47 protein-coding genes are annotated in these 51,929 nt (G+C 62.6%); 9 read left to right on the top strand and 38 right to left on the bottom strand.

Features of this window, described 5'->3' with window-relative positions; all coding sequences use genetic code 11:
* From VF194_RS02710 to rpsL, 4 genes are all read right to left on the bottom strand, one after another.
* On the bottom strand, positions 1 to 141 hold a 141-nt coding region (locus VF194_RS02710), incomplete at its 3' end, for a GTP-binding protein (RefSeq protein WP_330887489.1).
* 44 nt (positions 142 to 185) lie between these two features.
* Complete coding sequence (gene fusA / locus VF194_RS02705; RefSeq protein WP_330887773.1) at positions 186 to 2,258, bottom strand: elongation factor G; 2,073 nt, start codon at positions 2,256 to 2,258, stop codon at positions 186 to 188.
* 28 nt (positions 2,259 to 2,286) lie between these two features.
* Positions 2,287 to 2,757 (bottom strand): 30S ribosomal protein S7, encoded by a 471-nt coding sequence (gene rpsG / locus VF194_RS02700; protein ID WP_330887771.1) that lies wholly within the window; start codon positions 2,755 to 2,757, stop codon positions 2,287 to 2,289.
* 15 nt (positions 2,758 to 2,772) lie between these two features.
* Positions 2,773 to 3,144: a 30S ribosomal protein S12 gene (gene rpsL / locus VF194_RS02695; protein ID WP_330887769.1), complete on the bottom strand. Its 372-nt coding sequence runs from the start codon at positions 3,142 to 3,144 to the stop codon at positions 2,773 to 2,775.
* A gap of 839 nt (positions 3,145 to 3,983) precedes the next feature.
* On the opposite strand from rpsL, the gene gltA reads away from it, so the two are divergent.
* Positions 3,984 to 5,288 carry a citrate synthase gene (gene gltA / locus VF194_RS02690; protein ID WP_330887767.1) on the top strand — a complete coding sequence of 435 codons (1,305 nt, stop codon included), beginning with the start codon at positions 3,984 to 3,986 and terminating at the stop codon, positions 5,286 to 5,288.
* 310 nt (positions 5,289 to 5,598) lie between these two features.
* Here gltA and gloA read toward each other — a convergent pair whose 3' ends face one another.
* From gloA to rpsB, 16 genes are all read right to left on the bottom strand, one after another.
* Positions 5,599 to 6,045, bottom strand: a complete 447-nt coding sequence (gene gloA / locus VF194_RS02685) for a lactoylglutathione lyase (RefSeq protein ID WP_330887765.1) — start codon at positions 6,043 to 6,045, stop codon at positions 5,599 to 5,601.
* Between the two features lie 41 nt (positions 6,046 to 6,086).
* Positions 6,087 to 7,301, bottom strand: coding sequence for a lipid-A-disaccharide synthase (lpxB, locus tag VF194_RS02680; protein WP_330887763.1), 1,215 nt, complete (start codon positions 7,299 to 7,301; stop codon positions 6,087 to 6,089).
* Entirely contained in the window at positions 7,288 to 8,118 is an 831-nt protein-coding gene (locus VF194_RS02675) for an LpxI family protein (protein ID WP_330887761.1), read from the bottom strand. The genes lpxB and VF194_RS02675 overlap by 14 nt, the downstream gene beginning before the upstream one ends.
* A complete protein-coding gene (gene lpxA, locus VF194_RS02670; protein WP_330887759.1) occupies positions 8,099 to 8,905 on the bottom strand; it encodes an acyl-ACP--UDP-N-acetylglucosamine O-acyltransferase in 807 nt (268 codons plus the stop codon). The genes VF194_RS02675 and lpxA overlap by 20 nt, the downstream gene beginning before the upstream one ends.
* A gap of 4 nt (positions 8,906 to 8,909) precedes the next feature.
* On the bottom strand, positions 8,910 to 9,377 hold the full coding sequence (fabZ, locus tag VF194_RS02665; protein WP_330887756.1) for a 3-hydroxyacyl-ACP dehydratase FabZ: 468 nt from the start codon (positions 9,375 to 9,377) through the stop codon (positions 8,910 to 8,912).
* Positions 9,370 to 10,401 carry a UDP-3-O-(3-hydroxymyristoyl)glucosamine N-acyltransferase gene (gene lpxD, locus VF194_RS02660; protein ID WP_330887754.1) on the bottom strand — a complete coding sequence of 344 codons (1,032 nt, stop codon included), beginning with the start codon at positions 10,399 to 10,401 and terminating at the stop codon, positions 9,370 to 9,372. Before lpxD ends, fabZ begins: the two co-directional genes overlap by 8 nt.
* Before the next feature lie 3 nt (positions 10,402 to 10,404).
* Complete coding sequence (locus VF194_RS02655) at positions 10,405 to 10,977, bottom strand: OmpH family outer membrane protein (RefSeq protein WP_330887752.1); 573 nt, start codon at positions 10,975 to 10,977, stop codon at positions 10,405 to 10,407.
* 16 nt (positions 10,978 to 10,993) lie between these two features.
* Positions 10,994 to 13,282 (bottom strand): outer membrane protein assembly factor BamA, encoded by a 2,289-nt coding sequence (gene bamA, locus VF194_RS02650; protein ID WP_330887751.1) that lies wholly within the window; start codon positions 13,280 to 13,282, stop codon positions 10,994 to 10,996.
* Positions 13,283 to 13,336: 54 nt separating this feature from the next.
* Entirely contained in the window at positions 13,337 to 14,473 is a 1,137-nt protein-coding gene (gene rseP, locus VF194_RS02645) for an RIP metalloprotease RseP (protein WP_330887749.1), read from the bottom strand.
* A 21-nt stretch (positions 14,474 to 14,494) separates the two neighbouring features.
* The gene (locus VF194_RS02640) at positions 14,495 to 15,715 is read right to left on the bottom strand and encodes a 1-deoxy-D-xylulose-5-phosphate reductoisomerase (protein ID WP_330887747.1); all 1,221 of its coding nucleotides are present in this window, start codon (positions 15,713 to 15,715) and stop codon (positions 14,495 to 14,497) included.
* Positions 15,712 to 16,533 carry a phosphatidate cytidylyltransferase gene (locus tag VF194_RS02635; RefSeq protein WP_330887779.1) on the bottom strand — a complete coding sequence of 274 codons (822 nt, stop codon included), beginning with the start codon at positions 16,531 to 16,533 and terminating at the stop codon, positions 15,712 to 15,714. Before VF194_RS02635 ends, VF194_RS02640 begins: the two co-directional genes overlap by 4 nt.
* Positions 16,514 to 17,251: an isoprenyl transferase gene (locus tag VF194_RS02630; protein ID WP_330887745.1), complete on the bottom strand. Its 738-nt coding sequence runs from the start codon at positions 17,249 to 17,251 to the stop codon at positions 16,514 to 16,516. The genes VF194_RS02635 and VF194_RS02630 overlap by 20 nt, the downstream gene beginning before the upstream one ends.
* A 2-nt stretch (positions 17,252 to 17,253) precedes the next feature.
* Positions 17,254 to 17,811, bottom strand: coding sequence for a ribosome recycling factor (gene frr, locus VF194_RS02625; RefSeq protein ID WP_414656068.1), 558 nt, complete (start codon positions 17,809 to 17,811; stop codon positions 17,254 to 17,256).
* 61 nt (positions 17,812 to 17,872) lie between these two features.
* The gene (gene pyrH, locus VF194_RS02620) at positions 17,873 to 18,589 is read right to left on the bottom strand and encodes a UMP kinase (protein WP_330887743.1); all 717 of its coding nucleotides are present in this window, start codon (positions 18,587 to 18,589) and stop codon (positions 17,873 to 17,875) included.
* Positions 18,590 to 18,731: 142 nt separating this feature from the next.
* Positions 18,732 to 19,655, bottom strand: coding sequence for a translation elongation factor Ts (gene tsf, locus VF194_RS02615; protein ID WP_330887741.1), 924 nt, complete (start codon positions 19,653 to 19,655; stop codon positions 18,732 to 18,734).
* 109 nt (positions 19,656 to 19,764) lie between these two features.
* Complete coding sequence (gene rpsB / locus VF194_RS02610; RefSeq protein WP_330887739.1) at positions 19,765 to 20,559, bottom strand: 30S ribosomal protein S2; 795 nt, start codon at positions 20,557 to 20,559, stop codon at positions 19,765 to 19,767.
* Between the two features lie 254 nt (positions 20,560 to 20,813).
* Here rpsB and VF194_RS02605 point away from each other — a divergent pair, with 254 nt between their 5' ends.
* The 5 genes from VF194_RS02605 (at position 20,814) to VF194_RS02585 (ending at position 27,007) form a co-directional block, all read left to right on the top strand.
* Positions 20,814 to 22,127 carry a pentapeptide repeat-containing protein gene (locus VF194_RS02605; protein ID WP_330887736.1) on the top strand — a complete coding sequence of 438 codons (1,314 nt, stop codon included), beginning with the start codon at positions 20,814 to 20,816 and terminating at the stop codon, positions 22,125 to 22,127.
* A 52-nt stretch (positions 22,128 to 22,179) separates the two neighbouring features.
* Positions 22,180 to 23,496, top strand: a complete 1,317-nt coding sequence (locus VF194_RS02600; protein WP_330887734.1) for a pentapeptide repeat-containing protein — start codon at positions 22,180 to 22,182, stop codon at positions 23,494 to 23,496.
* Positions 23,497 to 23,631: 135 nt separating this feature from the next.
* Complete coding sequence (locus VF194_RS02595) at positions 23,632 to 24,726, top strand: HlyD family secretion protein (RefSeq protein WP_330887732.1); 1,095 nt, start codon at positions 23,632 to 23,634, stop codon at positions 24,724 to 24,726.
* Positions 24,727 to 24,743: 17 nt separating this feature from the next.
* The gene (locus VF194_RS02590) at positions 24,744 to 26,375 is read left to right on the top strand and encodes a DHA2 family efflux MFS transporter permease subunit (protein WP_330887730.1); all 1,632 of its coding nucleotides are present in this window, start codon (positions 24,744 to 24,746) and stop codon (positions 26,373 to 26,375) included.
* Positions 26,372 to 27,007, top strand: coding sequence for a TetR/AcrR family transcriptional regulator (locus tag VF194_RS02585; RefSeq protein ID WP_330887728.1), 636 nt, complete (start codon positions 26,372 to 26,374; stop codon positions 27,005 to 27,007). The genes VF194_RS02590 and VF194_RS02585 overlap by 4 nt, the downstream gene beginning before the upstream one ends.
* Before the next feature lie 6 nt (positions 27,008 to 27,013).
* Here the strand turns inward: VF194_RS02585 and pepN are convergent, their stop codons facing one another.
* The 3 genes from pepN to VF194_RS02570 form a co-directional block, all read right to left on the bottom strand.
* Positions 27,014 to 29,644 (bottom strand): aminopeptidase N, encoded by a 2,631-nt coding sequence (gene pepN / locus VF194_RS02580; protein ID WP_330887726.1) that lies wholly within the window; start codon positions 29,642 to 29,644, stop codon positions 27,014 to 27,016.
* 11 nt (positions 29,645 to 29,655) lie between these two features.
* Positions 29,656 to 33,123, bottom strand: a complete 3,468-nt coding sequence (gene dnaE, locus VF194_RS02575) for a DNA polymerase III subunit alpha (RefSeq protein WP_330887724.1) — start codon at positions 33,121 to 33,123, stop codon at positions 29,656 to 29,658.
* Positions 33,124 to 33,713: 590 nt separating this feature from the next.
* The gene (locus VF194_RS02570; protein ID WP_330887722.1) at positions 33,714 to 34,160 is read right to left on the bottom strand and encodes a MarR family winged helix-turn-helix transcriptional regulator; all 447 of its coding nucleotides are present in this window, start codon (positions 34,158 to 34,160) and stop codon (positions 33,714 to 33,716) included.
* A gap of 82 nt (positions 34,161 to 34,242) precedes the next feature.
* On the opposite strand from VF194_RS02570, the gene VF194_RS02565 reads away from it, so the two are divergent.
* The gene (locus VF194_RS02565; protein WP_330887720.1) at positions 34,243 to 34,995 is read left to right on the top strand and encodes a thioredoxin family protein; all 753 of its coding nucleotides are present in this window, start codon (positions 34,243 to 34,245) and stop codon (positions 34,993 to 34,995) included.
* On the opposite strand, the gene VF194_RS02560 is transcribed toward VF194_RS02565, so the two are convergent.
* Positions 34,940 to 35,911, bottom strand: coding sequence for a LysR substrate-binding domain-containing protein (locus VF194_RS02560; RefSeq protein ID WP_330887718.1), 972 nt, complete (start codon positions 35,909 to 35,911; stop codon positions 34,940 to 34,942). The two genes, VF194_RS02565 and VF194_RS02560, sit on opposite strands and share 56 nt — an antisense overlap.
* A 113-nt stretch (positions 35,912 to 36,024) precedes the next feature.
* Here VF194_RS02560 and VF194_RS02555 point away from each other — a divergent pair, with 113 nt between their 5' ends.
* A complete protein-coding gene (locus tag VF194_RS02555; protein WP_330887716.1) occupies positions 36,025 to 36,660 on the top strand; it encodes a glutathione S-transferase in 636 nt (211 codons plus the stop codon).
* Between the two features lie 2 nt (positions 36,661 to 36,662).
* Positions 36,663 to 37,667, top strand: a complete 1,005-nt coding sequence (locus tag VF194_RS02550) for a pyridoxamine 5'-phosphate oxidase family protein (protein ID WP_330887714.1) — start codon at positions 36,663 to 36,665, stop codon at positions 37,665 to 37,667.
* A gap of 33 nt (positions 37,668 to 37,700) precedes the next feature.
* Here VF194_RS02550 and VF194_RS02545 read toward each other — a convergent pair whose 3' ends face one another.
* The 14 genes from VF194_RS02545 to VF194_RS02480 form a co-directional block, all read right to left on the bottom strand.
* Entirely contained in the window at positions 37,701 to 38,387 is a 687-nt protein-coding gene (locus VF194_RS02545) for an ABC transporter ATP-binding protein (protein WP_330887712.1), read from the bottom strand.
* Positions 38,380 to 39,633: a lipoprotein-releasing ABC transporter permease subunit gene (locus VF194_RS02540; protein ID WP_330887710.1), complete on the bottom strand. Its 1,254-nt coding sequence runs from the start codon at positions 39,631 to 39,633 to the stop codon at positions 38,380 to 38,382. Before VF194_RS02540 ends, VF194_RS02545 begins: the two co-directional genes overlap by 8 nt.
* 11 nt (positions 39,634 to 39,644) lie before the next feature.
* On the bottom strand, positions 39,645 to 40,973 hold the full coding sequence (proS, locus tag VF194_RS02535) for a proline--tRNA ligase (protein ID WP_330887708.1): 1,329 nt from the start codon (positions 40,971 to 40,973) through the stop codon (positions 39,645 to 39,647).
* 99 nt (positions 40,974 to 41,072) lie between these two features.
* The gene (locus VF194_RS02530; RefSeq protein ID WP_330887706.1) at positions 41,073 to 41,570 is read right to left on the bottom strand and encodes a hypothetical protein; all 498 of its coding nucleotides are present in this window, start codon (positions 41,568 to 41,570) and stop codon (positions 41,073 to 41,075) included.
* Between the two features lie 295 nt (positions 41,571 to 41,865).
* Complete coding sequence (locus VF194_RS02525) at positions 41,866 to 42,126, bottom strand: DUF1467 family protein (protein ID WP_330887704.1); 261 nt, start codon at positions 42,124 to 42,126, stop codon at positions 41,866 to 41,868.
* Between the two features lie 9 nt (positions 42,127 to 42,135).
* A complete protein-coding gene (gene mce / locus VF194_RS02520) occupies positions 42,136 to 42,540 on the bottom strand; it encodes a methylmalonyl-CoA epimerase (RefSeq protein WP_330887701.1) in 405 nt (134 codons plus the stop codon).
* Positions 42,541 to 42,652: 112 nt separating this feature from the next.
* Positions 42,653 to 44,314, bottom strand: a complete 1,662-nt coding sequence (locus VF194_RS02515; protein ID WP_330887700.1) for a ribonuclease J — start codon at positions 44,312 to 44,314, stop codon at positions 42,653 to 42,655.
* A gap of 11 nt (positions 44,315 to 44,325) precedes the next feature.
* Entirely contained in the window at positions 44,326 to 45,090 is a 765-nt protein-coding gene (locus tag VF194_RS02510) for a type III pantothenate kinase (protein ID WP_330887698.1), read from the bottom strand.
* Between the two features lie 26 nt (positions 45,091 to 45,116).
* Entirely contained in the window at positions 45,117 to 45,851 is a 735-nt protein-coding gene (locus VF194_RS02505) for a biotin--[acetyl-CoA-carboxylase] ligase (protein ID WP_330887696.1), read from the bottom strand.
* Positions 45,852 to 45,885: 34 nt separating this feature from the next.
* Complete coding sequence (gene nuoN, locus VF194_RS02500) at positions 45,886 to 47,334, bottom strand: NADH-quinone oxidoreductase subunit NuoN (protein WP_330887693.1); 1,449 nt, start codon at positions 47,332 to 47,334, stop codon at positions 45,886 to 45,888.
* A 10-nt stretch (positions 47,335 to 47,344) separates the two neighbouring features.
* Positions 47,345 to 48,859, bottom strand: coding sequence for an NADH-quinone oxidoreductase subunit M (locus tag VF194_RS02495; protein WP_330887691.1), 1,515 nt, complete (start codon positions 48,857 to 48,859; stop codon positions 47,345 to 47,347).
* A gap of 4 nt (positions 48,860 to 48,863) precedes the next feature.
* Positions 48,864 to 50,795, bottom strand: a complete 1,932-nt coding sequence (gene nuoL, locus VF194_RS02490; protein ID WP_330887775.1) for an NADH-quinone oxidoreductase subunit L — start codon at positions 50,793 to 50,795, stop codon at positions 48,864 to 48,866.
* Positions 50,796 to 50,810: 15 nt separating this feature from the next.
* Positions 50,811 to 51,119, bottom strand: a complete 309-nt coding sequence (nuoK, locus tag VF194_RS02485; protein ID WP_330887689.1) for an NADH-quinone oxidoreductase subunit NuoK — start codon at positions 51,117 to 51,119, stop codon at positions 50,811 to 50,813.
* Between the two features lie 4 nt (positions 51,120 to 51,123).
* Entirely contained in the window at positions 51,124 to 51,735 is a 612-nt protein-coding gene (locus VF194_RS02480; protein ID WP_330887688.1) for an NADH-quinone oxidoreductase subunit J, read from the bottom strand.
* Between the last annotated feature and the right edge of the window lie 194 nt (positions 51,736 to 51,929).

Raw genomic sequence — 51,929 nt, 5'->3', positions numbered from 1 at the left:
ATACGCCGTAAACGACGCCCCGCCCGTCTCAGCCAAAACCTTCGTGATCGCCGCCGTCAGCGACGTCTTCCCATGGTCAACGTGACCAATCGTCCCAATGTTGCAATGCGGTTTCGTACGCTCAAACTTTGCCTTGGCCATCTGACTTCTCCGCTATCTCTTATTCTGTCTCTACCGCTCGTGTCTTAACCGGCCATCTTGGCGACGACTTCGTCGGACACGTTCTGCGGCACCTGGGCGTAATGATCGAACGTCATGGTGTACTGGGCGCGCCCCTGCGTCATCGAACGCAGGTTGTTCACGTAGCCGAACATATTGGCCAGCGGCACCATGGCGTTGATGACCTGCGCGTTGCCGCGCGGCTCGGTGCCGGTCAGCTGACCGCGGCGGGACGACAGATCGCCCATCACGTCGCCGACAAACTCTTCCGGGGTCACCACTTCGACCTTCATGATCGGCTCAAGCAGCTTGACGCCAGCCTTCGGGGCGACTTCACGGAACGCAGCCCGGGCGGCAATTTCGAAGGCGAGCGCCGACGAGTCGACGTCGTGGTAGGCACCGTCATAAAGGGTGGCCTTGAAATCGATGACCGGGAAGCCGGCGAGCACGCCGCTCTCGGCAACCGAGCGGATGCCCTTTTCGACTGCTGGGATGTATTCCTTCGGCACGTTGCCGCCGACGACCTCGTTGACGAAGGTGATGCCGGCGCCGGGCTCCTGCGGCTCGAACTTGATCTTGACGCGCGCGAACTGACCCGAACCGCCCGACTGCTTCTTGTGGGTGTAGTCGATGTCGGCGACCTTGGTCAGAGTCTCGCGGTAGGCCACCTGCGGGGCGCCCACATTGGCCTCAACCTTGAACTCGCGCTTCATGCGGTCGACGATGATCTCGAGATGGAGCTCGCCCATGCCCTTGATCACGGTCTGGCCGCTCTCGTGATCGACCGAGACGCGGAAGGACGGATCCTCGGCCGCCAGGCGATTCAGGGCGATGCCCATCTTCTCCTGATCATTCTTGGTCTTCGGCTCGACCGCGACCTCGATGACCGGATCCGGGAACTCCATGCGCTCCAGCACGATCGGATGGTTCGGATCGCACAGCGTATCGCCCGTGGTGGTATTCTTCAGACCGGCCAGCGCGACGATGTCGCCGGCGCGGGCTTCCTTGATCTCTTCGCGGGTATTCGCATGCATCTGCAGCATGCGGCCGATACGCTCGCGATTTTCCTTCACGGTATTCAGCACGCCCGAACCGGCCTCCAGAACACCCGAATAGATGCGCACGAAGGTCAGCGAGCCGACGAACGGGTCGTTCATGATCTTGAATGCCAGACCGGCAAACGGCTCATCGTCCGAGGTCTTGCGGATCATCTCTTCGTCAGTGCCCGGCTTGACGCCCTTGACGGCGTCGACATCAACCGGCGACGGGAGATAATCGATGACCGCGTCCAGCAGCGGCTGAACACCCTTGTTCTTGAAGGCCGAGCCGCACAATACCGGCACGAACTTGCTGGCGATGGTCCCCTTGCGGATGCAAGCGGTTAGCGTCTTCTCGTCGGGCTCGTTGCCCTCGAGATAGGCTTCCAGCGCCGCGTCATCCACCTCGAGCGCCGCCTCGATCATCTTCTGGCGCCACTCGGCAGCCTGTTCCTTCAGGTCGGCCGGAATCTCATCGTAGAAGAACTCGGCACCGAGGCTCTCGTCCTTCCAGATGATCGCACGATTGCGGACCAGATCAACGACGCCCTTGAAATCGGCTTCCGAACCGATCGGCAGCGTAGTGACCAGCGGGGTGGCGCCCAGGCGATCGACGATCATGTCGACGCAGCGGAAGAAATTGGCGCCCATACGGTCGAGCTTGTTCACGAAGCACATGCGCGGCACGCCGTACTTATCGGCCTGACGCCACACCGTCTCGGACTGCGGCTCAACGCCGGCAACGCCGTCGAACAGGCAGACCGCACCGTCCAGCACGCGCAGGCTGCGCTCGACCTCGATGGTGAAGTCGACGTGTCCCGGGGTGTCGATGATGTTGATGCGGTGGTTGTTCCAGAAGCAGGTCGTGGCAGCCGAAGTGATCGTGATGCCGCGCTCCTGCTCCATCCAGTCCATGGTGGCAGCACCGTCGTGGACTTCACCGATCTTATGCGACCGACCGGTGTAATAGAGGATGCGCTCCGTCGTGGTGGTCTTGCCGGCATCGATGTGGGCCATGATGCCGATATTGCGGTAGCGCTCGTAAGGGGTCGTGCGAGGCATGACGATCTCCGGGTACTCTAAATGGCCATTACCAGCGGTAATGCGAGAAGGCCTTGTTGGCCTCGGCCATGCGATGGGTATCTTCGCGCTTCTTTACCGAACCGCCGCGGCCATTGGCGGCATCCAGCAATTCGCCCGACAGACGGTCGATCATGGTGTTTTCACCGCGACCGCGAGCCGCCGAGATCAGCCAGCGGATCGCCAGGGCTTGGCCGCGGTCATGACGGACTTCGACCGGCACCTGATAGGTGGCGCCGCCGACGCGACGAGAGCGCACTTCGATCTGCGGGCGCACATTGTTCAGCGCATCATGGAACAGCTTGACCGGATCGTTGCCGGTCTTGGCCTTGATGCGGTCCAGGGCGCCATAGATGATCGCCTCGGCGACCGACTTCTTGCCCTCGTACATCAGCATGTTCATGAACTTGGTCAGCACGACATCGCCGAACTTCGGGTCCGGCAGAATTTCGCGCTTCTCGGCAGCGTGACGACGCGACATCGAGTCTCTCCTGGATTACTTCGGACGCTTGGCGCCGTACTTCGAACGGCGCTGCTTGCGATCCTTGACGCCCTGCGTGTCGAGCACGCCGCGGATGATGTGGTAACGGACGCCCGGCAGGTCCTTGACGCGGCCGCCGCGGATCATCACCACCGAGTGTTCCTGCAGATTGTGGCCCTCACCCGGAATGTAGCTGGTGACCTCGAAACCGTTGGTCAGGCGCACGCGGGCAACCTTACGAAGCGCGGAATTCGGCTTCTTCGGCGTGGTCGTGTAGACGCGCGTGCAAACGCCGCGACGCTGCGGGCATTCCTGCAGCGCGGGCACCTTGTCGCGGGTGGGCTTCGGCGCGCGAGGCTTCCGGATAAGCTGGTTGATCGTCGGCATACGAGTCAGAACTCCGCCAGGTTGGTCCAACAAAAACGATCCGAGGCGAACCACCACCGGTCTTCCAACCTGGCGGCCCGCCTCAAACTTTCGCTCCAGACCCATCCTTACGGCCCATCGGCCGCGGAGAGGGGTCAGTATGTCTCTTGCGTAAGCCCAGCCTCGACGTGAGCGCTACGGAGGCCTTGGCCGTTCATCGACCAGCGCGTCTAGGTTGAACCCCTACCACCGCCGTCGAATCGCGGGGCGGAAACTACTCTGAGGGACTTGCAGGGTCAAGCGGGATTTATCGGCTTTTTGCAGAAGTTTTCGCGCCAGCGAAAAGACGCCGATTCCCTCGTCGTCCGGGCTGTATTTTCTCACCCCGGCAGGCCAGCTGGGAACCGACAGTATGAGAATATAAAGAGAACATTTCTCCCTTGATCCCGACTCGCGAGCATGCCCTCCCAGGGATCATTAAAAACTTCCCCATTCATCTTCATTAAAGAGGCCTTCTCCCGCCCGGGAACCTTCGGGCGCCCCTTATCCGGCTGCCCGTCCCTCACAGCGGGATGGCGCCAAGGTGAACCAGATTTCTTCCTGGCACAGGCTGCCGCTACGGTATCACAACCGACCAACAGGCAACGAAGCGGCCAGCGATCCCGGCAATCGGCGCAAACTGTCCCGAACGAGGAATGTCACGCTGCAATAACGCGGCGATCAGTACGAGCGACAAGATGTTGCTACTGCTTTTGTCGAATGATTTTGCCGGTGCGAAGGCTTTCCTCGGTCCCGAGGTGCGCCCTATAATTCTTGGCACTGCAACTAGATGCGTTATTTCAACCCTGGGGGTAAGCCTTATGACCGCCGGCAAAAAGCCTGTTACGCTCAACGATCCGAATACCGGCAAGACCATCAGCCTCCCGGTCCTCGAAGGAACGGTTGGTCCTTCGGTGATTGATATCCGCAAGCTTTACGCAGAATCGGGATATTTCACCTACGATCCGGGTTTCACGTCGACTGCCAGCACCGAAAGCAAGATCACCTATATCGACGGCGATCAGGGCATCCTGCTGTATCGCGGCTACGACATCGCCGATTTGGCGGAGCATTCGACCTTTCTTGAGACCTGTTATCTGCTGCTGACCGGCGAATTGCCCAACGCGAAACAGCGCGCCGAGTTCGAGCGCTCCATCACCATGCATACGATGGTGCATGAGCAGATCCACTTCCTTTTCCGCGGCTTCCGCCGCGATGCGCATCCGATGGCCGTCATGTGCGGCGTGGTCGGTGCGCTGTCCGCCTTCTACCACGATCAGACGGACTACGACGATCCGCATCAACGCATGATCGCCCAGCATCGGCTGATCGCGAAGATGCCGACGATTGCGGCGATGGCCTACAAATATTCGGTCGGTCAGCCGTTCATGTATCCGCGCAACGATCTCGGCTACGCCGAGAACTTCCTGCAGATGACGTTCGGCGTGCCGGCGGAGCCATACAAGGTCAGCCCGGTCCTGGCCAAGGCCATGGACCGCATTTTCATTCTGCATGCCGATCACGAGCAGAATGCGTCGACCTCGACCGTGCGTCTGGCCGGTTCGTCCGGCGCCAATCCCTTCGCCTGCATTGCCGCCGGCATCGCCTGCCTCTGGGGTCCGGCCCATGGTGGCGCCAATGAAGCCGTGCTGAAGATGCTGGAGGAGATCGGCTCGGTCGACAAGGTCGGAGAAGCGATCAAGAAGGCTAAGGACAAGAATTCCGGCTTTCGCCTGATGGGCTTCGGCCATCGCGTCTACAAGAACTACGATCCGCGCGCCAAGGTGATGCGCCAGACCTGCTATGAGGTGCTGGACGAACTGGGCGTCAAGAACGAGCCGTTGCTGAAGCTGGCGATGGAACTGGAGCGCATTGCGCTCGAGGACGATTACTTCGTCGAAAAGAAGCTGTATCCGAACGTCGACTTCTATTCCGGCATCATCCTGCGTGCGATGGGCTTCCCGACCGCCATGTTTACCGCCCTGTTCGCTCTGGCGCGGACCGTCGGCTGGATTGCCCAGTGGAACGAAATGATCGAGGATCCGGCGCAGAAAATCGGCCGCCCGCGTCAGCTCTTCACTGGATCGCCGAAGCGGCCGTTTATTCCGCTCGACAAGCGCTCCTGATCGTCGTTTTATTGAAAGGAAACGGCGCCGATGGGAGGCGGGCCGATGCGCAAGGGAGCGGAAATACAGGGTGGTCAACCGTCATCGGGTCGCCAGGCGACAGGCTACGGTTGGCTTCGACCCGGTTTTCTGACAATGCCGCCGGCTGCCAACGACAACCGGAGGGCACCGCGCTCCTTATTGCGTCGCCCGCATTTCTGGCTGTGGTTGACGGCCGTGATGGTTGGAGCGACGTGGATCGCAACCCGCTTCTGACCCCATCGGATGAATATGAAAAAGCCTGGCATGCCGGGCTTTTTTTATTGCCATTTCAGGCGGGTTTACGTTCGATCAGCTCGATCTTGTAGCCATCCGGGTCTTCAATGAAGGCGATCACCGAACCGCCATGCTTCATCGGCCCCGGCGGGCGGGGAATCTTGACGCCGGCCTGCTGCAGCTTCTCGCAGAGCCCGTAAATATCGGGCACGCCGATGGCTATGTGTCCAAAGCCGCTACCGATCGTATACGGCTCCTTCTGTCCCCAGTTATGGGTAAGCTCGATGACGGCATGATCGCTCTCGTCGCCATAGCCGACAAAAGCCAGGGTGAATTCGCCCGTCGGATAGTCCTTCTTCCGCAGCAGCCGCATGCCCATCTTGTTGACGTAAAAATCCAACGACTTGTCGATATCGAGCACGCGCAGCATCGTGTGCAGCATCTGATAAGGTGCCGCCCTTTCGTCATTTGTGGATGTGACGGTGCTTTGGACTTCGCTCATGTCTCTATTCTCCTATGATCGGCGATGACCGCTATCGATCCTCAAGTTTCGCGAGATGGCAACCGCTTGGCGGCCAGAGCTAACACCACTTTTGCCGCCCGCATGCTCGGTGGCTCTTCCTCATCTCCCCCCAGCTGAGCGGCAACCGCGGCGCAGCCATCTTTTTGCGTCTGCCGGGCAAGCGGGTCGGTCAGCAATTGATGCATTGCCGGCAGAATGAAATCCGCCCGGCACCTCTCCTGCACAAACTCAGGCATGATCTCGCGCCTCTGCAAGATGTTGACCAAGCCGGCATACGGGGTACGGATCAGCCGCCGGACGATAGCCGCCGTAAGCGGATGGACCTTGTAGGCCAATATAGTCGGGGTGCCTGCTAGGCCAAGCTCGAGCGTAGCGGTCCCAGAAGCGGCCAAAGCCGCATCCGCAGCAATCATGGCGCCATAGCGCTCCGCCGCCGTGCCGAGAATGGTCGCCGGAAAGGGCAATGAGGCGGCAGCGGCCCTCACCGTATCGGCGACGGTCTCGACGGTCGGTATCAAAAGATGGAGATCAAGCCCGCTGCTTTTCAGCTGTCGGAGAACTTCCGTGAAGATGGGCAGAAGGCGGCTGACCTCTCCCCTGCGGCTGCCGGGCAGAACGGCCAGCAAAAGCCGCTCCGGCGGAATCTGATGGCGGTGTCGAAAGCCACGCCCTTCCCGAGCCGATACCTCCTCGGCCTGGCGGGCCTTCGCCAGCGTTTCGACCGCAGGATGCCCGACGAAAGTCGTTGGCAGATTCACCGCCTGAAAATACGGCGGCTCGAAAGGCAGCAATGCCAACAAGTGATCGTAAAGCTTCGCCAGGCGCTTCGCGCGACCGGGCCGCCAGGCCCATACCGTCGGCGCAACGTAATGAAGCAGCGGAAAGCTGCGCACCAGCAGCTTCTGCGCGACCCGTCGGGTAAATCCCGGACTGTCGATCGTGACCGCTATGTCCGGCGGATCGGCCTGCAGCAACCTGGCGGTTTCGTCGATTCTACGCAGCAGCAAGCGGATACGCGGGAAGACTTCAACCAGCCCCATCACGGCCAGGTCGGCAACGGGAAACAAGCTGGCCAGCCCCTCCTCCACCATCTGCGCGCCGCCAACCCCGCTGAAGACCACGCGGTCGTCCGTAAGCTGCCGCAACGCCCTCATCAGGCCGGCCCCCAGGACGTCACCCGAAGGCTCTCCAGCGATCAATGCGACCCGGAGCGGACGATCCTCAGCCATCGCCATCGAAGCCGATCAGAAACAGGCCAAACTTGTCTGCAGCGCTTGCGGTTCCTGCTGCATCCACCATCAAAGCAGCCCCCGCTTCCACTGCAACCCCCGCCAATCCTGCTGCCGCAGCATTTTCAATCGTCGTGGCCCCGACCGTCGGCAGATCGACGCGGCGATCCTGTTGAGGTTTGGCGCATTTAACGAGCACACCCTGTCTTGCCGAAGCTTCATCTTTCATTCGGCGCAACATTGCGTCAGTGCCGGCATCATCTTCCTGGGCGACAACGACGCCGGAAGATACGATCACACCCTGTCCGCGATCTGCACGTCCCAATTCCCGCGCCGCGGCTATGCCGATGCGAATGTCCGCCCATTGAGATGCAGTTGGCGCCTGCCCGCTATATGGCCTGTTCTGGACAAGAAGATCCGAGACAATCTGTTCGACGCCGACGACGCCGAAGCCCTCCTTCTCCAAAACCTCGACCACAACCCGAAGAATGGCGTCGTCGCCAAACCTGGCCGCCTTGATGATCTTCGGCAGCAGCAGGGCGCCCTTCCAGTCCGGCTTCAAGGTTGCGAAATCCGGCTTCGAGACTCGCCCGCAAAGGCAGACCTGCTCGACACGGGCAGTGTGCAGAGCGTTCAGAAGCCGGCCGACCCGCGGCAGGTCGAACCAGTCGTGGTCGGCGCCGGCGATGGTTGCCGGATCGCAGAATCCATTCAATGCCGCGATGAACAGCTCACGCCGCTGCTCGCTGCAGATGTCCCGCACCAGTGCCGGGATCTGTCCGCCACCGGCAATCAGTCCAAGCTTAGGCAGCGGCTGTGCCATCCGCCAGAGGCTGGCAAATGCCCCGCTTGGAGGCATTGCGGATAAAGGAAACCACCTCCTGCACCGGCGCAATCTCCGTGAACTTCGCGGCTACATCATCCAGCCGCTGCACGAAGGTGCCGTTCTTTCCGAACAGCAGGTCATAGGCAGCGCGCAGGCCGGCGATCTCGTCACGCCCAAATCCACGGCGCTTCAGGCCAACCAGATTCAAGCCCGTCAGATGGGCGCGGTTGCCGATCACCATGCCATAGGGAATCACGTCCTGCTCGACACCCGACATGCCGCCAATCATGGCATGCGGCCCGATACGGCAGAACTGATGGATCGCGGCAAGACCGCCGACAAAGGCAAAATCGCCGAGTTCGATATGCCCCGCCAAGGTGGCGTTGTTCGCCATGATGATATTGTTGCCAAGCTGGCAATCGTGGGCAACGTGCGCGCCCGCCATGAACAGGCATCCATCGCCGATCCGGGTCAGCATGCCGCCGCCCTCAGTGCCCGGATTCATCGTCACGCCTTCGCGGATGACATTGTTGCGGCCGATGATCAGCCGCGAGCGCTCGCCCTTGTATTTCAGGTCCTGCGGCTGATGGCCAATGGACGCGAAGGGGAATATCCGTGTTCCGGCTCCGATACTCGTAATGCCGGCAACCACGGCATGACTGACCAGTTCGACGCCGTCGCCCAATTCGGCTTCGGAGCCGATATGGCAGTAGGGGCCAATGCGAACATCGTTGCCGAGCCGAGCCCCGTCTTCGACGATTGCCGTTGGATGAATGAATGTCATACCGTCACTTATCGAGGATCATCGCGGAGAAAATGGCTTCCGCCGCCAACTTGCCCTCGACCATAACCTTGCCTTCGAATTTCCAGACCGGACCGCGCTGTTTCAGGGCCGTGACATGGATGTGCATCTGGTCGCCAGGGGTGACCGGCTTACGGAACCTGGCTTCATCGATCGTCATGAAGTAGACCAGCTTCCCTTCGGCTTCCTTGCCCAGTGTGTAGACAACCAGTACGGCAGCCGTTTGCGCCATACTCTCGACGATCATCACCCCTGGCATCACCGGCTGGGTCGGAAAATGCCCCGTGAACTGCGGCTCATTGATGGTGACGTTCTTGACCCCGACCGCGCTCTTGCCGGCATGCATATCGATAACGCGATCGATCAGCAGCATCGGATACCGATGCGGGATCATCTCCATGATACGGAGAATCTCGACGGTCCCTGCGCTCGCCCCGGCTTGGGTTTCACTCATTATCTGTGCCCTTCTTTTGCGCTAGCCGCCGCAGAGTGGCGACTTGGCGGAAATACTCCTTCACTTTGGTTGCAGGGATGCCGACAAAGCTTTCCCCGGCTGGGATATCAGTCATAACGCCCGCCTTGGCCCCGACGCGCGCTCCCGTACCCAACTTAAGGTGGCCCGCAATGCCGCTTTGGGCCGCAAGAACCACGAAATCGCCGAGCTGCGTCGACCCTGCAATTCCCGCTTGCGCCACAACAATGCAACCACGCCCGAGGGTCACGTTGTGCCCGATCTGCACCAAATTATCAATCCAGCACCCCGGTCCGATGACCGTATCGGGGCCGGAGCCACGGTCGATCGTCGTGTTGGCGCCGATCTCACAATCATCGCCGATCAGAACCCGGCCAAGCTGAGGCACCTTGACATGGCCGGAAGGGTCCGGGGCAAAGCCGAACCCGTCCTGTCCGATCCTCACCCCCGGATGCAGGGTCACACGAGCGCCGATCTGGCAATGGGTGAGGGTGACGGAATGGCCGATCCGGCATCCTGACCCGATGACCACATTCCGTCCGATATGGCAGCTCGCCCCTACCGACGCCCCGCTGCCGATCTCGGCGCCATCGCCGATCACGGTGAATGGACCAATAGAAATATCGGGGGCGAGTTTGACGTCTGCCCCGATGACCGCCGTGGGGTGAATGCCAGCCACCGGCCGCGGTGGCGGGTAGAATAGCTGGGCGGCGCGGGCGTAACTTAGATATGGATTCGGCGACACCAGAAGCGCCAATCCCACTGGCGCCGAACCGGCATGTTTTTGATGGACGATACAGGCGCCAGCCTTCGTCGCAGCAAAAGCCGCCACGTATTTCGGATTGTCGAGGAAGGTGATCTGGTCGGGCCCGGCCTGATCGAGCGAAGCGACATCCGCCACAAGCTGCGTCGCCTTTTCAGAAGCGGCCAGCTTGGCGCCGATCCGGTCCGCCAACTCGCCCAGCGTGAAAGGGCCTGCCCGCTCGAAGAAGCGCGGATCAGCCATCGCTCATTTCCCGCTGGGCAACGCCACCTTGACCGTCGGCAACCGTTTGTCGAGCCGTTTCAGCACCTCTGGCGTTATATCGATGCTGTCGCCAACGAAAAGCTGGACTTGCGCCCGATCCAGAACAAAATTGAACCCGCGTTCGGTTGCCAGTTCCTTCAGGATGTCGACCACCTGGACAGTAACCTGATCGCGGACGCTGTTGAGCATCTTCTCAAGCGATTGGGACCGTTCCTGGATCCGCTTCTGCAGATCAACGACCTTTCCCTGAAAGGCCTGCCGCTTCTGCTGGAAGACTTCCGGCGTGACGACAGATCGCTGGCGAGAGATCTCCTGCTCCTCGTTCCGCAGCTTTTCTTCTTCCTTCGCGATTTCGGACTGGAAGCCGGCCCGGTACTGCTCGAGCTGCTGGCGCGCATTCTTCAATGCAGCGGCCTCCCGGTTGATCCGTTGCGAATCAATCACGGCTATGATCGCCGGCGGCACCTTTGCTGCGGTCTGCGCCCTTGCAGTACCGATCAACACCGGTCCGGCCAGGACCGCGATCAACAGCAAAACCCTCTTCATCAAAGACATTTATTTCTGCACCTTGTTAGAATCGTGATCCGAAATTGATCCGGACGAGTTCCCTTTCATCGTAGTCCTTCTTGATAATGGGAACGCCCAAATCGACGCGGATCAAGCCAAGCGGAGACTTCCATTGCACGCCCGTACCGGCCGACATGCGCAGGCTTGAATCGTCGGCGACCTCCGGGCCGCTATCGGAGGTATCCCACAGGGAGCCAACCTCCGTAAACAATATCCCCTTGATGCCGAATTCGTTCGGCAACCCGATGGGGAAACTCAGATCGGCAGAGCCCTTATAGTATCTCTGGCCACCGAGCGCGTCATCCGTCGTTATATCCCGAGGGCCAATGCCGCCCTGGGCGAAGCCACGGAAGGAATCGCCGCCGATAAAGAAGCGGTTTGGCAGGCGCACCTCGTCGCTCAGGCCGTTGATTATTCCTGCTTCTGCGCCAAGCGACAGGACAACATCCTCGGCCACCGAGAAGTACTTATAACCGGTCAGAACGTTCTTGACGAAATATTCGGTGCCGCCAAGTCCCGCCACTTCCTGAGCCAGACGCAGCAGGTACCCGCCGGTCGGTTCTATGCGGTCATCGCGCTGATCGTATGTCAGTGCATGCCCGATCGACGACGTAACGGTTCCGCCCCTCTGCGCCTGAATGAAGCGGGAAGCGCTGAAATCGATATTGCTTATCTCGTCATGTCTGATTCGATAAAAGACCTGCTGAGACAGATGTTCGGTGATCGGGTAGGACATGCGCGGCGAGAACAGCGTGGTGGTCTCGTCAAGGCTGCTCCGGCGTTCATAGTCGGTCCGGCGCCGCGACAAGTCGAAGCCTGCCGCCAATTCGCGATCCAGGAAATACGGCTCGGTAAAGCCCAGATCGGCCTGCTGACGGCGGGTCGACAAGCTGAAGCCCAAACGCAGATCCTGTCCGCGGCCCAGCAGATTGCGCTCCCGGATGGAGATGTCGCCCAACACGCTTTCCGTCGTCGAGTAGCCGACGCCGACGGACAATTCGCCGGTCGATTTCTCCGTCACCTCGGTGGTCAGAACGACCTTATCAGGCGCACTGCCCCGGCTCTGGTTGATTTCCACCTTGTCGAAGAAATTGAGGCCGCGCAGCCGGGTCCGAGTACGCCGCAGCTTGGCCGCATTGAATGCATCGCCTTCGGCAAGGCGGAATTCCCTGCGGATGACCTTATCGAGAGTGCGAACATTGCCGACAATGTCGATGCGCTCGACGAAAACCCGCGGGCTCTCGCCGATCGTATAGGTCACGTCGATGATGCGCTTTTCCAGGTCCTTCTTGACCTCGGGGCGCACATCGACGAATGCGTAGCCCTTATTGCCGAGTTCGGTGGTAATCGCCTGAACCGTATCCTCCACCTGATCGGCGTTGTAGACCTCCCCCGTCTTGGTAGTGATCAGCGGCTTGAGCTGCTCGATATCGACGCCCTTCAGGTCGCTGACGATGTCCATCTTGCCGAACTTGTAGCGTTCGCCTTCCTCGATGGTGAAGGTGATGATGAAATTCTCGCGATTGGGCAGCAGCTCGGCAACGGCGTTGATGACGCGGAAATCCGCATACCCTTTGCTGAGATAGAACTTCCGGAGCTTCTCGCGGTCGAAGGTCAGCCGGTCGGGATCGTAGCTGTCATCCGAACTCAGGAAACGCCACCAAGCCGATTCCTTCGTCTGGATCTCCTCGCGCAAGCGGGAATCGCTGAAGCGCCGATTGCCGATGAAGCGGATACGGCTGACGCCGGTCAACGCCCCTTCATGAATCTCGAAAACGACATCGACGCGATTTTGCGGAAGCTGGATGACCTTGGGCTCGATCGTAGCGGCGAAACGGCCCGAGCGTCGGTAAATCTGCTGGATGCGTTGCGTATCCGCCTGAATCTTCGACCGGGTGTAGACCTGCCGCGGCTTCAGCTGCAGCTCGTTGCGGATCTGATCCGCCTGAATTCGGCGATTGCCCTCAAGCAGAATGCGATTGACCACGGGGTTCTCGGTGACATGGACAACGAGCGTGTCGCCCTGCAAGGCCAGGTTGACGTCTGAGAACAATCCGGTGGCGAAAAGAGCCTTCAGCGATTTGTCCGCTTCGGCGCCGGTATAAGTCGACCCTGCATGCAGCGTCAGGTAATTCTCGATCGTCGAGACCTCGATGCGCTGATTGCCCTCGACCACGACGTCGCGAATCCGCTGGCCGTCCGCGATGGCCAGCGAGGCGCAGAAAACAACGGCCAAAAATGCGACGACGAGGGTCGCCAGGCGCGAAACGCGCGATCCTCTGCAGCCGATCATCCCCGGAAAATCCCCCTTAATAACCGCCGTCGACCGCCCCTCACTTAGCCCGTTTCACGAGAAAAGCCCAGTCAGGAAATTAAAAATTGGCAGGCGATTCAGGTCGTTCCACGTGGCAAACAGAAAGAGGGAAAGCACCAGGGCAAAACCAATGCGGAAACCGTATTCCTGAGCGCGTTCGCCCAATGGCCGGCCGCGCAGTGCCTCGATGCCATAAAACAGCAAATGGCCGCCATCCAGCATCGGCACCGGGAACAGGTTGATCAGACCGATGGCCACCGAAAGGGTCGCCATCAGGGACACCAGGCCAAGCCAGCTCGCCCGCGCCACGTCACCGGACATCTTGGCGATGCCGAGAGGCCCACTGAGCTGATCACCCGATTCCCGGCCTTGGACGATCCGCGAAAGATAGGTGAAGGTATTGGCCACGACCTGCCAGGTCTCGTGGCCGGCCTGAACGACCGCAGTCACCGGGTCGCGGCGCACGAATTCCACGTTCGCCGTCCGAATCCCGATCTGGCCAACGCGCTGGCTGCCCCCCATCCCATCCGGCACATCGACGCGCTTCGGAACGACGGTGACATCGATCTCCCGGTCGTCGCGCCGGATATGGAACTGGATCGGCGTTTCGGCGCGTAGGGCCACATAGGCCCGCAGATCTTCAAACCGCTCTATGGTCGTATCATCCGCCCTCAAAATCCGGTCACCCGGCTTCAATCCAGCGGCAGCGGCGGCACCGCCCTCGACAACACTGCCGACGACCGGCGGCGTAAAGGGCTGGCCAACCAGGCTGAACAGCGCCGCGTAGACCAGGATCGCGAAAATGAAATTGGCCACCGGCCCGGCCACGACAATGGCTGAACGCGCCGGTAGCCGCTGGTGATGAAAGGACACCTTCTTGTCGGCGTCGCTCATTGCGGCAATGGCCGCATCGTCCGCTCCGGAACTTGCATCCGCATCGCCGAAAAACTTGACGAAGCCGCCAAGTGGAATGGCGCTGACCTTCCAGCGCGTGCCATGGCGATCATTCCAGCCGAACAGTTCCGGGCCAAACCCGATGGAAAAAACCTCGACCCGGACGCCGCAGCGGCGGGCCACCCAGTAATGCCCCAGTTCGTGGACAAAAACGATGATGGTCAGGACGATGACGAAGGGGATGACGTATCCAGCGAGATTGGTGATGAAATCCATAGCACCTCGACTGCCGGCATCCTATGCGCGGCCTCGTCCTCTTGTTTGCATCTGCACCACCCGGTCATCTGCGGCCGGGTCGATCAGCTGCGCTGCGTAACGCCTCGCCTGGTTATCCGCTTCGCGCACCGCGTCGAGGCTATTCAGCGATACCCCCGACGGCGCGCGGGTCAGCGTCTGCTCGACGATCCGCGTAATGTCGAGGAACCCGATCCGGCCATTCAGAAAAGCCTCCACCGCGACCTCGTTGGCGGCATTTAAAATTGTAGGGGCCGCGCCTCCCGTTTGCAAGGCCTGCCGGGCCAGGTTCAGGGCCGGAAATCTAGCGGAATCAGGCACTTCGAAGGTCAATTTGGCGATAGCGGCCAGATCGAGCCGGGCCGCGGGTGTCGGCATCCGGCGCGGCCAGGCCAGGGTAACCGCAATGGGCGTCCGCATATCCGGGGTGCCGAGTTGCGCCAGCACCGACCCATCGACATAGCAGACCATGCTATGCACGACCGATTGCGGATGAATGAGCACATCGAGGCGCTCCTCCGGCACGGGGAACAGGAAACTGGCTTCGATCAGCTCCAGCCCCTTGTTCATCAGCGTGGCCGAATCGACGGAAATCTTGGCCCCCATGCTCCAAACCGGATGGGCAATGGCCTGCGCTGGGGTGACTTCGCGCATCTCCCCCAGGCTGAGGGTGCGGAACGGCCCCCCAGAAGCCGTCAGGATCACCCGGTCCACGCTGCCGGCAGCCTGGAAATCGAAGACCTGGAAAATGGCGTTATGCTCGGAATCGACCGGCAGCAGGGTGGCACCGTGCAAGGCCGCCTCGCGCATCACCAAAGCCCCCGCGCAGACCAGGGATTCCTTGTTGGCCAGCGCAATCACCGCGCCGCGCCGGATCGCGGCCAGGGTCGGCCCCAATCCAGCCGCCCCTACGATCGCGGCCATGACCCAATCGGCGGGACGGTCGGCCGCCTCGACAATGGCCTTGGCCCCTGCCGCCGCTTCGACGCCGCTGCCGGCCAAGCGCGCCTTCAGCTCGGGCAGCAACGAGTCATCGCCGATCACGGCAAGCTTCGCATCGAGCGCACGCGCCTGCTCGGCCAAAAGCGCGACATTGCTCTGGGCGGTCAGAGCCTCGACCGGAAAACGCTCCGGCTCGCGCAGCAGCAGATCCACCGTGGAGCGTCCGATTGACCCGGTCGATCCCAAAACGGTAACGCGACGCGTATCGCTATCCGATATCATGGCCAAAGCTGCCCCTGCCAGAACAGATAGCATACCGTCACAAAGGGTACGGCGAACAGCAATCCGTCGAGGCGATCCAGCGCGCCGCCATGTCCCGGAATGAGTGTGCCGGCGTCCTTGACGCCGAAATGCCGCTTGACGCCGGATTCGAAGAAATCACCGGCCTGAGCCGTCACGGCGACGACGGCGCCGAGAGCCGCCAGAATACCTGCCGGCCAATCCGGATCGAACCGGGCAATCCCCCAGCCGACAAGCGCGGCCGCGGCCATTCCCCCGGCCAACCCGGCCCAGGTCTTGTTCGGGCTGATCCTCGGAATCAGCTTCGGCCCGCCGATCGCCCGGCCGGCAAAATAAGCGCCGGTATCGGTCGCCCAGATGACGCAGAGCACCCAGAACACGAGGTGGCGTCCCTGGATCGAATCTTCTCGCAGCCATAGCAGCAGCAGGCACGGCAATCCGACATACACCAGTCCGACGGCATGCCAGATAAACCGATGCCGGACATAAACGCCCACCGCCACCGCGCAGAGCAACAGGAAGCCCATGGCGAAATTATGATGCTTGAGCATCACCAGCAGAAGGCCGCCCGCAAGGCCGAGGCTGCCGATGATCAGGACGCTCTTGTCGTATCGCCCCGGCAGGTGAAGCCATTCATGCAGCATCAGAATGCTGGCAAGGAAAACCAGCGCCGCGAAAGGCCAGGCGCCAATCCATGTGGCGACTATGGCGAGGGGGAGCAGAACGGCTGCGGAAAGGATCCGAAGCTTTAATGCACTTGCTTTCGCCGGATTCTGGGTTTCAGGCACCGCTGCCGCCATAGCGCCGGTCACGGCGCTGGAACTCGCCGACTGCATCGGCAAGATCCTGCGCCGAAAAATCCGGCCATAACTTATCGACAAAGATCAATTCGCTATACGCCGATTGCCAGAGCAGGAAATTGGATAGCCGCTGCTCGCCGCTGGTCCGGATGACGAGGTCCGGATCAGGAATGCCGACCGTCTGCAGATGGCTGGCAACAACATTCGTATCGACGTCTTCCGGCCGCAGGGCACCTGCTGCGACCCGCTCTGCGATCCGCCGGCAGGCATCGACGATCTCGTCCTGTCCGCCATAGCTGAGAGCTATCACCAGGGTCAGCGTCCGGTTGTCGCGGGTCTTTGCTTCCGCCTCGGCGATCAAGGCGACGATATCTGGCGCAAGGCGGCTGCGATTGCCGATGACGCGAATGCTGACACCATTCCGCGCCAATTCATCGAGTTCGCGCCGGATATACAGCCGCAGCAAATCCATCAGACCGGCGACTTCGCTCTGCGGCCGCTTCCAGTTCTCCGAGGAAAATGCGTACAGCGTCAGATATTCGATCCCGAGCCGCTTGCAGGCCCGCACCACCTCGCGCACGGCATCCACGCCTTGCCGATGCCCCAGGTTGCGCGGCAAGCCGCGCGCTTTCGCCCAGCGCCCATTGCCATCCATGATGATGGCGACGTGGCGCGGCGGCGCAAGCGCAACAGCAGGCGAAGCGATCGGTTGCGACATGATCAGACCTGCAGGATCTCCTTGGTCTTCTGCGCCAGCATGTCGTCTATCTTTTTGATCGACTCGTCCGTCAGGCGCTGAATCTCGTCATGCCACATCTTGGCATCGTCCTCACCGAGGTCCCCGTCCTTTTCGAGCTTCTTGAGGCTGTCCATTCCGTCCCGGCGGACGCCGCGAACAGCCACCCTCGCCTGCTCGGCATACTGGCCGGCCACCTTGGTCAATTCCTTGCGCCGCTGCTCGTTCAATTCCGGGATCGGGATGCGGATGAGCTGACCATCCGCTTGCGGATTAAGCCCCAGGCCGCTGGAGACAATGGCTTTTTCGACCGCCTTCACATTGGCCTTGTCCCAGACCTGGATGCTGATCATGCGCGGTTCGGGCACGCTGACGGTGCCAACCTGGTTGATCGGCATGGTGCTGCCATAGACGTCGACGCGAACCGGATCAAGCATGCTTATCGATGCCCGGCCCGTCCGCAGCCCGGCATATTCATGCCGCAGCACCTCGACTGCCTTGTTCATCCGCCGCTCAATGTCGTCGATATCCGGTTCGGCCACTTGTCCTCTCCCGTAAACTCAGTATTTCTCTAATTATGTCAATAAATTGGCCAGCTGACGCTTACACATCCTGAATGATGGTGCAGCGGCCATCGCCGGCCAGCACTTTGGCGAAGCCACCCGGTTCGTGCAAGGAAAACACCAGAATCGGGATCTTGTTTTCCCTTGCCAGGCTGACCGCCGACGCATCCATCACCTTCAGGTCCCGCTGCAGGACGTCCATATAGGTTAACGTCTCATACCGGGTGGCCTGCGGATTCTTTTTCGGATCGTCGCTGTAGACGCCGTCCACCTGGGTACCCTTGAGCAGCGCATCGCAGCCCATTTCCGCCGCCCGCAGCGCTGCCGCCGTATCGGTGGTGAAGAACGGATTTCCCGTTCCGGCGGCGAAAATCACCACCCGGCCTTTTTCCAGATGGCGGATGGCGCGCCGGCGGATATACGGCTCGCAGACGGTGTCCATGCGGATGGCGGACATCACCCGGGTTGCGACGCCGTGCGACTCCAGAGCGTGCTGAACAGCCAAGGCATTTATGACGGTGGCCAGCATGCCCATGTAATCGGCCGACGCCCGCTGCATTCCGCGGGTTGCGCCGGCCACGCCCCGGAAGATGTTGCCGCCGCCAATGACCAGGCTGACCTGGGCGCCCAGGGCGTGAACCGATCTTACCTCGGCTGTAATGCGATCGACCGTTTCGAAATCGATCCCGTAAGGGGTCGGCCCCATCAGGGCTTCTCCCGAGCATTTCAGCAGAACGCGGCGATATTTGATGGCCATGAAATCCTCGGCGCAGCATGGCGCCGATCGGCATGGGACCGGCGCAACGATTCTGGTGGCGGAACTTATACCACGCCCAAGCCGTGCTTCATCATTTTGGACGTAGAAAGGGGGGCCGGAGCCCCCCCTCCTTTCGTCTTTTTTAGCCGGCCATCTTGGCGACTTCGGCGGCGAAATCGTCCGCCTTCTTGTCAATTCCCTCGCCCAGCTGGAAGCGGACGAAGCCGGTGATCTCGATGGGGGCGCCGGCGTCCTTGGCGGCCTTCTCGACCGCCTTGCCGACCGGCGTCTCGCCGTCGATCACGAAGGTCTGCTCGAGCAGGACGACTTCCTGATAGAACTTGCGGATACGTCCTTCTACCATCTTGGCGACGATCTCGGCCGGCTTGCCCGAGCCGGCAGCCTGTTCGGTCAGAACGGCGCGCTCACGCTCGACGGCTGCCTGGTCCAGGTCCTTGATGCTGGTCGACTGCGGATTGGCGGCAGCGACATGCATGGCCATCTGCTTGCCGAACTGCTCCAGCACCTCGCGCTTGCCGGTCGACTTCAGACCGACGAGAACGCCCAGCTTGCCAAGGCCTTCGGCCAAAGCACTGTGGACATAGGCGACGACGACACCGCCATCGACATTCAGCGTCTTGGCGCGGCGCAGGGTCATATTCTCGCCGATCGTGGCGATCGCCTGCGTCACCTCGTCCTTGACCGTACGGCCGGTATCCGGGAAAGGCGCAGCTTCCAGCTTGGCCAGGTCGTCTCCCGTCGTCAACGCCACATTGGCGATGCCGGCCGCGAGGGCCTGGAACTGCGGATTGCGAGCCACGAAGTCGGTTTCGGCATTCACCTCGACAATGGCGCCCTTGCCGCCCTTGACGGCGACCGCCACCAGCCCCTCGGCCGCCACGCGGCCCGCCTTCTTGGCCGCAGCCGAAAGGCCTTTCTTGCGCAGCCAATCGACAGCTGCATCCAGGTCGCCGCCGCTCTCCGCCAGCGCCTTCTTGCAATCCATCATGCCAGCGCCGGTCTTCTCGCGGAGCTCCTTCACCAGGGCCGCAGTGATCTCAGCCATGTTCGTCCCTTTCATTCAGCAAATCGTGAACCGGTCGTCATCCGGTCACGGAAACGGCTGCGGCGCCCCGTCGCAAAACGAGGGGGCGCCGCGACCAGGTTCATTCGGCTTAAGCCTGAGCCGCGGCTTCGCTGCCTTCCGCACCAGCCTCAGGCAGAGCTTCGGCCGGCATTTCCTCGGCGGCGCCGAGATCAGCCCCGCTGGCCGCAAGCTGCTCTTCGATACCGCCCAGGATGGCCAGAGAGAACAGGTCGCAGTACAGGTTGATCGCGCGCAGCGCGTCGTCATTGCCCGGCACCGGATAGGTGATACCCTGCGGGTCCGAATTGGAGTCCAGGATCGCCACGACCGGGATATTCAGCGTCCGGGCCTCGGCAATGGCGATGTCTTCCTTGACCGTATCGATCACGATCATGATGTCCGGAAGACCGCCCATATCCTTGATGCCGCCCAGCGCCCGATCGAGCTTCTCGCGCTCACGGGTGAGATTCAGCACTTCCTTCTTGGTCAGGCCAGCGGTGTTCTGCTCGGAGGACAGCAGCTCTTCCAGCTCCTTCAGCCGCTTGATCGACTGGGAAATCGTCTTCCAGTTGGTGAGCATGCCGCCGAGCCAGCGGTGATTGACATAGAACTGGCCGCATTTGCGAGCCGCCTCGGCAATCGCCTCGGAGGCCTGGCGCTTGGTACCGACGAACAGCACCCGGCCGCCGCCGGCCACGGTGTCGCGCACCGCCTGCAAGGCGCGATGCAGCAAAGGCACGCTCTGCTGCAAGTCGATGATATGGATATTGTTGCGCTCCCCATAGAGGAACGGCTTCATCTTCGGGTTCCACCGATGGGTCTGGTGGCCGAAATGGACGCCAGCCTCAATGAGCTGACGCATGGTAAATGTCGGCAGGGTCATCTCTCGATCCTTCTCCGGTTGGGCCGCCGCAGGCACGTCCGCCTCCTGGGAGGGTCGGACACCGGAACGCCGCCGAGGGATGTCTCCCCTGGGCTGCGTAAGCCTGCGTGTGGGTTTGAACGGGCGGCTTTTAGCGGGTTCCCCTTGAAAAGGCAAGCCTTCGTAAGACCTACCCTGTCCCCAGCGAGTACGCCCCCGCTGTACCCGGAATACGAGCACTGGCGTCCGGCCGGCTGCCGTGATCATATGCCGTTATGCCCAACGATACGGTAAGGCAACAGGAACTCGATCCGCTGCTGGTCAGCCAGGAACGCTTTGCCCGGGGCATGCGCGGCGGCAGCCGCCTCAATTTGCAGTTCCGCGACGCATCCGGGCTGAATTTCGCCAACCGGGACCTGCGCGAAGCCAATCTGGTCGGCGGCCGCTTCCGGGGCTGTATCTTCAAATTTGCCAAGCTGAGCGGCGCCAATTTCTATGGAGCGGATCTCGAGGGGGCCGACTTCGCCTCGGCGGATCTGGTCCGGGCCGACTTACGCGGTGCCATCCTGCGGGGTGCGAATCTGGAATTTGCCGACCTTTCCGGAGCCGATCTGCGCGACGGCCGCCTGCTCAAGCCCGATGAAACCGGCAATCTGGTGCCCATAGCCGTGGGCGGCGCCGTGACCGAAAAGGCGCAGATGACCCATTCCAAGCTGGTCGGCGCCAAACTGGGGCGCATCCTCAGTCAGCAGGCCGATCTCAGCCATGCCAATCTGGCCAATGCCAAGCTGGTCGATGCCGATCTGTCGAATTCCGATCTGCGGGGCGCCATTTTCGTCGGCGCCGACCTCACGAATACCAACCTGAGCGGATGCAGCCTTTCGGGTGCGGTGCTGGCCGGCTCATTGCTGAATGGCACCTGCTTCGATGGCGCGGATCTCGCCGGCGCATTTTTCCGCCAATCGGAAATGCGGGATGCCCGTCTGAACGGCGCCCTTCTGCCGAAGGCAATCGCCGATTTGGACCAGCCGCTGCAGATCATATTGCGCGAGCATCTTGCCTGGACGGATACTTTGGGTGCGAAAGGCCGGCGCGCCGATTTCAGCCGCATTGACATGTCCGGCGTGAAACTGCCGCTGATTGATCTGTCCGCCGCCCTGTTCGTACAGGCCACCCTGGTCGAGGCCGATTTCAGCGGCGCCTCGCTGACTATGACCGACTTCAGCGATGCCATGCTGCTGAACTCGAACTTCTCCGGCGCAGATTTGCGTGGTGTCAAATTTGCCGGTGCCAACCTGATCGGGACCAACTTCCGGGGGGCCAAATTGACGCCGATGCCGATCTCGTCCATGCAAAGCAAGCGGTGGCACGCCAATCTGGAGAACGCGAATTTAAGCCAGGCGAATCTTTCGGCCAGCCATCTGGAAGGCGCGAACTTCACCCGTTCGATTCTCATGGGCACGGATCTGCGCGACGCCAACCTGCGCGGAGCCTGTTTCCGTGGCGCCGATCTCTCCGGCGCCGACTTGCGCAATGCCGACTTTACCGGTGCCGATTTCACCAATGCCACCGGCGTGAACTTGTCGTGACCCAGGCTTTCTATGCTAGGGTAACGCCGTTGCCCGCAATCAAACCGCCCGCATGAACAATCCCATCAAAGTCATTGCCCAGTACGAGATCGACGAATTGTTCGAGGACCACGCCAATTACGTGCGCGGGGTGCGGGGCGGCAAGCGGATGGTGCTGCATTTCCGCGATGCATCGCGGCTGGATTTCAGTGGCAAGGATCTGAGCTCCGCCGATTTCGTCGGCAGCAAGATCAATTATGGCGATTTCAGTCATTCCATTCTGGCCGGTGCGTCATTCTTCGCTGCCGACCTTCAGGGCGCCGATTTTCGCCGCGCCGACCTGACCCAGGCGGACCTGCGCGGCGTCAACCTGCGCAACGCCAATCTGGAATCCGCCAATCTCACCAATGCCGATATCCGTGACGGCGTCCTGCTGCGGCCCGACGAGGACGGCAACCTGATCGCCGTGCTGAAACGGGCGACCTCGATAGACAATGCCAAAATGGCCGGCGCCAACCTGACATCGGCACGGCTCGGCAAGGTGATCGGCCGCAATACCGACCTCAGCAACTGCAATTTCTCCAACGCAAAGCTGAACGGCGCCGACCTGTCAGGCTCCAATCTGTCCGGCTGCCTGTTCACCGGCGCCGACCTGACCGGCTCCAACCTTTCCCATTGCGTGCTGCACGGCTCGGTGCTGGCGGGTGCCGTGCTCAATGAGACGAATTTCGACGGTGCCGACCTGACCGCGGCCTATTTCCGACCGATCGATCTGCGCGATACCGATCTGACCAAGGCGATCCTGCCGCGCAGCCTGGACAACCTGGATCGCTCCCTGCAATTCATCGTCCGCGAACATCTCACCTGGATCGACACCTTGGGCAAGCAGGGCATGCGCGTCGATTTCAGCCGCTACGACCTTTCCGATCTGAAGCTTACCAATATCAACTTCTCGGCCGGCGACTTCTCTTATGCGATCTTGCGCAACACCGATTTCTCCGGCTCGCGCTTCGTGCTGGCCGATCTGCGCGGCGCGATGATGCTGAACGCCAATTTCGCCACCTGCAACCTGCAGGGCGCCAAGTTCGACCGCGCGATCATGACCAATGCCGATTTCCGCGGCGCCCGGCTGTCCCCGGTCAGCATTGCCGGCGCCATTCACCGCAAGCAGGCGGCGAGCCTGCAGGAATGCAATCTGACGCAAATAAAGTTTCAGGGGGCCGACCTTGAGGGGGCGGTCTTCAACCGCTCCATTCTCACCCTCGCCGACCTGCGCAGCGCCAATCTGCGCAATTGCTCCTTTCTGGACGCCGACCTCACCAATGCCGATCTGCGGGGAGCCGACCTGGAAGGCGCCGACCTGCGTGGCGCCATCGGCGTGAAAATATAGCGGTTTTCCGCGATCTGCGTCGTGTTCGGACTGCCAACCCTGTGATTTCGATCACGGACTCTTCCTATTTCATGGACCCCGCCGTCCAATAATTCTATAGGTCATCGCGAAAATCCTGCCCCTTCGGGACATGCCATGACCAAGAAAAAAATCGTCTTCTCCGTTCTCGGCCTCCTGGCCTGTGCCGGCGCGGCATACGGCGCCTGGTATTGGTGGAGCTACGCCCGCTTCATCGTAAGCACCGACAATGCCTATGTCGGAGCGGATATCACGGTGATTGCCCCGAAAGTCACCGGCTATATCGACAGCGTGGCGGTCGACGACAATCAGCCGGTCAAGAGCGGCAGCATCCTCTTCGAAATCGATCCCAGCGACTACAAGGCCAAGGTCGCGCAGGCCGAGGCCGCCGTTGCCACCCGCCGCGCGGCGCTGGAGGTCATCGACCGCCAGATCGGCGCCCAGGAAGCCGCCATCGCCGAAGCCGAGGCCCAGTGGCGCAGTGCCCGGGCCGACCTGCTGCGCGCCGATGACGATTTGAAGCGCTATCGCCAGCTCGCCGCCGCCAATTTCGTTTCCAACCAGAAGCTGGACATGGCTTTGGCGGATCAGCGCAAGGCGAAAGCTGCGGTCGACCGGACGCTGGCGGCAACGACATTGCAAAAGAACCAGATCGCCGTGCTTCGTGCCAACCGCGAGCAGGCCGTCGCACAGGTTGCCCAGGCCGAAGCCGACCTGGCGTCGGCGAAACTTGACCTGGAGAATACCGTGGTCCGGGCGCCGGTGGACGGCGTGATCGGCAACCGCACCGGCCAGGTCGGCCAATACGTCAAGCCGGGCACGCAGATCATGGTCATCGTGCCGGTCGACGATCTTTATGTCGTGGCCAATTTCAAGGAAACCCAGTTGCGCGACATGAAGCAAGGCCAGTTGGCGGAATTGCATGTCGATGCGTTTCCCAACCACGTGCTGCGTGGCCGGATCGAAAGCTTTGCACCGGCCAGCGGCGCCAAATTCAGCCTGCTGCCGCCGGACAATGCGACCGGCAACTTCACCAAGATCGTGCAGCGTGTTCCGGTGAAGCTGCGCATCGACCGCGCCGACAATGCCGGCCCGCTGCCGATGCTGGTTCCCGGCATGTCGGTGGTGGTGGATGTCGACTTGCGCAGTCCGGGTACGGCCGTTGCCTGGCCGAGTTCCTCGCGCAACACAGCCACGGCGAGCCGTTCATAAAGGCGGGGGATTCCGCAATGGCCGATGCCGCAATCCGCGTGGACGAGGCGCTGCCGACCGAGCCGGCACCGGCGCCCAGGCCGCAGCCGGCTCCGCAGGCGATGCCGACTCCGGTTCTTACGAAGGGCCTGCTGTTCGGCTATTTCGCCATGGTCTTCGGCATGTTCATGGCGATCCTCGATATCCAGATCGTGTCGTCCTCACTGTCGGAGATTCAGGCCGGCCTGAGCGTTTCGGCGGACGAGATCGCCTGGGTTCAGACCTCCTACCTGATCGCCGAAGTGATCATGATCCCGTTCAGCGGCTACCTCTCGCGGCTGCTGTCGACGCGCGTGCTCTTCGTCATCTCCGCCGCCAGCTTCACATTGGCCAGCGTCGGCTGCGCGATGTCCAGCAGCCTCGACAGCATGATCGTGATGCGGGCGCTGCAGGGCTTTCTCGGCGGCGCCATGATCCCGACCGTGTTCGCCAGCACCTATATGATCTTCCCGCGCGAGAAGATGGCCAGTGCAACGGTGATCATCGGCCTGGTTGCGACTCTGGCGCCGACGGTCGGCCCGACCCTGGGCGGGTATCTCACCCAGCTCATGTCCTGGCATTGGCTGTTCCTGGTCAATGTCATCCCCGGCATCTTCGTCTGCCTCACCGTCGGCGCCCTGGTCGATATCGACAAGCCGAATTATGCGCTGTTCAAGGGGTTCGACTATGTCGGCCTGGGAGCGCTGGCGCTGTTCCTCGGCAGCCTGGAATATGTGCTGGAAGAAGGCACCCGCAATGACTGGTTCAACGACGAAACCATCCGGAATTTCGCCATCGCAACCGCAATCGGCGCCGTCCTGTTCTTCTGGCGCAGTTTCACGTCGAAGAATCCGATCGTCGACCTGAAGGCGTTCCGGAACCGCAATTTTGCCACCGGCTGCCTGTTCAGCCTGACATTGGGCATCGGCCTCTACGGTCTGGTTTACCTACTCCCCCTATTCCTGGCGCGCGTGCGCGGCCTGAACAGTCTGCAGATCGGCGAGATCATGTTTGTCACCGGCATGACGCAGTTTCTGACCGCCCCTGCTGCCGGCATCCTCGCCCGCAAGGTCGACCCCCGGCCGGTACTGGCTTTCGGCTTCGCCCTGCTCGCCGCCTCCACCTGGTCGATGACCCGACTGACCGGCGACTGGCAGTTCGATGAGCTGCTCTGGCCGCAGATCATGCGCGGCGCGGCGCTGATGTTCGCAATCGTGCCGATCAACGTCATCGCGCTTGGCACGCTGCCGCCAAATGAATTGAAGAACGCCAGCGGATTGTACAATCTTACGCGCAATCTCGGCGGCGCCTTCGGTCTGGCCGGCATCAACACGGTGATGACCGACCGGACGGCGTTTCACTGGAACCGCCTGGTCGACTCGATCAACCCGGGCCGCTGGGAAGTTCAGCAATACATGGACCAGATCGCCGGTATGTTCGGCGACAGGCTGCCTGCCGAGCCGATGCAGGTCGCCATCAAGATGCTTGGCAACAAGGTCCAGGGGCAAGCTTACATCATGAGCTTCATCGATGTATTTTTCATCCTGAGCCTGATCTTCGCTGCCGCCGCCCTTGCCGTCGCATTCGCACAGCGGCCCAAGCAGCAGCAGGCCGGTGGAGGTGGACATTGAAGGCACACGCTGTCGATACCACACGCCGGGGCCGGCCGGCCGATCCCGCCAAGCGCACCGCCATTCTCGAGACGGCGCTTCGGCTGTTCTTGAAACATGGCTATGGCGTCGGACTGGATGTCATCGCCGCCGAAGCCGGCGTATCGCGCCAAACGATCTATAACCTGTTTTCCTCCAAGGACGATCTGTTCGCCGCCATCGTGCAGGAAAGTTCGAATCAGATCACCGAGGCCCTGGCCGAACTGGCGCCGGATGCCCAGCCGCGCCAGGTGTTGTCCACGCTGGGAGAAAGCTTCCTGGCCAAGATCACCTCCGAACGCACGGTCGCCTTCCAGCGCCTGCTGGCATCTTCGACGGCCAACTTCCCCACCCTGGGCCCGACCTTCTACGCCAATGGCCCGGGTCGCGGCATCGCGCGCCTTGCTGCCTATCTGGATCGGGAGACCGTGGCCGGCCGGCTGGCGATCACCGATCCGGTTCTGGCAGCCGAGCAGTTCTTCGGCATGCTGGTCGGCCACCGGGCCATGCGACGGCTGCTGCGCATGGACGGCGAAATGCCCCAGGCCGAGATCAAGCGGCGCGTCGAAAGCGCCGTAACGGCGTTCCTGCGCGCCTACACGGCTGAAGAATAGGCTCCGTCAGCGGCCGAGCGATTTCGACGCGATCTCGTAGACATCGCGCGAAAGCTTCGGCGCCGCCAGAATCCGCTCCAGCTCCCGCCTCATCAGTTCCTGCCGGCGGCTGTCGAACCGCCGCCAGCGCCCCAATGGCGCCAGCAGACGGGCGGCCACCTGGGGATTGATCGGATCAAGCTCCAGGATGCGGTCGGCATGAAATGAATATCCGGAGCCATCCGCAGCGTGGTAGCGGAGCGCATTGGCGGTGAAGCTGCCGACCAACGCCCGCACCTTGTTCGGTTTCTGCATCGAGAAAGCCGGGTGGCGCAGCAGCTCCTTCATCCGCGCCAGCGTATCCGGCAGGGACGATACCGCCTGCAAGGCCAGCCATTTGTCGAGCACCAGGGCGTCGCCGCGGAAGCGCCGGTAAAAATCATCCAAGGCCTGCTGCCGCTCCGGCCCGGCAAGATCGACCAGCAGACGCAGCGCCGCCATGCGGTCGGTCATGTTATCCGCCTGGGCATATTGCGCCGCAATCTGCCGGCGCACACCGCTATCTTCGTCGGCCAGCGTCGAGAGATATGCCAGGGCGGCATTCTTCAGGGCCCGCTGGCCGGCCTGAGCGGCATCGGGGCTGAACGGCTGGCGGCTATGGTCGCTCTCGTAAATCCGCTGCAGATCGTCCCGATATGCTGCCGCGATCCGCTTCCGCAGGGCCTCCCGCGCCGCGTGGATGGCATCGACATCGATCACGGCCATGCGCTCGGCAACGTAATCCTCGTCCGGCAACATGATCGCCTCGGCGGCAAAAGCCTTGTCGAGGGTCTCATCGCGCAGGATCCGGCCGATGGCATCGATGAAGGCCGGATCGAAGGCAACCTGCTTCCCCGCCTGGATCGCGGAAACGCCGTTGAGCAGCAGTTCGGTGGCGTATTGCTGGCCCGCTTCCCAGCGCGCAAAGGGATCGGAATCATGCGCCATCAGGAAGGCGCGCTCCGCACCGCCTTGAGCGATCTTCACGTTCACCGGGGCGGAGAAGCCGCGGTTGACCGACAAAGCCCTGGGTTCCGGGATATTGGCGAAGCAGAAGGTCTGCCGCGCCAGCTTCACCGGAAGGACCACACCCGCTTGCGCGGGAGCATCGCCCAAGGTCAGCGGGATGTCCTGGCCTTGCGCGTCCAGCAATCCGACCGCCAGCGGAATATTCATCGGTGCCTTGTCGGGTTGTCCCGGCGTCGGCGGACAGCTTTGCGCGACCGTCAGTTCATACGTGCCGGTACCGGCATCGTAGCGGCCTTCGACCTCGATCTGCGGCGTGCCGGCCTGGCTGTACCAGAGCTTGAATTGGGAAAGGTCGGCGCCATTGGCATCGGCCATCGCGGCGACGAAATCGTCGCAGGTGGCTGCTTCACCGTCATGGCGCTCGACATAGAGCTTCATCCCCTTCTGGAAGCCCTCCTCGCCGAGGATCGTCCGCAGCATGCCGATCACCTCGGCGCCCTTCTCATAGACGGTGGCGGTATAGAAATTGTTGATCTCGATATACGAGTCCGGCCGCACCGGATGCGCCAGGGGACCGGCATCTTCCGGGAATTGCCGCGCGCGCAGCATGCGCACATCCTTGATGCGCTTGACCGGCCGCGAGCGCATGTCGGAGGAGAATTCCTGATCGCGGAAAACCGTCAGCCCTTCCTTGAGACTGAGCTGGAACCAGTCGCGGCAGGTAATGCGATTGCCCGTCCAGTTGTGGAAATATTCATGCGCCACGACCGTCTCAATGCCGGCATAGTCGCCGTCAGTGGCGGTCTCGGGGTCGGCCAGGATGAATTTGTCGTTGAAGATATTGAGACTCTTGTTCTCCATCGCGCCCATATTGAAATCGCTGACGGCGACGATGTTGAACAGGTCGAGATCGTATTCCAGGCCGAACCGCTCCTCGTCCCAGCGCATGGCGCGCTTGAGCGAGTCCATTGCATAGCCGGTGCGGCCTTCCTTGCCATGCTCGACGAAGATGCGCAGGCGCACCTTGCGGCCGCTGCGGGTAACAAACACATCCTCATTGCAGGCGAGATCGCCGGCAACGAGCGCGAAGAGATAGCTCGGCTTCGGGAATGGATCGTGCCAGATCGCGTAATGCCGGCCGCCCTCGAGCGCGCCTTCCTCCACCAGATTGCCGTTCGACAGCAGCACCGGGTAGGCGGCCTTGTCGGCGCGGATCATGGTCCGGTAGACGGCCATGACGTCCGGGCGATCGAGGAAATACGTGATGCGGCGGAAGCCTTCCGCCTCGCACTGGGTGCAGAAATTGCCGCTCGACTGATAGAGGCCGGAGAGCTGCGTGTTGCCGGCAGGGTTGATCTTCGTTTCGATTTCCAGCGTAAAGGCCGGCGGCGGATTGACGATCGTCAGGCTTTTGTCGTCGAGGCTGTATTCGCCTTTTTCCAGCGGCCGGCCGTCGAGCCTGAGCGAGACCAGCTCCAGATCCTCGCCATCCAACACCAAAGGCCTGGAATTGTCGCTTGCCGTGATCTTCAGCCGGGACTTGACCAGAGTGGCCGATGGCTGCAGGTCGAAATCGAGATCGACCGTCTCGATCCGGTAATCAGGCGCGCGGTAATCCTTGCGGTAGATCGCCCTGGGCTGTTCCGACATCGCAATACCCGTCAAATGTCATAAACCTCGACGACGCCCGGCAGAACGCGGATCTGATGCCGCACCGTCGGATTGATCGCGTAGCCCATCGGCAGCTTGATATCGGCCTCGATGCCGCCGGGCACGCCCGGTTCCTCCAGCTTGAGCCCCAGCAGCACCTGGCCGCGGCCCTTGCCGGCCTTGTCGAGCAAAACCCGGATCTGCTCGAATGAGCGGTCATTCTCGACCAGGATCTTGATGCCGGCCGCCGCGCGCGCCGCGACATCGTCGAGCTTTTCCACCTTCTGCGCGCTCAGCCGCGGCTGCTCGCCATCGGCACGCGCCGAAAGAGTCCAGACGACGTTGGTGCCGGCCTCGAGCAGGTCGCGATGCTGCGCCAGCACTTCCGAGAACAGCATCACCTCGTACATGCCGGAAGCATCCGAGCATTGCACGAAAGCGAAGCGGTTGCCGGTTTTCTGCGAGGTGCGCTCCTGTTTGGAGATCACCGTGCCGGCAAGCTTGAAAATCTGCTCGCCGGAATGGAGCTGTTTCAGCATCTCGCTGTAGCGCTTCACGCCGACGCGGTTCAACGTGGCCTGGTAGGCATCCAGCGGATGGGCCGAAAGGTAGAAGCCGATCGCCTCGAATTCCTTGGCAAGCTGCTCCATCGGCGTCCAAATCTCGCCCTCGGGCAATTTGGGCAGCCGTTCTTCCGTCCTGCCGCCGCCGAATAGCGAAACCTGGTTCGAGCCGCGCTCCTCCGCCTTGGTCTGGGAATAGCGGATCAGGGTTTCCAGGCTGGCCATGACCTTGGCGCGGCTCTTCTCCAGACCGTCGAAGGCCCCCGCCTTGGCGATATTCTCCAGCATGCGCTTGTTGAGCGCCGTCGGATCGACCCGGCCGGCGAAATCGAACAGCGATTTGAAAGTTCCGCCCTTCTCGCGCTCGGCCACGATCTGCCCCATCGGTGCGGCGCCGACATTGCGCACCGCCGCCAAGGCATAACGGATCGCGCCCTTCCCGGCGGCGTCGTATTCCACCGAGAATTCGACATCCGATCTGTTGATGTCCGGCGGCAGCAAGGCGATGCCCTGACGGGCGCATTCCTGGCGGAAGACGTTCAGCTTGTCGGTATTGGAGATGTCGAGCGTCATCGAAGCGGCGATGAACTCGACCGGATAATTGGCTTTCAGATACGCGGTCTGCCAGGCGACCAGCGCGTAGGCCGCCGCGTGGCTCTTGTTGAAGCCGTAGCCGGCGAATTTCTCGACCAGTTCGAAGATGAAGGCGGCCTGTTTGGGATCGACCCCCTTTTCCCTGGCGCCCGAGATGAAGCGCTCCTTCTGCGCATCCATCTCGGCCTTGATCTTCTTGCCCATGGCGCGGCGCAACAGGTCCGCTTCGCCGAGCGAATAGCCGGCCAGGATCTTGGCGATCTCCATCACCTGTTCCTGGTAGATGATGACGCCGTATGTCTCTTCCAGCACCGGCTTCAGCCATTCATGCAGATAGTCGGGCTTCTCCCTGCCGTGCTTGCGGGCGATGTAGGTCGGGATATTCTCCATCGGGCCCGGGCGATACAGCGCCACAAGGGCGATCAGGTCCTCGAAGGCGTCCGGCTTCATGTTGCGCAGCATGTCGCGCATGCCGCTGCCTTCGAACTGGAACACGCCCACCGCATCGCCGCGTCCGAGCAGGTCGAATGTCGGCTGGTCGCTCAGCGGTATCGTCGCCAGATCGATATCGACGCCCTTCTTGCGGATCAGCTCGACCGCCTTTTCCAGCACGTCGAGCGTCTTCAGGCCGAGGAAGTCGAATTTCACCAGGCCGGCGGCCTCGGCGTATTTCATCGAGAATTGCGTCGCCGGCATGGAGGCATGCGGATCGCGGTAAAGCGGCACCAGCTCGACCAGCGGCCGGTCGCCGATCACGACGCCGGCTGCATGGGTCGAGGCGTTGCGGTACAGCCCTTCCAGCTTCAGCGCGATGTCCATCATGCGGGCCACCGCCTCATCGCGGTCGCGTTCCTCCCGCAGACGCACCTCTTCCTTGATCGCCTGGCCCAGCGAAATCGGATTGGCCGGGTTGTTCGGCACCAGCTTGCAGATGCGGTCGACCTGGCCCAGCGGAAGCTGCAGCACGCGGCCTACGTCGCGCAGCGCCGCGCGCGCCTGCAGCTTACCGAAGGTGATGATCTGGGCGACATTGCTGGCGCCGTATTTCTCCTGCACGTAATGAATGACGCGGTCGCGCCGTTCCTGGCAGAAATCGACGTCGAAGTCGGGCATCGAGACGCGTTCCGGATTGAGGAAGCGCTCGAACAGCAGGCCGAAACGCAACGGGTCGAGATCGGTGATGGTCAGCGCCCAGGCGACCAGCGAGCCCGCGCCCGAGCCGCGGCCCGGTCCGACGGCGACGCCGTTGCGCTTGGCCCACTGGATGAAGTCGGCCACGATCAGGAAATAGCCGGGAAACTTCATCTTGATGATCGTTTCGCATTCGAAATCGAGCCGGTCGTAATACGGCTTGGCCGCCTCGCCGCTCACCCCGATCTGCTGCAACCGCCTTTCCAGCCCTTCTCGCGCCATGCGGCGCAGGGTGTCGGCCTCGGATTCCCCGGTGCCGTCGCCGAAGTTCGGCAGGATCGGCTTGCGCTCGTCGGCCTTGACGGCGCAGCGCTTGGCGATCACCAGCGTATTGTCGATCGCCTCCGGCAGGTCGGCGAACAGCACCCGCATCTCCTCGGCCGATTTGAAGCGATGTTCGGGGGTGACGCGGCGGCGATTCTGTTCGCCCACGTAAGTTCCCTCGGCGATGCAAAGCAGCGCGTCATGCGCCTCGTACATGCTCTCGTCGGGGAAGTAGCAGTCGTTGGTGGCCACCAGCGGCAGGTCGAGCGCGTAAGCCAGATCCAGCAGACCGGGCTCGGTCTTCGCTTCCAGGGCCCAGCCATGCCGCTGCAGTTCGACATAGAGCCGGCCCGGGAAGATCGCGGCCAGCTTCTCGATCTGCTCGCGCGCGGCGTCGGTCTGCCCTTCCGCCAGCAGCCGCGCAATCGGCCCCTGCGGGCCGCCGGTGAGGCAGATCAGCCCGGCATTCAGCGCCGCCAGATCGGCCCATTGCACCTGCGCCGCCTCGCCCTGCGGCGGCTCCAGATAGGCCTTGGTGGAGAGCTTCATCAGGTTGGCATAGCCGGTGGCATCCTGGGCCAGCAGGACGATGCGGTCGGGATCGGGCTTGCGGGCATTCTTGCTCAGCACCGCCTGGGCATCGGCCCGCGCCAGGTTGAGCTGGCAGCCGATGATCGGCTGGATGCCCTTGCCGGCCATCTCCTTGGAGAATTCCAGGGCACCGAACAGGTTGTTGGTATCGGTGATCGCCACCGCCGGCATGCGGTTCTGCAGACACAGCTCGGCCAGCTTGCCGATGCGGATCGCCCCCTCCGTCAGGGAGTAGGCGGTATGGACGCGGAGATGGACAAAATCGGCGTGGCTCATGGAGGCGTTTTCGATTCCCGTTCACCTTTTACGATAGCCGACCTAGGGGCCGCAGACCAGAACGGACGCGCGCCGAATCCCACCAGAGGCGTAGCGGATTCACGTTGATTCACAATATCTTGTGGATAAGTCCGGAACTCCGTCGACGACTTCGAGAACGCCTGCGGACGAATCCCAGATGCTGGCGAACGAAGCGGAAAACCCGTCTAGGCCTTGGGCATGCTGCCCATTCTACTGCGTGGCGCGTGGAATGATTGCAAGGCTGTCAATGCAACTGAGAGGACCGTTGCAGCCCGTTTCTCACCGCCGCGGACCGTTGCTGACCATTCCGGACCGCCTGGAACCGCTGCGGCCCATACCAGACCGCCGAAGCCCGCCCGGAACCGCTGCGGCCCCCTGCCGACCGCGGAGGTGCCCCATTTCCCGGCGGCAGCCGCAGCGACGCCTTCGAGGAATATAAGGCGAACATCCGTCCGGACAAGAGGCTGCGCCGCCGTCGAGACTCTGTCGATAAAGATTACCGGGCGTCCATGCTGGCTCGCTGGCCCAGCGGTCCGGATGGAAAGCGGGCTGTGAAACCGGTTGCCCGGTCAGGACAATGCGGTGAGATCGGCGCGCAACTGGTCGAGATTGTCGTTGCCGACCAGCTTGCCGATCTCGCTATGGGTCTTCTTCCAGATCGGCAGCGCCTTCACCAGCAACCGCCGCCCCTGGGCGGTCAGCATCAGCCGGCGGCTGCGCTTGTCCGCAGGGTCTACCGTCACTTCGACAAGGCCGCGCCGCTCCAGCGGTTTCAGATTGGCGGTGAGCGTCGTGCGGTCCATCGCCAGCAGACTTGCCACGGCGCCGATATTTGCCGGCTCGGGCCGGTTCAGCGACATCAGCAAGGAAAACTGCCCGTTGGTCAGATCCAGCGGCCGCAAGGCGTCGTCAAAGCGCCGCGCGAGCGCCCGTGCCGCCCGCTGCACATGCATGCAGACGCAGGTGTCGCGCACCATGTGGGTGATTTCGTAGGGCAGCTCATTCGGCTTTGACATGGCGATATTATGTTGATATCAACTTTTTGTGTCAACCACGGCAACCCGGTGCCGCATGCAACGCCGCCCGGAGGAGCGCCCCATGCAACCGCCCCCCATACAACCGCCCCCCATACAACCGCACCGCATCGTCTCCCGCGAGGACTGGATCGCCGCCCGCAAGGATTTGCTGGCCAGGGAAAAGGAACTCACCCGGCTGCAGGACCAGGTGAACGAAGCCCGTCGCGCCCTGCCCTGGGTCACGGTCGACAAGAATTACATCTTCGACACGCCCCAGGGCCGCAAAATCCTGGCCGAGCTGTTCGGCGGCCGCAGCCAGCTTTTCGTCTATCATTTCATGTTCGCGCCGGACTGGAAGCAGGGCTGCCTCGGCTGCTCGTTCTTCGCCGACCATATCGACGGGCCCAACCAGCATCTTGCCCATCACGACCTCACGGTGATCGCCGTTTCACGCGCGCCGCTTGAGAAGATCCAAGCCTACAAGAAGCGCATGGGCTGGAAATTCACCTGGGTTTCTTCCGCGCACAGCGACTTCAACTATGATTTCAACGTCTCGTTCCGCAAAGAAGACCTGGCCAAGGGCAAGGTCTGTTACAACTACGACATGATCGAGACCACGATGGAGGACCTGCCTGGCGCCAGCGTCTTCTACAAGGACGAATCCGGCACGATCTATCATACCTACTCCGCCTTCGGCCGCGGCGACGAACGCGGGCTCGGCGCCTACATGTTCCTCGACATGACGCCGAAGGGGCGCAACGAAACCAGGAACGGCAATCTCACCGATTGGGTGAAACGTCACGACGAGTATGCGCGGGAGGCTGTGAAGGCCTAGAGGCGCTGCTGGTCTCGGCGTCGAGCCGGGCGAGGTCTGCGCGCAAGTGTTCGACGGCGTAATCGACGAAAGCGCGCAGCCGCGCCGAAGGCCGCCGGCCTTCCATCTGCATGATATGCACCGGCGCCGGAGGGGGCTCGTAATCGGCAAGGACGATCTTGATCCGCCCGGCACGCAGTTCCGCTGCGATCTGATAGGACAACAGCCGGGTCAGCCCCCTGCCCTCGAGCGCGGCGGCGATGGCGATATCCGAGGAATTCACCATGAGCTGCGCCGAGGGCGCGATGCGCGAGCCGCCGCGCCCGCCGAAGCCCCAGTCGCGCAGGTTGGCCAGCGGCGAGGTGAAGACCGCGCGATGATGGACGAGATCGGCCGGGGTTTCCGGCTCGCCGTGCCGTGCCAGATAATCGGGCGAGGCGCAAATCACGCGCCGCACATGACCGACCTTGACCGCCTGCTGCGATGAATCGGCCAGATGCGCGATGCGCACGGCGACGTCGAAGCCCTCCTCCATCAGGTCGACGACACGATCCAGCAGCACCAGCCGCGCCGTGACCTCCGGGAAGCGATCCAGGAAACCGAGCAGCATCGGCGCGACATGCAGACGGCCGAACATGACCGGCGCCGTCATCGCGATCTGGCCGCGCGGCTCGGCCTGCACGCCGGCTGCGGTGGCTTCGGCCTCGTCGATTTCCAGCAGGATGCGGCGGCAATCGGCCAGATAGCGCTGCCCTGCCTCGGTCAACCGGACGCTGCGCGTCGTACGCAGCAGCAGGCGCGCGCCGATCCGCTCCTCCAAAGCCGCAACCGCCCGCGTCACCGCCGGCGGCGACGAAGCCAGTTGCCGGGCGGCGGCGGCAAAGCCTTCCGCCTCGGCCACGGCAACGAAAATGCGCATCGCGGCAAGCTGATCCATAGATTATTCCATATATCGAAATAATACCTTGTCAACTGCGGGTATTAAACTTAACGAATGAAACGGGCATCTTTGGCGGCGACAACGGCAATGCCAGCAGGGAATCGCTCCTCATGACCAAACCCGCCCAGCCCATCAAGCTCTACCGCTTCGCCCTGTCCGGCCATGCGCACAGGGCGGAATTGTTCCTCTCGCTGCTCGGCCTGCCCTTCGAGCGGATCAATATCGATCTTGCCAAGGGCGAGCAGAAGACCCCCGCCTTCCTGGCCAAGAATCCCTTCGGCCAGGTTCCGGTGATCGAGGATGGCGATGTCGCCATCGCCGACAGCAACGCCATTCTGGTCTACCTGGCGCAGCGCTACGACCATGCCGGCACATGGCTGCCGCGCGATCCGGTCGGCGCCGCCCATGTGCAGCGCTGGCTTTCCGTGGCTGCGGGCCAACTTGCCTTCGGCCCGGCGCTTGCCCGGGTGATCCGTCTGTTCAAGCGCCCGATGGACGCCAAGATGTGCATGGCTATCACCGGCCAACTCTTCGCCGTGATGGAGGCAACGCTCGCCCGGCAGGAATTCCTCGTCGGTGCGGCACCGACCATCGCCGACGTGGCGCTGTACAGCTACACGGCGCATGCGCCGGAAGGCGGCATCGCGCTGGAGCCGTATCAGAATATCCGCGCCTGGCTGGCCCGCATCGAAGCCCTGCCAGGCTTCGTGCCGATGCAGCGCTCGCCGGTGCCGGAGGCGGCCTAGCCATGGCCGAGGTCCAGGAGGCCTTCCATGCCGGTGAGCAGGCGATGCAACTGCTTGCCGGCGTGCGCGAGCGGATGGCGGAGGTTGGCCAGCGCGTCATCCGCGACTTCATGCCGGACCAGCATCGCGAGCTGTTCGAGAAACTGCCCTACCTGCTGGCCGGCAGCCGCGACACATATGGCCGGCCCTGGGCATCGCTGCTGGTGGGCCGCCCGGGCTTCGTCCGCACGCCCGATGCACAGACCATGCGCATCGCGGCACGGCCGGCGCCGAACGATCCGCTGACCGAAAGCCTGCGGCCCGGCGCCGCATTGGGGCTGCTCGGCATCGAGCTGCATACGCGCCGGCGCAACCGCATGAACGGGCGGATCACCGCCGTCGAGGATGGCGCCTTCACGCTGCATGTCGACCAGAGCTTCGGCAATTGTCCGCAATACATCCAGGCGCGACGGCCGCGCTTCGTCGATTTGCCGGAAACATTCGCGCAGGCGCATCCCTGGCAGGAACAGGGACCGCTTCTGTCGGCCGACGCGGCGGCATTGGCGGCACAGGCCGATACCTTCTTCATCGCCACGGCCTCGGCCGAGCCCGATCACGGCGGGCGCAGCGATGGCGTGGACATCTCCCATCGCGGCGGCAGACCCGGCTTCGTGCGGATCACGGAGGAAGCCGGTCGCAGCGTGCTGGCCGTGCCGGACTATGCCGGCAATCTCTATTTCAACACGCTAGGCAATATCGCGATCAATCCGAAGGCCGGGCTGCTGTTCATCGATTTCGATTCGGGCAATCTGCTGGCACTCACCGGCGCCGCCAGCGTGATCCTGGATGATCCCCTGATTGCCGCTTTCCAGGGCGCGCAGCGGCTGCTGCGCTTCGAGCCGGAAGCCGGCTACCTGCTGCGCGGCGCCGTGCCCTTGCGCTGGACCGAGCCGGACTACGCGCCGCAATTGGCCAGGACAGGAAGCTGGGAAACGGCGGCAGCGGCGTTGAAAAGCAATCCGGACTGACGGCCGGTGGCCGCATCGCGGTCCCCGCCGGGATCAGGCCGCCAGCAACACGCCTTCGTGCAGCACGACGATACGGTCCATGCGCTCGGCCAGGTCGGTATTGTGGGTCGCGATCAGGGCGCCGACGCCGAAATTGCGCACCAGGTCGGTCAGTTCGCCGAACACCACATCTGCGGTCTTCTCGTCCAGATTGCCGGTCGGCTCGTCGGCCAGCAGGAGGCTGGGGCGGCCGATCAAGGCGCGGGCGATCGCCACGCGCTGCTGCTCGCCGCCCGACAGCCGCGCCGGGCGGTGCGACAGGCGGTGGCTCAGGCCGAGGTGACTCAAAAGCTGGCGCGCCGTGCCATGCGCCTCGGCTTTGCTCTCGCCGCGCACGCGCAGCGGCATGGCGGCATTTTCCAGCGCCGAGAATTCCGGCAGCAGGTGATGGTACTGGTAGACGAAGCCGACCCGCAGGCGGCGCGTCAGCGTGCGTTCGCGATCGCCCATCCGGCTGCAATCCTGGCCGGCGATCAAAATCCTGCCGTCGCTCGGCTGCTCGAGCAGGCCGGCGATCTGCAGCAAGGTCGACTTGCCCGAACCGGACGGCCCCAGCAAGGCCACGATCTCGCCGCGGGCGACCGTGAGATCGACGCCGCGCAGCACCTCGATCTTCTCGCCGCCCTGCTTGAAGGTGCGGCGGATGCCTTCGAGGCGAAGCACCTCGCCCCCTTTATTCATAGCGCAGCGCCTCCACCGGATCGAGGCGGGCGGCGCGCCAGGACGGATACAGCGTGGCCAGGAAGGACAGCGCCAGTCCCATCAGCACGACGGCAAGCACCTGGGTATTCTCCACCTTGGCCGGCAGCTTGGAGAGGAAATAGATTTCGGCCGAGAACAGCTCGGTGCCGGTCAGGTTCTGCAGCCATTGCCGGATCGTCTCGATATTGAGCGAGAAGACCAGCCCGAGCACGAAGCCGGTCGCCGTGCCCAGCACGCCGATGCTGGCGCCGGAAATGACGAAAACGCGCATGATGGCGCCGCGCGAGGTGCCCATGGTGCGCAGGATGGCGATGTCGCGGCCCTTGTCTTTGACCAGCATGATCATGCTGGAGATGATGTTGAAGGCCGCCACCACGATGATCAGCGTGAGAATCAGGAACATCACGTTGCGCTCGACATCCAGCGCATTGACGAAATGGGCATTGGCCTGCTGCCAGTCATAAAGCCGGTATTGCGGCCCGATCGCCTGGCTGATTTCGCGCGCCACGCTGCGTGCCTTGTCGGGGTCGTTGACCCGCACCTCCACGGCGGAGGCCTGTTTCGGCAGACGGAAATAGGTCTGCGCCGCCTCGAAGGGCATGTAGATGAAGCTGGAATCGTATTCGAACATGCCGACATCGAAGATTGCGGCGACGCGATAGCGCGCTACCCGCGGCACGCTGCCGAAGGGCGTCGTCGTGCTCTGCGGCGAGATCAGCGTGATCTGATCGCCCAGATTGAGCCCGAGTTTGCGCGCCAGCCGATGGCCGATCGCCACCGCGTCCTCGCCCTGGAAATCCTGCAGCGAGCCCTGGCGAATGCCGTTGGCGATGGCGCTTTCGCGGCGCAGGTCGGCCGGCGGCACGCCGCGCACCATGGCGCCGACGGCGGCATTGTTGGCGGTCGCCATGACCTGGCCATCGATCATCGGATTAGCCATCACCACGCCGGGCAGCCTGGCGACGATATCCGCGACGCGGTCGTAATCCTTCACCGTCAGCCCGGCTTCCGACTGGATCGTCAGATGTCCGTTCAGGCCGAGGATGCGGCCCATCAGTTCGACGCGGAAGCCGTTCATCACGCTCATGACGATGATCAGCGTCGCCACTCCCAGCATGATGCCGAGAAAGCTGAAGATGGCGATCACCGAGATGAAGCCTTCCTGGCGCCGCGCCCGCAGATAGCGCAGCGCCAGCATCCACTCGAAGCGGGAGAAGAACGGCATCGCGGCTCCTGTTACGCGGCTCGCGCGGCGTTGAGCTTGTTCAGCGCCGCGTCCAGGCCGAGTTCTTCCTTCTCGCCGGTGGCGCGGTTCTTGATTTCGACGGTGCCCGCCTTCAGGCCGCGCGGCCCGATGGTGACCTGATACGGCAGACCGATCAGATCCATGGTGGCGAATTTGGCCCCGGCGCGCTCGTCCCGGTCGTCGTAAAGCACGTCGAAGCCGGCCGCCTTCAGTCTGGCGTAGAGGTCCTCGCAAGCCCTGTCGCAATCCGCATCGCCGGCCTTGAGATTGATCAGACCGATATGGAACGGCGCCACGGCCATCGGCCAGACGATGCCGCTGTCGTCGTGACTCGCCTCGATGATGGCGCCGACCAGCCGCGAGACGCCGATGCCGTAGGAGCCGCCCTCAAGCATGATGCTCTCGCCGTTCGGCCCCTGCACCACCGCTCCCATCGGCTTGGAATATTTGGTGCCGAAATAGAAGATATGGCCGACCTCGATGCCGCGGGCGGCGACCTGCCGCTCCTTCGGCAACGCATCAAAGCGGGCGGCATCGTGCTTTTCTTCCGTGGCCGCATAGGGCGCGGTCCAGCTATCGACCAGCGGCTGCAGGTCGCTGCCGTAATCGACGGCCTCGCCCAGCACGTCGCGCTCGATCAGCGCCTTGTCGCAGAAGACGGCGCTCTCGCCGGTCTCGGCCAGGATGATGAATTCATGGCTGAGATCGCCGCCGATCGGGCCGGTATCGGCCTGCATCGGGATTGCCTTCAGGCCCATGCGGGCGAAGGTGCGCAGATAGGCCACGAACATGCGGTTGTACGAGCGCCGCGCCCCCGCCTGGTCGAGATCGAAGGAATAGGCATCCTTCATCAGGAATTCGCGGCCGCGCATGACGCCGAAGCGCGGGCGCACCTCGTCGCGGAACTTCCACTGGATGTGATAGAGGATCTTCGGCACCTCGCGGTAACTCTTGATCTCGGCCCGCACGATGTCGGTCAGCACCTCCTCGTTGGTCGGACCGTAGAGCATCGGCCGCTCGTGGCGGTCGGTGATGCGCAGCATCTCCTTGCCGTAATCCTCGTAGCGGCCGCTCTTCTGCCACAGCTCGGCCGGCTGGATCGTCGGCATCAGCAGTTCCTGGGCGCCCGCGGCGTCCTGTTCCTCGCGCACGATCTGCTCGATCTTCTTCAGCACGCGGAAGCCGAGCGGCAGCCAGGTATAGATGCCGGCCGCGGTCTGCCGGATCATGCCGGCGCGCAGCATCAGCCGATGGCTGACGATCTGGGCCTCGCTCGGGTTTTCCTTCAGAACGGGGAGGAAATAGCTGCTGAGCCGCATGTTCTGGTTTTCCTGCTAAGACGCGGTTGTGGCTAGGTAATGGGGCGTTTTTAAGGCCGCAGCCAAAGCCCCGCAATGGCCCAGCTGCGAACTTCGCCGTTACTTCGGCGGCTTATGCCTGGCCAAATACGCACGGCAGGCCTGGGCGATGGCATCCTCCGCCGGGCGCTCCAGCGGCTGGCCGTTGAAGGCGAGCCTGCCGGTCATCGGGTCTATGGCGACCCTGGCAACGCCAAGATCGGATTCGCCCAAATTCGCCGGCGTCCGGCTGCCGAGTAGATCCTGCAGGCGCATGGTGAGCGGCAAGGTCAGAGGGCCGGTCAGAGGCAGCGGATTGGCGCCCGGCAGATCTGCCGGGGGGATCGGGCGGCCCCGGGAATCGACATCCCGGCCCGGCCTGTATTCCACGCCCGCATCTGAGCGATGCGCGACATCGGCGGCTTCGCGTTCCGCCAGCAGGCGGCGGCAGTCGGCGGCATCCAGGCTGACGATCAGTGCCGGCTGGCCCGGCCCCGCCTCGGGCTTGGGCTGGGCCATGGCAATACCGGTCCCCAGCAGGGCTGCGGCGACGAGAGTAGCAGACGCAACTCGTTTCATTTTACAACCATGGCGGGCCGCTATTAATAATCGGTATTAAGCAATCCATAATCTGTGTGATTGGTGTCACTTTTCAGATGACACTGGTTTCATCATTCGGTATAGAATTTACGCAACCGCTTGGTAACAGGCGGCCCAAGTCTGGGGAGGCTTAAACTTACCCGTGCGAGACGGGGTACGGAGCGAGGCGCGTCCTTGCTCCTTTCTTTTTTGTACCGCCCTCTTTCGTATATCCGGGCCCGCCCGGAACGATTCCCGCAAAGGTTGTGGATTTTCAGCGCTCTGCGCGGCTACGTCAGCCGCGGCCGAAGACGTCGTTCAAATCCAGCAGATCGTAATAGCCGATCACGTAATAAATCCCGAACAGCACCAGGCTGATCGCGAAGGTCAGCAGGAATTTGAAACCCATGCGCGGGTTGGTCGGTGCCGAGGTGGCCTGGCCGGGCAGCATTTCCTCTTCCGCTTCCGCGGCCGGCTTGACGCCGATCGGCAATACGCAGAACAGCACCACCATGTAGATGATGACGAAGGCGACGGCGTTGTTGAACCAGGTCATGTCGATCCGTCACACTTGCTCGATTTCAATCAGCGTGCCGCAGAAATCCTTCGGATGCAGGAACAGGACCGGCTTGCCATGGGCGCCGGTTTTCGGCTCGCCATCGCCCAGCACCCGCGCTCCTTCGGCCTTGAGCTTGTCGCGCGCGGCGATGATGTCGTCCACCTCGTAGCAGACGTGATGGATGCCGCCTGCGACATTCTTGGCCAGGAAATTGGCGATCGGCGAATTCTCTCCCAACGGATGCAGAAGCTCGATCTTGGTATTCGGCAATTCGACGAAGACAACCGTCACGCCATGTTCCGGCTGGGCCAGCGGCGGAGACACCTTGGCGCCCAGCGTTCCCGAATAGACGGCCGCAGCGGCGGCGAGGTCCGGAACGGCGATGGCGACGTGATTAAGACGGCCGATCATGACGGATGTTTCCTTCCGGGTCGTTTCCTGCGGTCGTTGACTGCAGCGCAATATGAAGGGCTGCCGCGCCCGCTTCAAGGCGGCAAAATGTCTCTCATCCCGGCGTCTTCCGCTACGGCAGACGCACCAGGTGCACCTGGACGGTCGGCTTGCGGCCGGTCAACGTGCGCAGATTGGCGCGCAGCGTACGGATCGCCGTCTGCTCGAGATTGCTGTCGTTGCGTTCCGCCCCGTTGCCCAGCCGGTCGATCGCCGCGGCGATTTCGCCGGCGATCTCGGCGGCGGTCAGCTCCGGCTGACCGTTGACGACACCGGTCAGCTTGACCTGCGGCCCGGCCTGCAGATGGCCGTGCCTGTCGACCACGAGACTGATCGAGGCGGCACCGTTGAAGGCGAGCTTGCGGCGCTGCTGCAGCGCCCCGCCCTGGATCGATACCAGCTCATCGCCGTCGATCGCCAGCCGGCCGGCCGGCACCTGCTCGACCGCCTCGGGCACGCCGGGCGCCAGGCGGATCAAATCCCCGTTGCGCGGCACCAGACCATGCGGCACCTGCAGGCTTTGGGCGAAGCGCGCATGCTCGACCAGATGACGCGGCTCGCCATGCACCGGGATGGCGATCTGCGGCCGCGCCAGGTGATACATCTCGGCCAGTTCGTCGCGCGAGGGATGGCCGGAGACATGAACGAAGGCATCCTTCTCGGTGATCACCTCGATCCCGCGGCTGACCAGTTCGTTATGCACCCGATAGAGCGCGCGCTCGTTGCCCGGGATGATCTTCGACGAAAATACCGTCAGATCGCCCCGCTCGAGCACCACGCTGGGATGGCTGCCGAATGCGATCCGCGCCATCGCACCGCGCGGCTCGCCTTGGCAGCCGGTGCAGACATACATGATCCGTTCGGGCGGCAGATAGCCCGCCTCGCGCTCTTCGACCAGATTGGGAATGCTCTGCAGATAGCCATTCTCCTGCGCCGCCGCGATGAAGCGATGCAGCGAACGGCCGACCAGGCAGATATGCCGGCCGAGATGCCTGGCCACGGCGAACAGGGTTTCCAGCCGCGCCAGATTGGAGGAAAAGGTCGTAACGGCGATGCGGCCGTTCCGGCCGGCCAGCACCTTCATCAGGCTGTCATGGACGTCGCCTTCCGAACCGGATGAGCCCTGGTTGAACACATTAGTGCTGTCGCAGACCAGCGCCAGTACGCCCTTGTCGCCATAGCTGCGCAGCACCTCCACCTCGGTCTGCGGCCCCAGCATCGGGCGCGGATCGAGCTTCCAGTCGCCGGTATGCAGCACGGTGCCGCACGGCGTTTCGATCGCGAGCGCCTGACTCTCCGGGGTCGAATGGGTGATGCTGATCGAGCGGATCTCGAACGGTCCGAGCTTGATCACCTCGCCCGGCTTGTAGATGTTGACGGGAACGTCATTCTCCATCGCCTTCTCGGCCAGCTTGCGGCGCAGCACGGATGCGGCAAAGCCGGTTGCCCAGATGGGGCAACGCAGATCGTTCCACAGATGGCTGACGGCGCCGAGATGGTCCTCATGCGCATGGGTCAGGACAATGCCGAGCAGGCGCTCGCGCCGGGCGGCGATCCAGGTCACGTCCGGTGCCACCAAATCGACGCCCGGCATGCCCTCGTCGGCGAAGCTGGTGCCGAGATCGACCATGATCCACTGATCGGCATACCCGTAGAGATTCAGGTTCATGCCGATTTCGTTCACGCCGCCGAGCGGCAGAAAATAGAGGGACTGCTGGTCGAGACTCTCGGACATGCTTGGTTGCTTCACCCTTTACTGCGCCGGAAGATTTCGATCAGGCCGCGAACCGTGATGTCAGGCACGATCTGCTCTATGACATTGGTGGCGCCGTCGAATACCGGCGCCAGGCCGCCGGTGGAGATCACCTTCATCGGACGGGCGAATTCCGACCGGATGCGGCTGACGATGCCTTCGATCAGTCCGACATAGCCCCAAAACACGCCCGAATGCATGCAATCCACCGTATTGGTTCCGATCACATGGGTCGGCCGCTCGACGACGATGCGCGGCAGCAACGCCGTGGCGTTCACCAGCGCCTCGATGGACAGATTGATTCCGGGCGCGATCACGCCACCGCAGTAGCTGCCCTCTTCATCGACGACATCGAAGGTGGTCGCCGTACCGAAATCGACGACAATCAACGGCGTCCTGGGGAACAACACGCTGGCGCCCACGGTGTTGCAGATGCGGTCGGCACCGGCGCCCTGGCCCTTGATCTGGATGCCGTATCTGACATTCGGCTCGCCGAGGATCAGGGGTTCGGTGCCGAAATACCGTTGACACAGGCGGCGCAGATTGAACGTCGCCTGCGGCACCACGCTGGCGATGATCGCATCGGTAATCTGCTCCGGGTCGATCTTCTCGATCGCCATGAGCTGCATGAGCCAGACGGCATGTTCGTCGGCGGTCCGCATCGCCGAGGTATGCTGGCGCCATTCGCCGACGATGCGGTCGCCGTCGATCACGCCGAATTTGACGTTCGTATTGTTGGCATTGATGGCAAGCAACATGGCTTTTCCTTTCAACCGGCCGATATTCAGGCGGCGGGAAAGACATCGCCGGCGGTAATCGCCCGCCGACGACCATCGGGCAACTCCAGCAGCAGGGCCCCGCTCTCGTCCAAAGCAGCGAAGCGCCCATGCAACTCGCCATCCGGCAGCCGCACGACGACCGGCTGCCCCAGGCCCTGCGCCCGCCGCAGCCAGGCCTCACGGACCGGGCCGAAGCCTTCCGCCTGCCAGCGGCCGTACCAGTAGCCCAACCGGGCCAGCAGCCATTCGGCGAACTCACGCGGCGCAACGGTTACGCCATGCGCCGAAAGCGAGGTCGCCGTATAAGGCGTATCGGTTGGATGATATGCCAAATTCACGCCAATACCGATCACAACCCAATCCAGCGAACCATCGGGTTTGGTTCGCGATTCCAGCAGGATACCGGCGATTTTTGCGCCGTCCACCTGAACATCGTTGGGCCATTTGCAGCCAAGCCGGCGGCGCAGCGCGGGAGCGGCCAGTTCCAGTGCGTCGGCCAAAGCCACTGCGGCCAGGAACGACAGCCTGGCGGCCTCCGCCGCCGTGGTGGCGGGGCGCAGCAGCACCGAGAGAAACAGGTTGCCTTCAGGCGATTCCCAGGCGCGGCCACGCCGGCCGCGGCCGGCGGTCTGCCGTTTCGCCGTAACGGCGAGGCCCTCGGCGGCGCCGGCTTCCGCCTGCCGCCGGATTTCCTCGTTGGTGCTGTCGATGACCTCGAAGGCCCTGAGATCCCAGATCATCAGGCAGCCTGCGCGGTCATCGGCTCGGACCTTCTCAGGGGAAGAGCGCTTTGGCCGCGGTTTGCGCCGCCGCCAGCAGCGGCGCCGGCCAAACGAAATACAGGATGGTGAACAGTCCGGTGACCGCCATCACCGCACCAAGTTCGCTGCGCACCGGCTTGGCCAGAGGCTCTACCGCGTCGTCGAAATAGATGATCTTGACGATACGCAGGTAGTAGTAGGCGCCCACCACCGAGGTCAGCACGCCGATGATCGCCAAGGCGTACAGATGCGCGTTGATGGCGGCGACGAAAATATAGAATTTGCCGAAGAAACCGGCGAGCGGCGGAATGCCTGCCATCGAGAACATGAACGCCGCGAACAGGAAGGCCATGCCCGGATGGGTCTTCGCCAGCCCGGCCAGATCGGAAATGCCCTCCACCATCTGATCCTTCTGCCGCATGGCGAGGATGCAGGCGAAGGTTCCGACATTCATGGCCAGGTAGATCGCCAGATAAACCAGCACGCCGCGAATCCCCTCTTCCGTGCCGGCCGCCAGCCCGATCAGGGCGTAACCGACATGGCCGATCGAGGAATAGGCCATCAGTCGCTTGATGTTGCTCTGCGCGATGGCGGCGAATGCGCCGAGGATCATGCTGAGCGCGCTGATCACGATGATGATCTGCTGCCAATCGGCGCCGATATCCGAGAACGGCGCCAGCATGGCGCGCACGAACAGGGCCATCGTCGCCATCTTGGGCGCGACCGAGAAGAAGGCGGTCACCGGAGTCGGCGCGCCTTCATAGACGTCCGGCGTCCACATATGGAACGGCACCGCCGAAATCTTGAACGCCAGGCCGGCCGACAGGAACACAATGCCGATGACGAGGCCGATCGAGGCATGCTCGGCGCCGCTCAGGGCCTTGGCGATCGCCGGGAATCCGGTCGAGCCGGCAAAACCGTAGATCAGCGAAGCGCCATAGAGCAGCATGCCCGAGGACAGCGCGCCGAGCAGGAAATACTTCAAGCCCGCTTCGGTGGCGCGGCCGGAATCGCGCTTGAAGGCCGCCGTGACATAGAGCGCCAGCGACTGCAATTCGAAGCCGAGATACAGCACGATGAGATCGTTGGCCGAGACCATCATCAGCATGCCGACGCTGGAGAGCAGGATCAGCACCGGATATTCGAAGCGCTCCATCCGCTCGGTGCGGATATAGCCGATCGAGAGGATGATGGAGAAAGCCGAGCCGAGCAACACCAGCATCTTGGAGAAGCGGCTGAAGCTGTCGGCAACGAACATGCCGCCAAAGGTCGTCGTGGCGGCCCCGGGCTGCATCGACAGCAGCACGGCGGTCACCGCCAGGGCGAGGACGGCAAGCCAGGAAACCAGGCGGGTGCTCTTGTCGCCCTGGAAGACGCCGAGCATCAAGAGCGCCATGGCGGCAAGCGCCAGCCAGACTTCCGGGTAGACGGGCGCGAGCGCGGGAAGGGTCGAAGCGGTCACGGGCTAACTCCTAGCGGGCGGCCATCGCCACCGCCTTGGCGGCGGCCAAAGCCGTCTGATGCTGATCGAGCAGGTTCTTCACCGATACGGCAATCACATCGAGGAAGGGCGCCGGATAGATGCCCATCCACAAGGTCAAGGCGATCAGCGGCGCGAAGATGGCGATCTCGCGCGGACTCAGGTCGAGCATGGCCTTCAAATCGGCCTTGGTCAGCTCGCCGAAGATCACCTTGCGATAAAGCCACAGCGCATAGGCCGCCGACAGGATGACGCCGGTGGTGGCGATCAGCGCAACCCAGGTATTGGCCTGGAAGGCGCCGACCAGGCTGAGAATCTCGCCGACGAAACCCGATGTCCCCGGCAATCCGACATTGGCCATGGTGAACAGCATGAAGACGGTGGCGTATTTCGGCATGTTGCTGGCCAGCCCGCCGTAACGCGCAATCTCGCGCGTATGCAGGCGGTCGTAGACCACGCCGACGCAGAGGAACAGGGCACCGGAAACGATGCCGTGGCTGAGCATCTGGAAGATCGCGCCTTCGACGCCCTGGGTGTTGAGCGCGAAGATGCCCATGGTCACGAATCCCATATGCGCGACTGAAGAATAGGCGATCAGCTTCTTCATATCCTCCTGCATCAGCGCCACCAGCGAGGTGTAGACGATGGCGATGACGGAGAGCGTGAAGATGAACGGCGCGAAATGCTCGCTGGCCAGCGGGAACATCGGCAGCGAAAAACGCAGGAAGCCGTAGCCGCCCATCTTCAGGAGCACCGCGGCCAGGATGACCGAGCCGGCGGTCGGCGCCTCGACATGGGCATCCGGCAGCCAGGTATGCACCGGCCACATCGGCATCTTCACCGCGAAGGACGCGAAAAAGGCCAGCCAGAGCCAGTTCTGCGCCTCGGCCGAGAACAGGCCGGTCTTCATCAGGCTCGGGATGTCGGTCGTGCCGGCGGTGAAATACATGTACAGGATCGCCAGCAGCATCAGCACCGAGCCGAGCAGCGTGTACAGGAAGAATTTGAAGCTGGCATAAACGCGCCGCTTGCCGCCCCAGATGCCGATGATCAGGAACATCGGGATCAGGCCGGCCTCGAAGAACAGATAGAACACCACGAGGTCGAGCGCGCAGAAGACGCCGATCATCAGCGTCTCCATCACCAGGAAGGCGATCATGTATTCCTTGACCCGGACCTCGATGGCATTCCAGGACGCCAGGATGCAGAGCGGCATCAGGAAGGTGGTCAGGATGACGAACAGCATGGAAATGCCGTCGACACCCATATGGTAGTTGATACCGGCGCCGATCCAGTCGACGTTCTCGACAAACTGGAAGTTGGCGGTCGAGGTATCGAAATTCAGCCAGATCAGCAGCGACACGGCGAAGGTGATCGTCGTGGTCCACAGGGCCACCGAACGGGCGTTACGTGCGACGATCTCTTCCGGGCCGCGCGCCAGGAAGATGAAAGCCGCGCCCACCAGGGGCAGGAAGGTGACGATCGACAGCAAGGGCATGCTCGACATCTTCTCAGTGCCCCATGAAGGTAAAGAAATAGGTCACCAGCGCCACCACGCCGATCAGCATGGCGAAGGCATAGTGATAGACGTAGCCGGACTGCAGCACCGAGGCGCGCCTGGCGAGCCGCACGACCGTGGCCGCGAAGCCGTCGGGGCCGAGACCGTCGATGATCCGCCCATCCCCGCCCTTCCAGAGCAGGCGGCCAAGCCACATGGCGGGACGGACGAAGATGAAGTCGTAGATCTCGTCGAAATACCACTTGTTGAGCAGGAACTGGTGAAGCACCGCCTGCTGCTTCGCGGCCCGCGCCGGCAGTTCCGGATCGCGGATATAGGCCCACCAGGCTACCGCAACGCCGACCAGGCCGACGACGATGGGGCCGAACTTGACCCAGGCCGGCACCTCATGCGCGGCTTCCATGGCCTTGTGGTCTTCCAGGATGAAGATCGAATGGCCCCAGAATTCCTGCCAGTGATGGCCGACCATGCCATCGCTGAACAGGATGCCGGCGAAAACGGCGCCGATCGACAGCAGGATCAGCGGGATCAGCATCACCCAGGGGCTTTCATGCACATGCTCCATGACGTGATGGTCCGCCCGCGGCGCGCCGTGGAAGGTCAGGAACAGCAGACGCCAGGAATAGAATGCGGTCAGCACCGCAGCGGCCATGCCGAGGATATAGGCATACTGGCCGACGCCGGTGCCGGCGCCGAAGGCGGATTCCAGGATCATGTCCTTGGAGTAATAACCGGCGAAGATCGGGAAGCCGGCCAGGGCGAGCGAGCCGATCCACATCATCACATAGGTGATCTTGATGTGCTTCCACAGTCCGCCCATGCGGCGCATATCCTGCTCGCCGTCGACGGCATGGATCACCGAGCCGGCGCCCAGGAACAGCAGCGCCTTGAAGAAGGCGTGCGTGAACAGATGGAAGATCGCGGCCGGATAGGCCGAGACGCCCAGCGCAAAGAACATATAGCCGAGCTGCGAACAGGTCGAATAGGCGATCACCCGCTTGATGTCGTGCTGGGCCAGGCCGACGGTCGCGGCGAAGAAGGCGGTCGAGGCGCCGATCACGGCGACGATGTTGAGCGTATCCGGCGCATATTCGAAAAGCGGCGAGCAGCGCGCCACCATGAAGACGCCGGCGGTGACCATGGTTGCGGCATGAATCAGGGCGGAAACCGGGGTCGGGCCCTCCATGGCGTCCGGCAGCCAGGTATGCAGGCCAAGCTGGGCCGACTTGCCCATGGCGCCGAGGAACAGCAGGAAGGTCGCGACATTGAGGATGTCCCAATCCTTCCACAGGAAATGGAAGGTCTTGCCGGCCAATCCCGGCGCCGCCTGGAACACGGTGTCGAAGTTTACCGATCCCACGGTGAAAAACAGCGCCATGATGCCGAGCGCGAAGCCGAAATCGCCGACGCGGTTGACCACGAAGGCCTTGATTGCGGCGGCATTGGCGGACGGCTTGTGGAACCAGAAGCCGATCAGCAGGTAGGAGGCCAGACCGACGCCTTCCCAGCCGAAATAAAGCTGCACGAAATTGTCCGCCGTGATCAGCATCAGCATGGCGAAGGTGAACAGCGACAGATAGGCGAAGAAGCGCGGCTTGCTCGGATCATGGCTCATGTAGCCGACCGAGTAGATATGCACGAGCGCCGACACCGTATTGACCACCACCAGCATCACGGCGGTGAGCTGATCGATCCTGAGCGCCCAATCGACGCTGAAGCTGCCCGAATCGATCCAGTCCAGCACCGGTACGGTGGCCACCATCTCCTTGCCGACCACCAGATAGAGCGCGACCCAGGAAAGGACCGCGCTGATGCTGACGGCAACGCAGGTGATCGCCATCGAGGCGGCATCGCCCAGCCGGCGGCCGAACAGGCCGGCGACGATCGCGGCCAGCAGCGGCAGGAAAACGATCAGGTGATACATCGTCATCTTGCCGCCTCAGCCCTTCATCAGATTGATATTCTCAACCGCGATGCTGCCGCGGTTGCGGAAATAGACCACCAGGATGGCCAGGCCGATCGCCGCCTCGCCGGCCGCCACGGTCAGCACGAACAGCGCGAATACCTGGCCGACCAGATCCTGCAGGAAGGTGGAAAACGCCACCAGGTTGATGTTGACCGCCAGCAGCATCAGTTCGATCGACATCAGGATGACGATGACGTTCTTGCGGTTCAGGAAGATGCCGAAGATCCCGAGCGTGAACAGGATCGCAGCAACGGTGAGATAATGTCCAAGGCCAATGGTCATCGTCTTATATCCCCTGCCGCGGTTCGACCTTCTTGATCACCACGGCGTCTTCGCGGCGGCGACCGATCTGCTCGGCGATGCTCTGGCGCCGCACGCCAGGCCGCGAGCGCAGCGTCAGCACGATGGCGCCGATCATGGCGACCAGCAGGATCAGGCCGGCGCCCTGGAACAGGAAGATGTACTTGGTATAGAGCACCGACCCGAGCGCATGCGTATTGGTCACCTGGCCGACAGCCGCCAGAGGTTCGGCGGCGACCTCCTTGGCCATCGGCGTAATCACCCAGCCGCCCAGCACCAGGCCGAGTTCGATCAGCAGAATGGCGCCGATCAGGCCGCCGATCGGCAGATATTGCAGGAACCCCTGGCGCAGCTCGACGAAATTGATGTCGAGCATCATGACCACGAACAGGAACAGCACCATGACGGCGCCGACATAGACGAGCACCAGTGCGATGGCGAGGAACTCGGCTTCGATGAGCAGCCACAAGAAAGAGCTCTGCACGAAGGCGAGAACGAGGAACAGCGCCGCGTGCACGGGGTTGCGCGACGTGATGACGCCGAGCGCGGCCACCACGAGCACGGCCGCGAACGCGTAGAAGAGCACCCCGGTGATCAAGACGTCTCGTTCCTTATCTTTCTTGGTCTAGCGGAAAGCGGCGTCGGCCGCCTTGTCCGCTGCGATCATCGCTTCGTACTTGTCGCCCACGGCGAGCAGCTTGTCCTTCGTCATGATGTTCTCGCCTTTCCGCTCCATGTGGTACTCGTGGATACGGGTCTCGACGATGGCGTCGACGGGACAAGCTTCCTCGC

The sequence above is a fragment of the Ferrovibrio sp. genome, assembly GCF_036381655.1.
Classification (GTDB): Bacteria; Pseudomonadota; Alphaproteobacteria; order Ferrovibrionales; family Ferrovibrionaceae; genus Ferrovibrio.
This window is presented reverse-complemented; position numbering and strand designations above follow the sequence as displayed.

Coding starts and splice junctions, on each gene's coding strand:
- fusA (WP_330887773.1), bottom strand. CDS start 2,258: ATGCCTCGCACGACCCCTTACGAGCGCTACCGCAATATCGGCATCATG.
- rpsG (WP_330887771.1), bottom strand. CDS start 2,757: ATGTCGCGTCGTCACGCTGCCGAGAAGCGCGAAATTCTGCCGGACCCG.
- rpsL (WP_330887769.1), bottom strand. CDS start 3,144: ATGCCGACGATCAACCAGCTTATCCGGAAGCCTCGCGCGCCGAAGCCC.
- gltA (WP_330887767.1), top strand. CDS start 3,984: ATGACCGCCGGCAAAAAGCCTGTTACGCTCAACGATCCGAATACCGGC.
- gloA (WP_330887765.1), bottom strand. CDS start 6,045: ATGAGCGAAGTCCAAAGCACCGTCACATCCACAAATGACGAAAGGGCG.
- lpxB (WP_330887763.1), bottom strand. CDS start 7,301: ATGGCGATGGCTGAGGATCGTCCGCTCCGGGTCGCATTGATCGCTGGA.
- VF194_RS02675 (WP_330887761.1), bottom strand. CDS start 8,118: ATGGCACAGCCGCTGCCTAAGCTTGGACTGATTGCCGGTGGCGGACAG.
- lpxA (WP_330887759.1), bottom strand. CDS start 8,905: ATGACATTCATTCATCCAACGGCAATCGTCGAAGACGGGGCTCGGCTC.
- fabZ (WP_330887756.1), bottom strand. CDS start 9,377: ATGAGTGAAACCCAAGCCGGGGCGAGCGCAGGGACCGTCGAGATTCTC.
- lpxD (WP_330887754.1), bottom strand. CDS start 10,401: ATGGCTGATCCGCGCTTCTTCGAGCGGGCAGGCCCTTTCACGCTGGGC.
- VF194_RS02655 (WP_330887752.1), bottom strand. CDS start 10,977: ATGTCTTTGATGAAGAGGGTTTTGCTGTTGATCGCGGTCCTGGCCGGA.
- bamA (WP_330887751.1), bottom strand. CDS start 13,282: ATGATCGGCTGCAGAGGATCGCGCGTTTCGCGCCTGGCGACCCTCGTC.
- rseP (WP_330887749.1), bottom strand. CDS start 14,473: ATGGATTTCATCACCAATCTCGCTGGATACGTCATCCCCTTCGTCATC.
- VF194_RS02640 (WP_330887747.1), bottom strand. CDS start 15,715: ATGATATCGGATAGCGATACGCGTCGCGTTACCGTTTTGGGATCGACC.
- VF194_RS02635 (WP_330887779.1), bottom strand. CDS start 16,533: ATGGCGGCAGCGGTGCCTGAAACCCAGAATCCGGCGAAAGCAAGTGCA.
- VF194_RS02630 (WP_330887745.1), bottom strand. CDS start 17,251: ATGTCGCAACCGATCGCTTCGCCTGCTGTTGCGCTTGCGCCGCCGCGC.
- pyrH (WP_330887743.1), bottom strand. CDS start 18,589: ATGGCCATCAAATATCGCCGCGTTCTGCTGAAATGCTCGGGAGAAGCC.
- tsf (WP_330887741.1), bottom strand. CDS start 19,655: ATGGCTGAGATCACTGCGGCCCTGGTGAAGGAGCTCCGCGAGAAGACC.
- rpsB (WP_330887739.1), bottom strand. CDS start 20,559: ATGACCCTGCCGACATTTACCATGCGTCAGCTCATTGAGGCTGGCGTC.
- VF194_RS02605 (WP_330887736.1), top strand. CDS start 20,814: ATGCCCAACGATACGGTAAGGCAACAGGAACTCGATCCGCTGCTGGTC.
- VF194_RS02600 (WP_330887734.1), top strand. CDS start 22,180: ATGAACAATCCCATCAAAGTCATTGCCCAGTACGAGATCGACGAATTG.
- VF194_RS02595 (WP_330887732.1), top strand. CDS start 23,632: ATGACCAAGAAAAAAATCGTCTTCTCCGTTCTCGGCCTCCTGGCCTGT.
- VF194_RS02590 (WP_330887730.1), top strand. CDS start 24,744: ATGGCCGATGCCGCAATCCGCGTGGACGAGGCGCTGCCGACCGAGCCG.
- pepN (WP_330887726.1), bottom strand. CDS start 29,644: ATGTCGGAACAGCCCAGGGCGATCTACCGCAAGGATTACCGCGCGCCT.
- dnaE (WP_330887724.1), bottom strand. CDS start 33,123: ATGAGCCACGCCGATTTTGTCCATCTCCGCGTCCATACCGCCTACTCC.
- VF194_RS02570 (WP_330887722.1), bottom strand. CDS start 34,160: ATGTCAAAGCCGAATGAGCTGCCCTACGAAATCACCCACATGGTGCGC.
- VF194_RS02565 (WP_330887720.1), top strand. CDS start 34,243: ATGCAACCGCCCCCCATACAACCGCCCCCCATACAACCGCACCGCATC.
- VF194_RS02560 (WP_330887718.1), bottom strand. CDS start 35,911: ATGGATCAGCTTGCCGCGATGCGCATTTTCGTTGCCGTGGCCGAGGCG.
- VF194_RS02555 (WP_330887716.1), top strand. CDS start 36,025: ATGACCAAACCCGCCCAGCCCATCAAGCTCTACCGCTTCGCCCTGTCC.
- VF194_RS02550 (WP_330887714.1), top strand. CDS start 36,663: ATGGCCGAGGTCCAGGAGGCCTTCCATGCCGGTGAGCAGGCGATGCAA.
- VF194_RS02545 (WP_330887712.1), bottom strand. CDS start 38,387: ATGAATAAAGGGGGCGAGGTGCTTCGCCTCGAAGGCATCCGCCGCACC.
- VF194_RS02540 (WP_330887710.1), bottom strand. CDS start 39,633: ATGCCGTTCTTCTCCCGCTTCGAGTGGATGCTGGCGCTGCGCTATCTG.
- proS (WP_330887708.1), bottom strand. CDS start 40,973: ATGCGGCTCAGCAGCTATTTCCTCCCCGTTCTGAAGGAAAACCCGAGC.
- VF194_RS02530 (WP_330887706.1), bottom strand. CDS start 41,570: ATGAAACGAGTTGCGTCTGCTACTCTCGTCGCCGCAGCCCTGCTGGGG.
- VF194_RS02525 (WP_330887704.1), bottom strand. CDS start 42,126: ATGACCTGGTTCAACAACGCCGTCGCCTTCGTCATCATCTACATGGTG.
- mce (WP_330887701.1), bottom strand. CDS start 42,540: ATGATCGGCCGTCTTAATCACGTCGCCATCGCCGTTCCGGACCTCGCC.
- VF194_RS02515 (WP_330887700.1), bottom strand. CDS start 44,314: ATGTCCGAGAGTCTCGACCAGCAGTCCCTCTATTTTCTGCCGCTCGGC.
- VF194_RS02510 (WP_330887698.1), bottom strand. CDS start 45,090: ATGTTGCTTGCCATCAATGCCAACAATACGAACGTCAAATTCGGCGTG.
- VF194_RS02505 (WP_330887696.1), bottom strand. CDS start 45,851: ATGATCTGGGATCTCAGGGCCTTCGAGGTCATCGACAGCACCAACGAG.
- VF194_RS02495 (WP_330887691.1), bottom strand. CDS start 48,859: ATGTCGAGCATGCCCTTGCTGTCGATCGTCACCTTCCTGCCCCTGGTG.
- nuoL (WP_330887775.1), bottom strand. CDS start 50,795: ATGTATCACCTGATCGTTTTCCTGCCGCTGCTGGCCGCGATCGTCGCC.
- nuoK (WP_330887689.1), bottom strand. CDS start 51,119: ATGACCATTGGCCTTGGACATTATCTCACCGTTGCTGCGATCCTGTTC.